Raw genomic sequence first — 57,671 nt, 5'->3', positions numbered from 1 at the left:
CTCTGTGCACAGACAGATCCGGAAGCTTTCTTTCCCGAGAAGGGCGGATCAACGAGGGACGCCAAGAAGGTCTGTGGGGCGTGCAACGTCCGATCGCAGTGCTTGGAGTACGCCCTCGCCAATGACGAGCGGTTCGGTATTTGGGGCGGGCTCTCTGAGCGGGAGCGTCGCCGGCTAAGGAAGCGAGCGGTCTAATTCTCAAGGAAGTTCACGTTACCGCCGTTGTGGTTTCCCACGACGGCGGCAACTATCTCCCCAGGACACTGGCGGCACTGTCGGACCAAACGCGTCCGGCAGATGCCGCCATTGGCATTGATACAGGTTCCACTGACAACTCGCTGGATTTGCTTCGCGAAGCCTTCGGCCAAGGCCAGGTCACCACTTTCCAGCAGGCCAAATCCGGCTTTGGCGCGGCTGTTCAGGCAGGCCTTCAGGAACTTGCTCCGGACAACAACCCGGCCGGTGAAGGCAAGGGAACCACCGGCGGGCCGGTCGAATGGATCTGGCTCCTGCACGATGATGCCGCTCCGGCGCCCGACGCATTGGCGGAGCTTCTGCACGCCGTGGAACGTGCCCCGTCGGTAACCGTGGCCGGTTGCAAGCAGCTCGGTTGGGACAACGCACGGCACTTGGTGGACGTGGGACTCTCCACCAGCCGCTGGGCCGAACGCCTGACGCTGATCGATGCTGACGAAGTAGACCAAGGGCAGTACGACGCCCGCACAGATACCTTCGCCGTGAATTCAGCCGGCATGTTGGTTCGCCGCGATGTCTGGGAGCAGCTGCAGGGATTCGACCCCGCGCTGCCCGGAAGCGGCGATGATGTGGACTTCTGCTGGCGCAACTGGCTTGCCGGCAACCGTGTGGTGGTAGTTCCCAGCGCCAGGGTGTTCCACGTGGAGCATCGACCCCATGGCTTGGGGACCTCCTCGGCAGCACGCAAAGCGCAAATCCACCTTCGGCTCAAGCACACTCCGTGGTGGAACGTTCCCTTCCAGGCCGTTGGCGCCTTGTTCGGTGCCATCGTCCGCCTCGTGTTGAGCATCCTGGTCAAGGAACCCGGCTATGGGTTCTCCCAGTTCACCGCAACCGTTGCCGCCTTGGTCCGCCCGATGGCGATTGCCCGGGGCCGACGGACTGCCGCCAGGACACGACGTGTCCACCGCTCCGTGATCCGGGGCCTGCAAACATCAACCCGTGAGGTCCGTGCCAACAGGCGGTCCTTGCTGGAGGCGATCCGCCCCAGTGAAGAATCGTCCGCGGTATCCGACCTCCTGGCTCCCGAGCCCAGTGGAGATGCGGCGGACGACTTCGCGGCGCTGGCAACCAACGAACGGGGCTGGGTAGGAACAGGGGCCGTCGCTGCGGCGTTGCTGGCCCTTGCCGCAGCGCTCGTCGGACTGCTGGGACTGCTCCGCTCCGGCACTGTGGCCGGCGGCGGTCTCCTTCCGCTGTCCACGACTCCCGGAGACATCTGGGCCAACGCCTCCACCTGGTGGATTTCCCTCGGCGCCGGGTTGCCGGGACACGGCGATCCCTTCGGCTATGTGTTGTGGCTGCTGTCCCTTTTCGGCGGCGGAGACGGCAATTCGGCCATGGCCTGGCTGCTGATCCTTGCCATGCCGCTGTCCGCTGTTGGCGCGTGGTTCGCCGCGGGTGCTTTGACGGCCAAGCGTCGTTTCCGGACTGTTGCTGCCGTGGCGTGGTCCGCGGCCCCGGCGCTCCTGATCGCGATCAATGAGGGCCGCGCGGGCGCGCTGGTGGCGCACGTGATGATGCCATTGCTGCTCCTTGCACTGTTGCGGGCCTCCGGATCTGCCATCGGCCAAGGACGTTCGCACCCGCTCACTTCACTGAGCAGGCGGCCGGCTCCGGTTCTTGGAAAGCCAGGCATCAATGGAACTCCGTCCTGGACCGCTGCGGCGGCAGGCGGTCTTGCCATGGCGGTCGTCACCGCCTCGGCACCATCGCTGTTGGGGCCGATCGTGGTCACGGTGATCCTGGCCGCCGTCATCCTGGGGCAGCGGGGCAAGACGCTGTGGTGGTCACTCCTGCCCACACTCGCCTTGTTCGTGCCCTACGGACTTTCCGTGGTGGACAGGCCCCGTGCTTTGCTCGCCGATCCCGGGTTGCCTCTGGCCTTTGAGGCAGCCCCGCTGTGGCAGCAACTGCTCGGACAGCCCCTGGCCTTTGACATCGACGGCGGTCTGACCGGCTTGGCACTCTTCGGTGCCGGTACAGTGCCGTGGGCACTCCTGCTGGCGCTGCTGGTCAGTGGCCCTGTGCTGGTCCTGGCGGTGGCGTCACTGCTCCTCCCCGGCAAGCGAACCGCCGTGGCGAGGGTGTTCTGGGTGGCAGCGTTGGCGATATTGGCGAGCGGCTGGTTGGTGGGCCACGTAGCTACCGGCGTCAACAACAACGTCATCGTTGGACCCTTCACTGGTCCTGCCGTTTCTGCCGCGGGCATGTTGTTGCTGGGTGCTGCCGTCATTGGTGCGGACAAGATCTTCACTGCACCGCGCCGGATGACCGACTCGAGCCGCCGTAAGCTGCCGGTGCTGCGCATAGCGTCAGGCCTGGTCCTGACGCTCCTGGTCGCGGGACCTTTGGCCGGCATGAGCGCCTGGGCCGCCCAGAACGTCCTCCAGCCGTCACCCGCACCCGGGGCGACTTCGGCAGGCGACGCTGCCGAACCGACGTCGTCCCTCGGATCCAAACGCTGGATTTGGCCGGTGGACTCCGGCACCTTGCCCGCCACCGCCGTCGACCGCGGGCAGGGACCTGAACGTACCCGGACACTGGTCATTACCAGCGGCGAGCAGGGTGCCTTCACGTCCTCGTTGATGCGCGGAGCCGGAACCACCCTGGACAGCCTGTCCACCATTGCCTCAGCCCGAACCATCATAGGTGCGCCTGGCCGCGAAGAAGTCGTGGCCGACGACCCTGCCACGGCGTCCCTTCGCCGGGCAGTGGCAACCATCGTCGCCAGCAGCGGGGTGGACCCCCGGGCTGACCTTGAACAACTCGGCGCCGGATTCGTGGTCCTCAAGGCTGCAGACAACGCTGCGCAGCTGACGGCCAGCAGGATCGACGCCGTACCGGGACTCGTCGCTGTTGGCCAGACCGACGCCGGGTGGCTGTGGCGGGTCACGCCGCGGAACCAGCCTGCCGCAACGGCCGCCGACACGGCGCACCGCGTCCGGGTGGTTGACTCCGAAGGCGCCACCGTGGCCAACCTGCCGGCCGAAGAAGTGTCCGTGGATGCTACCGTGCCTGCTGGTGCGGAAGGCCGCAAGGTGGTCCTGGCTGAACGGGCCGATCCCGGCTGGACTGCCTGGATGGACGGGCAGCAGTTGAAAGCCACCACGTCCGGGTGGTCACAGGCCTTTGACCTTCCGGCCACTGGCGGCGAACTGGAAATCCGCTACACCAACCCGTGGGCATTGTGGTTGGGGATCCTGCAGGCAGTGGTGATCGGGCTGACAGTCCTGTTGGCCGTTCCGATTCCCGCCCGCCGCACCCGAACCGGCATGTCGAGGGATGAAGTCTCCCTCCGTAAGGAGTACAGCAGTGTCTGACGACCAGAAGAAGCCGGTCGACGAAAAACCGTCGCGCAGCTCCGGTAAGGGCTCGCGGAGTTCCAACAGGGGCGTCGTCACGGGTGTCCTCTCCGCTGTTGTCATTCTGGCCGCCGGCGGAGGTGCCGTTGCGGCGACGTCCATGATGCCCGGACCCACCGGGGGCAGCACCATGGACATCCGGCAGGCCGACGTACCCGCAGGTCGTGCTTTGGGCGTATGCCCCGAACCCGCGAGGTTGGTCAACGGCACGGTGGTAGGAACGGACGCGGACTTCAGTCCCGTGTCCACCACTGCCGCCAGTGCCCTGAACGCCGTGGTGCTCAGCAACCCGGCAGGCACGGTTCCTGGAAGCAACGTGACGTCCCTGGGCGGTGACCCGGTGGCTGAGATCGCCAAGGCACCCACCAGTACTCCCACGCCAACAGCCGGTCCACCGGTGCTTGCGGCAGGTGTGGCCTCCATTTCCCCCGTGACGTCCCCGGCCGTTGTGGGGGCGGATCCGTTGGGCAACGAGCAGGCCTCCCTGGCTGCCAATCTCAGCTACTCCGCCACCGACGGTGACCTCCGTGGCCTGGCATCGACCCAATGCCAGTCGCCGGGAAATGATGCCTGGCTCCTGGGGGCCACTACAGCAGTGGGTCGCACCGCAGTCCTGAACCTGAGCAATGCCTCGGAGACACCGGCCACGGTGAACCTCGACCTCTTTGGAGAACAGGGCCAAATCCAGGCGCCGGGGGCACGCGGCCTTCTGGTAGCTCCTGGAACCACCCGCTCGGTGAACCTCGCCGGTCTTGCCCCCAGTGAATCCCAACTTGTTGTCCACGTGCGCAGCACGGGCGGCCCGGTGGCCGGGACGATTCAACAAAGTGTCCTGCGTGGACTCGCTCCGGGCGGTGTGGAGTACCTCTCGCCCGGCGCCGGGGCTTCCAACTTGCAGGTGATGTCCGGCGTGGATATCCAGGATCCGGCGGCCACGAAGGCATTGACCGGTAAATCCGGTTTCGCCGACGCGTCGCCGGCCCTTCAGATCGCGGTCCCCGGCTCCACCGATGCCGTGGTGCAAGTCAGCCTTTATGGGGCCAACGGCGAACGCAAACTTCCCAGCGGGGGAGTGGTCACAGTCAAAGGCGGATCGGTGGCCACCGTGGACCTTGAAGGCATTCCGGCAGGCACGTACACCGTCAAGGCCAGTTCCGATGTGGCATTTGTGGCCTCGGCGCGGGTAACCCGGGGCGCCAAAGCGGAAGAAGCGACCGACTTCGCGTGGTCCCCCTCGTCAGCGCGACTCGGCAGCCAACATCTGGTCGCTGTTCCACGGGACGGGCAGAGGTACCTCAGTTTCGGTGTGCCGGAGGGACGGGGCACAGTCACGTATGCTCCCGTGACCGCCGACGGCACGGTAGGCAAGTCCGTGGACGTTGACCTGTCCGGTGGCACCACATCGTTGATCGAACTTCCGGCGAAGTCCGGCGATTCGCTGGTGGCAGGGTACGTGGTGTCCGCGTCCGGTGACCCGATCTACGGCGCGCTGGTCTTGGGCAAACAAGGCCGTGCGGACGTTTCCGTTGTCGCCATTCAGGACGCAGCCGCGGGACTCGAGAAGGTTCCTGTTTCCGTCGGCCACTAGCATTCGGCACGGCACGGAGAAGGGTTGGCAGGCGGCGGGAGCCGCCTGCCGCCGTCGTTATTGCCGCTTTCGTTACTGGTATCGGCGGCGGTACACGGGGTCCAGTGTCTCGGGGGGCACCCCAAGCATTTCAGCGGTGTACTCCACCACGACATCATGGACCAGGTCCTGCAGTTCCTCGCGGGTGTTGCAGCCCTGCTCAACTACCCTGCGATAAACAGTGATCATGGGCGCTTCGCCGCGGCCACCGGGTGTGTAAGAACCCAGGGGAGCGGTACTGCCCGTAGCAACGAGTTGCTCCAGGTTGGGCGGAATCTCGTCCACGGCGAACAGAACGCCGTCGAGCTGCTTGCCCCACATGTCCTGAAGCCGCTCCGCCGAATCCAGCACCATGTCATCGAACCTCTCGGCGCGGGTGCGGAATCCGGGAAGGCTGGGGAGCATCAGCTCTCCACGCAGTCCGCGCCCATGGCGGTTGCGACGGCGACGCCGGAAACCGCGCACACCCGCACCGGCGTGTTGCTCTGCCTGATCGCCATCGGCGTCAGTCCACCGGATGCTGAATCCGGGAACATGTGGCTGTGACTGCATATATCGACTTTAGTCCCGAGGAACCGCCAGCGCGACATCACGGCCTGCAGCGCGCCGGAGTTGTTGGTGAGTCGCCGGTTCAGGGGGCCACGGGCACTTAATGCGCAATGCTTGTGCCAATTGGCGCTAATCTGGGATGTTGTGGGTGCTATTCGTCAATGCTCGAGATCAGCCTGCCGCCAGTCCGCGGTGGCCACTTTGACGTACGTGTACGCCGAGTCGACGGCCGTCCTTGGTCCCCTGGCCACCTATGCCGAGCCGCACGCCTATGACCTTTGCTCGCAGCACGCCGAGAGCCTCACGGTTCCGCGGGGCTGGGAAGTCCTTCGCTTGGCCATGCCTGCCACTCCGCCCGAACCCGGGCCCGACGATTTGCTGGCACTTGCCAATGCCGTCCGCGAAGCGGCTTCTGCTGCTCCCGAAACACCGGCCCGTCAGAGCCACGCGCAGATGGAACCGCCCGTCGCGGTCGAAGGAACCCGGCGCGGCCACCTGCGGATCCTCCGCGAACCGTCCTGAACCGCTTCTCCCTGAATTCGCGTTTCTGCTTCGGACGCAATTCGTCGCCGTGCTCCAAACCGGCTGATCCTGCGCGGTAGTCTGGAATCTGCAGATAACATCCGCCAGCTGCGCCACGCCGGCGCCACCCAGGGAGCATCATTCATGCCAAAGGTCAGTCCTGAACTGTTGTCCATCCTGCGCTGCCCCGTGACGGGTTCACCGCTGGTCCAGGAGGGTGAGGAGCTGGTCTCCACCGCTGAGGACACCAACGGTGAAAAGCTCCGCTACTCGATCGAGGACGGCATCCCGTTGCTCCTGCCGCCGGAGTTGCTCGCTGCGGCCAACGCAGCCACCTCCGGCCAGCACGATTCCAATGCCTAGCGCACTCTTCTTCCCTCAACCCGTACGGTACCCCTAAGGACTTCCATGACTTTTGACTTCAAAGTGGCCGACATCACCCTTGCTGAGGCTGGACGCCACCAGATCCGCCTTGCCGAACACGAGATGCCGGGCCTGATGTCCCTTCGTGCCGAGTTCGGTGCTTCGCAGCCCCTCAAGGGCGCCCGGATTGCCGGTTCCTTGCACATGACCGTCCAAACCGCGGTCCTCATCGAAACCCTCACAGCTTTGGGCGCTGAAGTCCGTTGGGCCTCGTGCAACATCTTCTCCACCCAGGACGAAGCTGCCGCCGCCGTCGTGGTTGGTCAGGGAACTCCGGACGATCCGCAGGGTGTTCCTGTGTTCGCCTGGAAGGGCGAGACGCTGGAGGAATACTGGTGGACCGCAGAGCAGATCCTCACGTGGCCGGGCGCCGACACCAACCCCGAATTGGGGCCCAACATGATTCTCGACGACGGCGGCGACGCCACGCTGCTGCTGCACAAGGGTGTCGAATTCGAAGCCGCAGGCGCCGTCCCGACCGCCACGGAGGATGATCCCGAGGAATATGTCCTCATCCTGGACCTCCTCCGCCGGACCTTGGAAGCTGATCCGCAGAAGTGGACCCGCCTGGCTGCCCGCATCGAAGGCGTTACCGAGGAAACCACCACCGGCGTCCACCGCCTGTACCAGCTCGCCGAGCAGGGCAAGCTGCTGTTCCCCGCCATTAATGTCAACGACTCCGTCACCAAGAGCAAGTTCGACAACAAGTACGGCATCCGCCACTCACTTCCCGATGGCATCAACCGCGCCACTGACGTCCTCATGGGCGGCAAGGTGGCCGTCGTGTGCGGTTACGGCGACGTGGGCAAGGGCGCTGCAGAGGCACTGCGCGGTCAGGGTTCGCGGGTCATCGTCACGGAAATCGATCCCATTTGCGCCCTGCAGGCCGCCATGGACGGCTACCAGGTTGCCAAGCTGGAGTCGGTGCTGGCGCAAGGTGACATTTTTATCACCACCACCGGCAACAAAGACGTCATCATGGCCGAGCACATGCTGGGCATGAAGAACAAAGCGATCGTTGGAAACATCGGCCACTTTGACAACGAGATCGACATCGCCGGGCTCGCAAAGGTACCGGGCATCAAGAAGGTGGAAATCAAGCCGCAGGTTCACGAATGGGTCTTCGAGGCCGGTACGAAATCCGAGCGTTCCATCATCGTGCTGTCCGAGGGGCGTCTCCTCAACCTGGGCAACGCCACGGGCCACCCATCCTTCGTAATGAGCAACTCCTTCGCCAACCAGACGATCGCGCAGATCGAGCTCTGGACCAAGAAGGACCAGCCCGCCGGCGAACGCGAGTACGGCAAGCAGGTTTACGTGCTTCCCAAGATCCTGGACGAAAAGGTGGCACGACTTCACCTCGACGCGTTGGGCGTGGAGCTGACGGAACTGAGCAAGGACCAGGCGGACTACCTCGATCTGGACGTAGCCGGCCCCTACAAGCCGGAGCACTACCGCTACTAAGCGGTCCACGTCACCCAAATCGATGGCGAAAGGCCGGACACGCGACCAGCGTGGCCGGCCTTTCGGCTAGAATTGGGTGTTCAGTATTGCTTGCCGGGGGACAGGAAGACGGGAACCATGACGGAAGTCGCCAAACGGAAGACAGGCAAGATCCTTGCCATCGTAGGGATCTGCGCTGCTATTGCCGCGGGCGGAATCGGCGTGGCAACAGTGCCAGGACTGCTGGCCGGTTCGTCCCAAAACAGCGGTGCTGCACCGTCTCCAACACCCACCGTCGAAGCCAAGCCAGTGGAGTTGGGCATCACCCCGCTGGACGGCGCTATTGAGTGGAACCCCGTGGTAGGCCCGCAGATCAAGGCGGTCAACGGCAAGGTCAAGGACGTCGTGCTGGCCCCGGTTGAGGGCGGCACGCCGGTGCAAGGCAAAACGAGCCCTGACGGCAGTACATGGACCACGCTGGAGGTCTTGAAGTTCAAGACCCAGTACAGCTATTCCTTCACTGTGGTGGATACCGCAGGGAAGGAAACCAAGAAAACCCAGACCTTCACCACTGTCTCCGCAGCCTACGAGGCTGACGCGTCAATTTACCCGCGCAACGGCACGACGGCGGGATCCGGGCAGCCCATTGAGATCAACTTCAGCGAGCCGGTGGTGGACAAAGCAGCCATGGAGAAGCGCGTGGCCATCACGGTTTCCTCCGGCCAGCCCGTGGCCTGGCACTGGTACTCCGACAAAAAGGTGCGTATCCGCCCGGAGGCTTTCTGGGCTTCGGGTACTACCGTGACCGTGGACATGAAGCTGTTGGGCGTCGACTTCGGCAACAAGATGATTGGCAATGCCGACGTCGTCTCCACCTTTACTACCGGCCCCCAGCGCGTGGCCGTGGTGGATGACACGACCAAGACCATGAACGTGTACTCCGATGGCCAACTGGTGCACACCGCGCCTGTATCGCTGGGCGGGGAAGACTGGCTTTCGCCCACGGGCTATGCCGTGATCCTGGAACAGGAGCGCAAGTCCAACTTCAACGCCGGCAGCATTGGTCTGAAGCCCGGTGACAAGGGCTACTACGCGCCGATGGTGGTGGACTACGCGAACCGATTGACGTGGTCCGGTGTCTACGTTCACCAGGCACTCGAATCCGCGTGGGGGGCCATTGGCCGGGTGAACGTCTCCCATGGCTGCGTAGGCCTGTTGCCGGACGATGCCGCATGGTTCTTCAACAACATGAAGACAGGCGACGTGGTCCAGATCCTGAATACCGGCGCACCGGCAGTGGAGCCTTTGGAAGGCTTCGGTGACTGGAACATCCCCTGGGCGAGCTACCCCCAGAGGTAGGCCTGTGGTTAGGATGGGCTCAGTGATTATTTCCTGCGCTCTTTGACCCAAACGTCCTGTGCTGACCACGCGTTGGCCCTTCATTTCGTGCTGCCCTCCAAGGTGATTCCGGGTGTCCGCAAAGGGAACCCATTAACGGGTTCCCCGGCTCTTTCCACCGGACCCTTCTTCATCACTTGGAGCTCACATGACTTTTCCATCAACACTTCGCCCGGACTGCGGCAGCTGTTTTGCCCTTTGCTGTACCGCGCTGGGATTCTCCCGCTCGGCTGACTTCGCCATCGACAAGCCGGCCTCGGCAGCCTGCCCGAACATGGCGGGTGACTTTTCCTGCGCCATCCATCAACGCCTGCGGCCACGCGGCTTCCGGGGGTGCACCGTCTTTGATTGCTTCGGAGCAGGCCAAGTTGTCTCCCAACAGACGTTTGGTGGCACCAGTTGGACCGAGGACCCCTCGTCCAGGACCTCGATGTTCGCCGTCTTCAAAGTGGTCAGGCAACTCCACGAGATGCTCTGGTACTTGGACGAAGCCAAACACCGGACTTTCGATCCCGACCTGGCTTTGGCAGCTGGGCACCTGGCTGAACACATATCAGTCACCGCGCAAGGCGATGCATCCGCTGTACTGGGCACCGACGTCGAAACTTTGCATGAGGAGGTGCGGAAACTCCTGAGGGAGGTCAGCGAAGAACTGCGCGCCTCCTACGGGGCGGAGGACAGGGAGGAGCCCATCGGCGGTCCCGGCAGGCTTGCTGGATTGCCGGGTGCCGACCTCATGGGCGCCAACCTGGCGAACCTACGACTTTGTGGTGCAAACCTCCGCGGCTCCTACCTCATCGGAGCAACCTTGAGGAACAGCGACCTTACGGCCGTCGATCTCCTTGGGGCAGATCTCAGGGACACCCAACTCCACGGCGCGGACCTCTCCAAGGCCCTCTACCTGACCCAACCCCAAATCAACGCCGCCGAAGGCGACTCCACCACCCTCCTGCCACAAAGACTCACCAAACCTGATCACTGGTGATTCGGCTGGCGACAGCCGCATCAGGCATCCGGCTCGTGGGTGAACGGCAGCTTCCTGAGTCTTTCACCCACGGTCGCGTTCCGCTCCTCCGCTTGACGCAGGCGCACGAGTTCGCGGTTGCGTCGTTCTCCAAGGACCGCCCCGATATAGTCCTCGGCGATGGTCCCGGAGGGCGGGGGAGGGGCGACGTACCTGGCGAGTTCGGAAGCGAGGGCCGTTGCCATATTGGCGCGGGATGCCGGTGCCATGAGGTAGGCCTGCTGGACGAACGTACCGGCCCTGCGCGCGGTGGCGTCCGGGACCCGGCCGATGTCTGCCATGGTTGCCCAGGCCTGCAGGTAGTGCGGTGCCACCGGCATGATGCGGGGCTTTGAGGGAACACGCTGCCGGAGCGAGTACGTGCCGGCCACGATGTCACCGAGGCGGTTGGACTTGTCGTTGAACAGCGCGACGCCGATCGCGAGACCGCCGAAGGTCAGATAGATTTCCAGGACGCCCAGCAGCCCGCGGATAACCGCATGCCGAAAGCGGATGGAGCCGCCGTCGTCGCGCACTATGCGAAGTCCCGTCGCGAGCTTTCCCAGCGAACGACCACGGGTGAGGGTTTCCACGGTGACAGGAACAACGACGATGGAGAAGACGACACTGCTCAGGATGAGGGCCCGGATCGCGGCTTCGTCAAGATCCCGGGACGCGGCACTGATGAGGATGATGAGAAGTATCGCGAGGACTATGTGCGAGATGACGTCGAGAATGAGTCCCAAGGCGCGGGCAGCGAACGACGCCGGGCGCAACTCGAGGACCACTGCCTCGCCTGTGATGATCGAACTCATGCCAGCCCCCATGCTTCGCAAACGCTGCGGGCGCTTGGCGTGCCCGCACCACCGAGTCTAGCGGCGGCACCGACCCCTGTGGGGACTGAGGCGCTAGGGTGGTGCCGTGGACATCGACGCCTTCTCGGCCGTACATGGGGACAAATGGTCCAGGCTTCATTTCCTGGCGCACAAGCGCCGGCTTACGGGCGCCGAAGCGGACGAGCTGCTGCGCCTCTACCAAACGGTGTCCGGACATTTGTCCCTGATCCGCTCGGTAGCTCCAGAGACGGCGCTCTCTGCAAACCTGTCGGCAGGGCTGGCGCAGGCCCGGACAAGGTTCACCGGGGCACGGTCGAACTTCATGGAAGATCTGGCGCGTTTCTTCGTCATCTCCTTGCCGGCGGCGTTCTTCCGGATCCGCTGGCTGACACTGTGGTGCGGGCTGGCGTTCGTACTGGTGGCAGGGGCGTACGCCCTGTGGATCGGCACTTCGCCTGAGGCGCTGAGGGCGGTGGCCAGTGATGCCAAGGTGCAGCAGTACGTGGAGGAAGACTTCATTGACTACTACTCGGAAAATCCCGCTGCCTCCTTTGCCGGTGCGGTCTGGACCAACAATGCATGGATTTCCGCCCAGGCCGTGGCGTTCGGAATCACCGGATTCTGGGTGCCCTTCATTCTGTTCATGAATGCGCAAGGCGTGGGGATCGCTGCGGGGCTTTTCCTGGCGACGGGGAAGATGGATGTCTTCTTCAGCTACATCCTTCCGCACGGCCTGATGGAATTGACGGCAGTATTCATTGCCTGCGCGGCGGGCCTCAGGATTTTCTGGGCCATGGTGCGGCCGGGCCCCCGAACTCGGCTGCAGGCTGTAGCTGACGAGGGGCGTTCCCTGATCACCATAGCGCTGGGCCTGGTCCTCGTCCTGCTCGTTTCTGGAATGGTGGAAGGCTTCGTCACGCCGAGCCAGTTGCCCGTGTGGGCAAAGATCACCATTGGCGCCTTGGTGCTGGCCGGATACTGGGTATACACATTGGTTCTTGGCGGGAGGGCTGTTCGTGCCGGTGTGACCGGGGACCTGGACGTCAACGATGCCGGATATCGCAGCATAGCCGCGTAGACCTTACAGTTACGTTTCGATCTGGGCTTAGCCGGGGTGGCACAGCGTGTCTGTCCAAGGCCGGGCGGTAGGCTCGAAGGCAGACAAGTGAGCCGGCAGCACGCATTCGCCGGTGGATGCCTACGGAAGTGAACCCCGCTGTGAGCGACAAGAGCCCAAAACCACAAGAACCGGACACGGACGTCCACGAGGACCCCAACGAACCGGCCTTCGACTGGATGAAGCCGAAGACGTCCAGTGGCGCTTCTCCCGCGGCTCCTGCCACCACGACAACCCCTGCGTCGGCGGCGGGGAAGCCGAACGTGGGGAGTGATCCAGCGGTGTCCACCTCTGGGTCGGTTCCCACCACAGCGACGCCCGCCGGCGGTCAGCCGGAAAGCCGCGCGGACCGTAAGGCCGCCGAGGCAGCCGACGTCGATGCCGAGCCGCCGCTGTTCGCCGACACCCTCGCCGGCGCTTCCACGGATAAGCAGGGGTCGCACTATTCGGAACCCTTACCGACGTCGGCCCTTCAGGTCCGCCCGCCGGAAGACGAAGTGGCCCGCCGCAACGCTGAACGCGAGCAGGCCGCGAAGGTGAAGCCGATCGGCCCCCGCGTTTTCCAGGTGCTGTTGGCAGTCTTTTACCCAGTGATCCTGCTGGTGCTCGCCGTTCGGGCGGTTACCAGCCCCTTGTTCCTGTGGGTGGAGTACAACCGTCCGGGCTTCCCGGGCGATGGCTACGGTTTCAGTACCGATGACCGCATGACCTACGGCTCCTACGCCGTGGACTACCTCAGTAACTGGGCCGGTCCGCGTTTCCTGGGCGGCTTGGTCAACCAGGACGGAGCCAAGCTGTTCAAAGACAGCGAAGTAGCGCACATGGCCGACGTCAAGCTGGTCATCCTGTCCTCCTTTGGTGCCGGGCTGCTGCTCATCATCCTCAGCATCATCGCCATCCTGTACCTGCGTAAGCGCAGCAACGGAGGAATCCGTCGTGGCCTCTTTGCCGGGTCCATCGTCACGCTGGTCATCATCATTGGCCTCGCCGTCCTGGCAGCACTGAGCTGGCAGCAGTTCTTCACCGAGTTCCACCGGATCTTCTTCGCCAACGGAACGTGGACGTTCTCACTGGAAGACACCCTCATCCGGCTCTTCCCGGGACAGTTCTGGATCGACGCGGGCATCGTCATCGGAGCGCTGGTCTTCCTCGTTGCTACGTTGACGTTCATCTTCACGTGGCCCACCAAGCGGCGCCGGGGACTTGCGGACAAGCAGGACGCTGCGGAGGAGGCTTCCAGCGGCTCGGAGGACACGCTCGAAGTTGTTTCCGGGAATGACAAGGCCGACAAGGAAGCAAACGACTCCAAGCGGTAGTGGCGAGACCTGTCGATGGGGTGAAGGCACTTCCGGGCCTGAAGTCCCTAAGGCGGAAGTCCTCCGAATAAACCGGGGACTTCATCGGTACAGTGAGGACGGCCAAAGCGGCGAGCATGGCCATGTGAAAACTCCAGATGCCCAGGAACACGGCAATGCCGAAGTGGCGGTACCAAAGTCGCCCGCGCACGCGGGAGTAATAAAGTGCCCGAGCCGGCCCAGCTGATGCATTTGCCACGAGTTCCCCCTTGAACGTTTGGTTCGTGAAGAAAACGCACGGGGACAACAACGGCACCTGGAGCGAGGTTGCCCGGAACAGGTGGTGATATGGGCCGATTTAGGTGCTGAACAGGCAGCACTGGGTGTTTAGTCGGGCGCGTCCCACGTGGTGGCGCTACTTCTCGTAGAGCTTTTCAATAACCGACGGGAAATCGCCAACCACGGTGGCCCGCTTCAGTTTGAGCGACGGCGTCAGGTGCCCGGACCCGACACTGAGCTCCGCAGTGATGAACGCGAACTTCCGGATGGACTCAGCGGCAGAGACCAGTTTGTTGGCCTCATCCACGGCAGACTGCACGGCCGCTTTCACCCGGTCGTCGCCAGCGGCTTCTTCGAGGGTCAATGAACCGTACTTGTTCTGCGCGCACCAGTCGGCGAGCCCCTCCGGGTCAAGGCTCACCAGTGCTGCGACGAACGGCCGGCCATCGCCCACCACCACCGCCTGACCTACCAGTGGGTGTTCGCGAAGCTTCTCCTCCAGGGGGCCAGGCGCCACGTTCTTGCCACCGGCGGTCACCAGGAGGTCCTTCTTCCTGCCGGTGATGGTCAGGAAGCCGTCGGCGTCGAGTTCGCCGAGATCACCGGTGCGGAAAAAACCATCAACAAACGCGGCCTCGTTGGCCGCCTCATTGGCGTGGTAGCCCTTGAAGACACCAATGCCCTTGACCAGCACTTCCCCATCCTGGGCAACCCGGACAGTGGTGCCGGGGAGGGGAATCCCGACAGTACCGATGCGGGACATACTGGGGGTGTTGACGGTGCAGGGCGCAGTGGTCTCCGTCAGGCCGTAGCCCTCCAGCACGGGAACGCCCGCGCCATGGAAGAAATGGTTGTCCCGGAGGCTCAGGGGACTGGCACCGGATACTGTGTAGCCCACGTTGCCGCCGAAGACCTCGCGAACCTTGGGATAGAGAAGCTTGTTGAACGCGGTGTGCTTCATGCTTAACAGCCAACCCGGGCCGGGCCCCTGCCCCCGGGAGGCGAGATCCACCGCCGTCGAATATTCCACCGCGGTCGCCGAGGCCGCGGAGAAGAGCGCGGACTTGCCGCTCATGGCCGCTTTGTGGCCGGCGCCTGCGTAGACCTTCTCGAAGATGCGGGGCACGGCGAGCAGGAAGGTGGGCTTGAACGTGCTGAGGTCGGCCATCAGTCCGCTGGCGCCGGCGCTGTGACCGAGTGTGATGCCCGCCGTCAAGCACACCACTTGGACAGCCCTGGCGAGCACATGCGCCAGCGGCAGGAACATCAGCGTCCTGGCTCCGGGTTGCATGAGCAGCTCAGGAAGGAAAGGAATGACGTTCCGCGCCACCAGGACAAAGTTGCCGTGGGTGATTTCGCAGCCCTTCGGCTTGCCCGTGGTTCCGGAGGTGTAGACGATCGAAGCGATGTCGGCGAGGTTCGCGGCGCTGCGCTGGCGCTCCAACTCGGCGTCCATGATGCCGACTCCGACGGCGGAGACGCTGGTCAGGTTGGGGGCGTCGCCGTCGTGCTCCATCCGGATGATCGCCACGGGATCGTCCCCCAGGGCCGCGGAGCGGTCCACCAAGGCATGGACCAGGTCCGCTTTGGCAGTGTCTTCCACGAAGATGCGCCGTGCGCCCGAATCCGCCAGGATCCATTCGATCTGGCTGGCTGACGACGTCTCATAAATGGGCACGGTCACTCCGCCGGCCATCCAGACAGCGAAGTCCACCAGCGTCCATTCGAAGCTCGAACGGGAGAGGACCGCCACGGGGTCGCCGGGGTTGAGGCCGCCGGCGATCAGGCCCTTGGCCAAGGCAGTGACATCGGCGAGGAACCTGGCCGCGGAGATATTCAGCCACCCGTTGGCCGTTTTGTGGGCGTACAGGATGCCGAACGGGTCCTTGGCACAGCGTTCCAGCAGAAGGTCTGTCACGTTGGTGTCCGGGTCGGCCTCGACCAGAAGCTCCGTGCTCGCTTCCCTCACTGCTTGCCTCCTAGATCCACGACGGCATCCACATCCTCATCCGCCATTCCTGGTAGCTGATCACTTCCGCAGTCAGCACCGGGTAGAAGAACGCCGTTGCCAGGACTGCCAGGACAAGGACCAGGCCCACCACATAAAGCCCGGACCTTCGCCGCCAGGGAGGATCACTGCTACGGCCCAGGACCAGCCCCAGCACGTAGGTCAGGCCGAGCACCAGGAAAGGCTCGAAGGACACGGCGTAGAAGATGAACATGGTGCGTTCCGGGTACATGAACCACGGAAGGTACCCCGCCGCGACGCCGGCAAGGATGCCACCCGCGCGCCAGTCCCGGCGTCCGGCCCACCAGAACAACAGGATGACCAAGGCGATGGTTCCGCCCCACCACACCACTGGATTGCCGACCGGCAGGATGGCCGAGGAACAGGTCTCCACAACGCAGCCCGGAGTGCCCTGCTTGGGGGACTGGTAGTAGAACGAGGTGGGCCGGCCCATGAGGAGCCAGGTCCACGGGCTGGATTCGTACGGGTGGTCGGAGCTGAGGCCTTGATGGAACTTGTACGCCTCAAGGTGGTAGTGCGCCAGGGAGCGCACGGAGTTGGGCAACCAATCCCACCCCGGGGCAGGGTTGGTGGCGGCCCATTGGCGGTAGTAGGCATCCTTGGACAGGAACCACCCCGTCCACGTCGCCGTGTACGTCAATGCAGCAACCGGAATGATGGTGACGAAGGCCGGCAGGCCGTCCTTGATGATGCCTGCACTGAACCAACTCCGGATTCCTGCAATGCGCCGGGCGCTCATGTCCCACAGCACAGTCATCAGGCCGAAGGCGGCCACGAAAAACAGCGCCGACCACTTGGTTCCCACGGCAAGGCCAAGGCAGAGGCCGGCCACCAGGCGCCACCACCGTATTCCCAGCCACGGTCCGGCCACCAACTGAGTAGGTGAGGGGAGGCCGCGTGGGGAAGCAGCCGCTTGCGCGGCGAGCCGGGAAGCCAGACGACGGCGGCCGTCGTCGCGGTCCAACAGCAGGGCGCCGAAAGCGGCGAGAATCCAGAAAGCCAGGAAAACATCGAGCAACGCTGTCCGGGAAAGCACCAGATGGTGGCCGTCAATGGCCAGCAGGAGGCCGGCGACTGCGCCGAGGGTGTGCGAACGGAACAACTTCAGGGCAATGAGCGAGACAAGGAAGACGGTCAGCGTCCCCGTGAGCGCCGCACCGAAGCGCCAGCCGAACGGATTGTCTGCGCCGAACAGCCACATTCCGAAGCTGATCATCCATTTGCCGACCGGCGGGTGGACAACATACTCAGGGGTGTTGAGGAGGACGTTCGGATTGCCGGCGTTGAAGGAGTCGTTGGCGTTGGCGGGCCAGCTGCGCTCGTAGCCGCTGACCAAATAGGAGTAGGCGTCCTTGACGTAATACGTCTCGTCGAACACCAGACTGTGCGGGGCATCCAAGCGGAAGAAGCGGAGTATGCCACCCAGCACGGCAGTGATGGTGGGGATCAGCCAGAACCACAGACGCAACGACGCCGGGTAGTCACGCCAGCTGTCGATCCCGCCGATCAGGCGCTCCCGCAAGGCCTGGACGGTGAAGGCCCCGGCCGGACGGACAATCCAGCGGTGGCGTTCCAGTCCCCGGCCGGGGAGGGGCGTTCCTGCGGTGTCGTCCAACGGTGCGGTATGCCTGGACGGCTCCGCGTTGGCGTGGGTTGGCGCAGGGAGTTGCCCTACGGTGTCCGTGACTGCCGTGTCACCGGCTGTGCCCGGTGCAGGGGATGCCACAGGGGTTCCGGAGGTGGTGGCAGGAACGGACGACTGGTTCACCCGCCCATGCTACCTTTCCATCCTTGGTGCAGCGTTGAGGTGCGGCGTTGGAGGCAGCGCGGCATTAGGCTTGGCAGGTGGACGAACAACGCAGCACCCCGGACGAGACACCCTTCAGCGAAGATGTGGACGAGGCGGTTCCTGCCGCCGGGGCCGGCGCGGCTCCGAGTGTGGGCAGGATCGTCCTGGCGGCCACCCCTATCGGAAACGTGGGCGATGCCTCCTCGCGGTTGATTGAACTCCTGGCGACCTCGGACATCGTGGCCGCAGAGGACACCCGCCGTTTGCACCGTCTGGTAACCGCCCTGGGCGTGGAGGTCTCCGGGCGCGTCATGAGTTACCACGAGCACAATGAGGTGGCCAAGACCGGCGAACTCCTTGACCACGTTCGTGCGGGCAAGACCATCCTCATGGTCAGCGACGCCGGGATGCCTGCGGTCTCGGACCCCGGGTTCCGTTTGGTGGAGGGCGCCGTAGCTGCGGGCCTGACCGTCACAGCCGTGCCCGGCCCGTCCGCCGTGCTGACCGCCCTTGCATTGTCCGGACTGCCTACGGACCGTTTCTGCTTTGAAGGCTTCCTTCCCCGTAAGTCGGGGGAGCGGAACTCCCGCCTGGCAGACCTGGCGGCTGAGCGCCGCACCATGGTCTTCTTCGAAGCACCGCACCGTCTCGAAGTGATGCTGCGGGCCCTGCACGAGCGCTTTGGTCCGGAACGCCGGGTGGCTGTTTGCCGTGAGCTGACCAAGACATACGAGGAAGTCATCCGCGGAACCCTGCGCGAACTGCTGGAATGGGCTGAGAACAACGAAGTCCGCGGTGAAATCGCGGTGGTGGTCGGTGGTGCGCCTGAACAGGAGCCCGGCACGCCCGAGGACCACGTCGCAGCAGTGAATGAGCTGATCTCCCAGGGCATCCGCCTGAAGGAGGCCGTGGCAGCAGTGGCCGACGACGCCCGCGTCAGCAAGCGGGAGCTGTACTCGGCGGTGCTCGCAGCCCGCTGATGCGCGCTGTGCAGCTGCACAAATTGGCGGCCGCTTGGCAGTGCGCGCAGGCGTAGACACTCCTTCTCGCGGGGCAGTACCGTGGCAGTAATTCACGCCACTTCCGGCAACGAACCCCAGTGGTGCAATTCTCCAAAGCACCCAAGACGAAGGAGTCGCCATGACTGTCACGGTTGAACGCGAAAGCGAACTGCTGGCTTCCGTCCCCACCGGCCTGCTGATCAACGGTCAGTGGCGCCCGGCCGGATCCGGAAAGACCTTTGATGTTGAGGACCCGGCAACGGGCAAGGTCCTGCTCAGCATCTCCGACGCCGGCGCTGAAGACGGTGCTGCCGCCCTCGACGCCGCTGCTGCCGCCCAGGCTGATTGGGCCCGCACCGCACCGCGCGAACGCGGCGAAATCCTGCGCCGTGCCTTCGAACTGGTCACCGAGCGCGCCGAAGACTTCGCACTGCTGATGACCCTGGAAATGGGCAAGCCCCTGGCCGAAGCCCGCGGCGAGGTGACCTACGGTGCCGAATTCCTGCGCTGGTTCTCCGAGGAAGCCGTCCGCGTTTCCGGCCGCTACTCTGCAGCTCCGGATGGCAAGAACCGCCTCCTGGTGCAGAAGAAGCCGGTAGGCCCCTGCCTGCTGATCACCCCATGGAACTTCCCGCTGGCCATGGCCACCCGCAAGGTAGCCCCCGCCGTCGCCGCCGGTTGCACCATGGTGCTCAAGCCCGCCAACCTGACCCCGCTGACCAGCCTGCTGTTCGCGCAGGTCATGCAGGAAGCAGGACTGCCTGCCGGTGTCCTGAACGTCATCCAGACCTCCACCGCAGGCGCTGTTACCGGCCCGCTGATCAAGGATGACCGCCTCCGCAAGATCTCCTTCACCGGTTCCACCCCTGTGGGCCAGGCACTCATCCGCGAAGCCGCGGACAAGGTCCTGCGCACCTCCATGGAACTCGGCGGCAACGCCCCGTTCGTCGTCTTCGAAGACGCCGACCTGGACAAGGCCGTTGAAGGTGCCATCGCGGCCAAGATGCGCAACATGGGCGAAGCCTGCACGGCAGCGAACCGCTTCATTGTGCACGAGTCCATCGCCGACTCCTTCGCCGAGAAGTTCGCCGCCAAGATCGGCGCCCTCACCACAGCACGCGGCACCGAGCCTGAGTCCAAGGTTGGCCCGCTGATCGATGGCAAGGCCCGCGATGGCGTTCACGCCCTCGTCAGCGAAGCCGTAGAGGGGGGTGCGACTGCCGTCACCGGTGGTGCCGCCGTCGACGGTCCCGGCTACTTCTACCAGCCCACCGTGCTGAAGAACGTCGCCGCCGACGCCCGGATCCTCCAGGAAGAGATCTTCGGCCCGGTAGCGCCGATCATCACCTTCTCCACGGAAGACGACGCGGTCCGCCTGGCCAACAACACCGAATACGGCTTGGTGGCTTACGTCTTCACCAAGGACCTCAACCGTGGCCTGCGCATCAGCGAGCGGATCGAGACCGGCATGCTCGGCCTCAACGCCGGTGTCATCTCCAACGCCGCTGCACCGTTCGGTGGCGTCAAGCAGTCCGGCCTGGGCCGCGAAGGCGGCTCCGAAGGCATCGAAGAGTACCTCTACACCCAGTACGTAGGTATCGCGGACCCGTACGCCGACTAGGCCGCAGGATCCGGCCCACCGCTCTCGCAACAAGAACGGCTGGGACACGCAAGGGCCCGGCCCCGGGAACCACAAGTTCCCCGGGGCCGGGCCCTTTGCCGTCTGCCGTCTGCCGTGAATTCAGCGCCGCACGCTTCAGCGCCGCACGTTTCAGCGCCGCTGTGGCAGCAACCCGCGGAGCGTCCGCCACCAGCGGGCAACCCTCCACCCGACGGTCCTGCCGAGCCTTCCCACCGCTCTGAAGGGCGCACCCAAGGCGTGGACCCACCGTTGCATCATCGACGGCGGCAGCCAGTCTGCGCGGAAGCGCACCAGCCAGCGGGCGTTGTTCCGCAACGACTCACGCACGACGGCGATGCGCGTCGCCGCCGCTGTCACCCGGGCCGCTGTTCCCTGGGCCCCAGCTGCCTGGCGGCCATAACGTTGCCGTTCGAAGTCCGAGGTGAGGGAGTAGACCGCGGCGTGGGCGGCGTCGTCCATTCCTCCTACGTCCCCCAGGGCGGAACTGGAGCGCAGCCTGGCGGAGAAGTGCCTCGGCGTTTCGCTGGGCGTTGAAGGCAGGCCGTAGTCGGTTGCCAGGTCCTGGAGTTCTGCCCACGCCAGCTCCGGCACGGGATCCTTGTACCCGGGCGCCAGGGCGTCTGCCTCGTCCGGGGGCTTCCGATTCAGGCGCCGCCGCCGCAGGATCGTCCTGCTCAGCCGTGGCGACCACAGGAATGCGAGCAACAGCACCACGCCGGCTGCGGCCGCGCCGATGATGGGCAGCGGGTTCACCGGTGCGGAACCGGCAGCCGGGGTTTCCACGCCGGGGAGGGGGACAGGGGCGGGTGTGGCCGGGGCGGGGGTGGTCAGGACTTCCTTCTCGTCCGTATTGGTGCTGAGGTTGCCGGCGACAGACGATTCCGTGGCGTATTCCGGAACGACGCCGCGTGAAGGGGTCGGCTCGAAGGGGACCCAGCCGAGCCCCTCGAAGTACAGCTCCGGCCATGCATGCGCGTCCCGTGCGTCCACCTCGTACTCCGGGAAGGACCCCTGGCCGACCAAGGCCACCGACTCGCCCGTCAGCCTGCCGGGTGCGTAGCCCACGGCTATGCGGCTCGGAATACCCTCGGCCCGTGCCATGACCGCCATCGCCGAGGAGAAATGGACGCAATAGCCGCTCTTGACGGCGAGGAAATCAGCCAGGACCGAGAGGCCGTTGCCGTCGTAACCGTTTTGAACGGGAGCCTGCAGGGAATACGTGAACTCACTGGAACGCAGGTACTTCTGGAGTGCCAAGGCCTTGCCGTAGTTGGACGGTGCGGAGGCCGTCACGGAATCGGCCGTTTGCCGCACGATGTCCGGCAGATTGCCCGGAATCCGGAGGAAGTCCTCCGAGATGCCCCGGGGAGCGCCAGTGGCCTGGGCCAAGGACTGGGCTGTGATCTTGGGGGCAGCGGAGAACACGACGTACCGCTGGGCGCGCGTGGTGGTCTCAGTGCTCATGATGCTCAAGGTGGCCGGATCCCAGGTCCAGCGCCCATTCAGTCCGTTCACCGACGCAGGCGCAAACGGCGCAGGAAGGTAGGGGCTGGTGAACAGGCCGGCGTTGACGGACGTGACGGTATTGACCACTTCGCCCTGGACGGAGTACCCCGTCTCAATCCTGTCTGCGCCGGAGCGCCGCTCAGCCGCGCGGTCATCCGGGGCCCAGGTTTCGCCGTCGAAATGGTCAATGGTGACAGACCTGAGGTACAGGGGTCCGCTGGCGCTCGTGGCGTAGGTGATGCGGCCCGAACCCGTGGGACTCCGGAGGCTGTTGCCCAACGTGATCATGGGATTGAGGCCGTTGGAGGTGCCCCAGGGGCTTAGCCGTGAACCTTGCGGAAAGGTCCCGGTCTCGAAGCCGGGGATCGCCAGCGGAACCACCATGGTCAAGGCCAGCGCCAGGCCGCCAGTCACCAGGGAACGCTTGAACTGGCCTGCGCCCCGGCCCGATCCGGACTGCAGCCGCGCGTCCGGGGCGAACCAATGGCTGCACCCGAGAATAAGGAGATAGCCCACGGCGGCTCCGATGAAGCCGGCCACTCCGACGCTCTGGGGTTTGATGGTGGCCGGAACCACCATGACCGCGAGCAGTCCGATGCCGCTGGCCGCCGGCATCGACAAAGGAACGGCCAGGGCATCGATCAAAATCACCAGGAGCCCCAAGCAGGCGCACATGACGAAGACAATCCCGGCGTTGGGCGCCACGGGGGCGCTTTCGGAGACCACCGTCTCGGCCGCCCGTTTTATGTGGCGGCCGACGGCGGTGAACGTCCCGGGAGTGGGGATGAATCCGGCGAGGCTTTCCTGGCGGCAGAACGTGAAACTGAGTATCACTGCCAGGGACGCGAAGGAGCCGAGGGTGGCGAGCAACGGCTGTGCCCGAAGCGCCCGGAGGACCGCCAACGTCAGCGCCACGACTACCACCGTGGTGATCAAGGGCATAAACCAGGCCCATCCCCGGAGGACGCCGTTCAAGGACAAGGCCGCGCCCAGGACAGCGACGACGATCGATCCCGCCATGACCCACGGGTAGGGGCCCGGGCCGGGCGTTTGTGGTCGTGGCGACCCGTCGGCCGGCTTCTGGCCGGGAGACCCGCTGGTCGGGGCGGGGGCAGAGGATCCGCGGTGGGAGGTTGCCGTCATCGGGGCACCGCCGCTCCACGCCGGACGTCCATGGCTGCGCCCGCGGCGGCCACGATGCCACCTTCGTCGAACGCGGACCACGCCGCCGCCAGCTGGGTCCTGGAGGTCACAACGGCCACGCGCCAGCCCGCAAGCCGCAGGATCTCGAGTACGTCGTCGTTGTTCCGTGCCCCGTCGGTCACCATCAGTGCGAAGGCATTTGCTCCGTACGCCGCCGCAGGCGCCAGGGACCTCGCTTCGGCGGGAGTCAGGGTGCCCAGCAACGCAAGAAGGGGGCCGCGCAGGCGATGGGCTGCGAGCTTGTCCATGAGACGGTCATCGAAGGCAGAGTCGTGGGCGTCGGTGGCGGACGCGCCCGTTCCCGCGTCCCGGTGGTCGCCCGGATGATCGGCACGGGAGTGATCCGTCCTGTGATGCTCGGTCCTGGGATGCCTGGGACCGCTCAATTCAATGGCGGCCAGTCCTTCCGCAATGGCCTGCAACCCTCCCGTGCCCGAGAACTCTTCAGTGTCCGGCTCAGGCGCCGAGCGCGAACGAACGAACGCGGGGCTCCCGAACGCATCCAGGACCCGCAATGAGTAGTTCGATTCCGCCAGGTGGGCCGCAATGGACATGGCCGCAGTGACCATCCACTCAAAGTTGGGACTGGTCACCAGGTCCGAGTCCTCGTCGTGGCCGCCGAACACCGACCCTGTTCCAGCCGCAAAAGCGGTGAAGCGTTGGTCGAGGATGAGGGTGGCCTCCGGGGTGGTGACCGACTCCTCCTGACGGACCATGAGCTGTCCATGGCGCGCTGTGGCCGCCCAATGGACGCGGCGCATGGGGTCGCCGTGCCGGTACTCGCGGGTCATGATGTCATCGTCGCTGGGGTTGGCCCTGATCCGCGTGGCAGTGACGCCGTCGTTGCCGCGCGCGCCTGCAAGTCCAGTGACAGGAAGTTCGACGGCGGCCGGCGTCACGGTGAGGATGTCGCCGTCGTCGATTGAATGCCGCCGCAGCGACAATCCAAAGGGGTCACTGAACTCTGCCGTGACAGGACCGATGCGGAACTGTCCGCGCTTGCCGGACCGAAGATGATATTCGTAGCGACTGGTGCCGCCGGAGGCTGTCCGCGCAGGGAAACGGAACGCCGGAGGTTCGCCGAAGCGGGGAGGCAGCTGTTCCTCCATGATGACGTGACCCGTGGAATACGGGGACCGGGCTACGGCCAGACGGACGGTGGTGGTGCTGGCTGTTTCCACTGTAGAGGGATTGAACTCCCGGTACACCTGGAATTTGGGCTTCAGCACCCGGACGCCGGCGAGGGCCACCAACGGCAGGACGAGCAACAGGACAGCCAAAGTCAGGAGATCGCGCCTGCCCATGACGTAGGCGCACCCGAGCGAGACGGCCCCGGCCGCCAGCAATCCCCAGCCGCGGTTGGTAAACAAGTGCTTGGGGAGCCGATCCACGAGCGCCATAGCTGCCTCCTAGGCGGTGTGCCTGTCCCTGCGCCATGCGCCGGGCGGTTCCTGGGCAACCGGCAGGGCTGCCAGGATGCCCCGCAGGATGCTCTGCGGCGTATCGCCCGAGCTCGCGGCCTTGCGGTCCAGGATGATCCGGTGGGCGAGGACCGATTCGGCCACGTCCACCACGTCATCCGGGAGCACGAAGTCGCGGCCGTCGAGGGCTGCCGTCGCCTTGGCAGCACGCAACAGTTGGAGCAGGGACCGGGGGCTCGCGCCGAGGCGGAGACGGGCACTGTCGCGGGTAGCCCGGCCGATGGCCACCGTGTACTCCTTGATGGCCGTAGATACGTAGACCTGCTGGACGCTGGCGATCATGGCAGCGACGTCGCCCGCCGTGACCACGGGGGTCACCTTGACCAAGGGAGAGGACGCCTGGTGCGTCTCCAGCATCTCGATTTCGGCTTCCTTGTCCGGGTAGCCCATGGAGATCCTTGCCATGAAACGGTCGCGCTGGGCCTCGGGCAGGGGATAGGTGCCCTCCATCTCAATCGGGTTCTGCGTCGCGACCACCATGAAGGGCAACCCCAATTGGTATGAATGTCCGTCCACGGTGACCTGGTGCTCTTCCATGCACTCAAGGAGGGCCGACTGGGTCTTGGCCGAGGCACGGTTGATTTCGTCGCCGATCACGATGTTGGCGAACACTGCGCCTGGCCGGAATTCGAACTGCCGTGACGACTGGTTGTAGATGGACACGCCAGTGACATCCGAGGGCAGGAGATCGGGGGTGAACTGGATGCGCGAGACAGTGCAGTCGACAGTCCGCGCCAGCGTCTTCGCCAGAAGCGTCTTGCCGACGCCGGGCACATCCTCCAGCAGGAGGTGGCCCTGGGCCAGCAGCACAGTCAAAGCGAGCTTCGCAGCATCGGCCTTGCCGTCAATGACCTTGTTGATGGACGTCAGGATGCGTTCGCTGGCGTCGTGGAACCGCTCCGCATCCATGACCTGCGGCCTGTGTCCATTGAGTGCTGCACCATCCCGTGGCAGCGCACTGTAAGCCTCACCCTGGAGCGGGGCTGGTTCAACGGATACTTGTCGGTTGGACTCCATGGATTGCCCTTCAGCCGAGGTCATTGCATCAGAAATCGTTACCAAGTGGCGATGTATTGCTGCTGTTGACCGCCTGTCCGTTCCAGACTACCCAGACATTGGCCGCCGCTGACATAGTGCCCGGCAATTTATGTGCCATGTGGAATTTATCGTCGCTGGCTGAGGAGGACCGCGGTCCGATTAAGGTGGAAGCATGTGCAACCAGCTCGCTCCCGCTCCATACCGCGCCCCCTCCGAGGCAACAGATTCCCGCAAGGAGTATCCGCCGGCACCGGAACCCCTGCCCGTGCCCGTCATGGACAACCACACGCATCTGGATTTCCGGCACGGACTGATCGAGGTTTCGGTCCGCGATGCCATGGATGCGGCGGAGGCCGTGGGCGTTCAGGGAGCCGTCCAAGTGGGCTGCGACCTTGAATCGTCCCGCTTCACAGTCCAGGCAGTGGACGCGGATCCGCGCCTGCTCGGCGCCGTGGCGATTCACCCCAACGACGCTCCTGTCTATGCCGGGCGTGGTGAACTGGAGTCTGCGCTGGCCGAGATCGAAGAGCTGGCTGCCCACCCCCGGATCCGCGCCGTTGGGGAGACCGGGCTGGATTTCTTCAGGACCCACGGTGAGGGGCTGGCACACCAGAGGTACTCGTTCCGCCGGCACATCGACATTGCCAAGAGGCTTGGACTGACCTTGCAGATCCACGACCGCGACGCCCACGACGACGTCGTGCAGGTCCTGGCGGAGGAAGGGGCACCGGAGCGGGTGGTGTTCCACTGTTTCTCCGGAGACGAGGAACTGGCCCGGATCTGCAACCGGAACGGGTGGTACATGTCGTTTGCCGGCACGATGACCTTCAAGAACGCCGGGAATCTCCGGGCGGCGCTGGCCATCGCCGAGCCCAGCCGCATCCTGGTCGAAACCGATTCGCCGTTCCTGACGCCCCACCCGCACCGGGGACGGCCGAACGCGAGTTACATGGTTCCCTACACCGTCCGGTCCATGGCAGAAGTGACGGGCGATGACCTGTCGGACCTCTGTTCGCGTTTGGCGGAAAATACCCTCCAGGCCTACGGCACGTGGGCCTGAAGGGGCTCGCGGGCTGAGTAGCAAACGGTCTGGGATGAATACCCGGTATGCAGAAGTATTGGTTGGTTTATAACAGATCGGTTACTGTGTTAAACAAGTAGCCGGGGTCGGGGAAGGCCTTCGGACAGCTGGGCCGGGTGATTCCGGCCTGATTCAGTTGAATGATTTTTGGCGGCGCAGATGCCGGCAGCAAGAGTGGGACCAGGCCTTGTGCCTGGCCCCTCCGCTTTGCGGCTGGCATTATTTCTGTGCTTTTCCCCGTGCCCGGATGGTCTGAGAGTTATGGGCAATCGTGATCAAGTTCTTCACAACGGATGGCAAGTTCAGCTTCCTCAAAGTCGGCGCACAGCTGCTGGTCGTTGCAGCTCTGGTGGTCGGTGTTGTCGCATTCGTGGGCAACAACAAGACCGTCACGCTCAACGTGGACGGCAAAGTGAGCTCCATCCAGACCTTCGGCGGCACGGTTGACCAGGTGGTCAAGGCAGCCAAGGTCGAACTGAAGGACGCAGACCGCGTTTCGCCGGCCCTCGACGCCCGCGTGGACAACGGCTCCGTGGTGAACATCAACCTCGCCAAGGCCGTCTCCATCGAACTGGATGGCGCCCGCAAGACCGTGAACACCAACGCCCCCGACGTCGCCGCACTGGTGAACGAACTCGGTGTGGCCAGCTCCTCCGAGGTTTCCCAGCCGAAGGAAGCGTCGTTGGAAGTCACAGGCTCCTTCGTCTCCATCTCCACTCCGAAGACCATCAGCGTCGTAGCTGACGGCAAGGACACCAGCACCACCACGACGGCGGCCGACGTCGCCACCGTGCTCAAGGACACCGGCATTACCGTCGGCGCCAACGACCGGATCTCCCAGCCTGGCAACGCGCCCATCGTCCAGGACATGGTGATCAAGGTCTCCCGCGTTGACACCAGCAAGACCGCCGAAGCCACCGAAGAAGTGCCGTTCGAAAGCGTGAAGACCGAAACCGCCGAGCTGTACAAGGGCGAAGAAAAAGTAACCCAGGAAGGCGTCGCCGGATCCTTGGTCAAGACGTTCAAGCTGGTCCTCGTTGACGGCCGCGAAGCTTCGCGTGCCCTGGTCTCCAGCAATGTCACCACCAAGCCGGTGACCGAGAAGGTCAGCGTCGGCACCAAGGCCCGCCCGGCCGCGACACCCGCCAAGGCAACCGCAGCAGCATCCAGCGGCCCCACCGGCGCTCCCAACGAAGCAATGTGGGACAGGATTGCCCAGTGTGAATCCGGTGGAAACTGGTCCATCAACTCCGGTAACGGCTACTACGGCGGACTCCAGTTCTCCAGCCCCACATGGCTTGCCAATGGCGGTGGAGCTTACGCACCCAACGCCAGCCTGGCCACCAAGGCACAGCAGATCGATATCGCCAACCGCCTCTACGCCAAGAACGGCCTCCGTGACTGGGGCTGCGCGCACGCAGCCTGACCCTCCACAGGCGATACGATACCTAGGTGACTGAACCGAATTCCGAACCCGCCGCCGTCGCGCCCTTGCTGGGCGCCACAGACATCCGACGGCTTGCCGAGGAAATCGGTGTACGCCCCACGAAAACCCTGGGGCAGAACTTTGTGATCGATGGCAACACCATCCGCAGGATCGTGGCGGCAGCCAACATCGACTCCGGTGAAACCGTGCTGGAGGTCGGTCCGGGCCTCGGCTCGCTGACCCTCGGTTTGCTGGACGCTGCCAAGACTGTTGTGGCCGTGGAGATCGACCCCGTGCTGGCCGAAAAACTCCCGGAAACCGTGCGTACGTGGCGGCCCGGAGCCGAGGACAACTTCCACCTGGTGCTGTCCGACGCCATGAAGGTGACCGAGCTTCCCGTGCCCCCCACGGCCCTGGTGGCCAACCTGCCCTATAACGTCGCCGTGCCTGTGGTGCTCCACCTCCTGCAGCACTTTCCGAGCCTGCAGCACGGACTGGTCATGGTCCAGGACGAGGTAGCGGACCGTCTTGCCGCGACTCCTGGCTCCAAGATCTACGGTGTTCCCTCCGTGAAGGCCGCCTGGTACGGGCACATGCGTAAAGCCGGTGTCATCGGCATGAACGTGTTCTGGCCTGCACCGAAGATCCATTCCGGGCTTGTGGCGTTTACCCGCCACGATCCGCCGCAGACACATGCCACGCGCGAGCAGGTCTTTGCCGTGATCGACGCCGCGTTCGCCCAACGCCGGAAGACCCTCCGCGCCGCACTGGCCGGATGGGCCGGAAGTGCCGCCGAAGCCGAGCGATGCCTGGTTGCGGCCGGGGTGGACCCGACTGCGCGCGGCGAAGTCCTGGACATCTCCGCCTACGTCAAAATCGCCGAAGCCCGCCACCCAGTGGACGCATGAACCCGGGCACCCGCAAACCAAGCAGCCTCCCGTTCGTGGGGGACCGCTTCCATGCCCGGACAGTCCGTGTTAAGGCGCCCGGGAAGGTCAACGTCTCCCTGAGCGTTGGCCCGCTGCGGCCCGACGGCTACCACTCAGTGGCCAGCGTCTACCTCGCCGTCTCCCTGTATGAGGAAGTGGCGGCAACCAGCACCGAAGCCAGCGGCATCACCGTCAGTATCAGCCCCGACAGCACCCTGGACCTTGACGGTGTGGACATCCCGCTGGACGAGCGGAACCTTGCCTACAAGGCCGCCGCCATCATGGCCGAAATGTCCGAAAAACCCACCGGCGTCCATCTTGAAATCACCAAACGCGTGCCCGTGGCCGGCGGCATGGGTGGTGGATCCGCGGACGCTGCGGCCACCCTCCTGGCCTGTGACGCCCTGTGGAACAGCGGCCTTTCCCGCGAGGAGCTTGCGCATCTGGCGGCGGAGTTGGGCGCAGACGTGCCGTTCTCGCTCCTGGGAGGCACCGCCGTCGGGCTTGGCGTGGGCGACAAACTTTCGCCCGCGTTGGCGAAAGCGCAGATGGACTGGGTGCTGGTCTTCGCGGATTACGGGCTCTCCACGCCGGATGTGTTCCGCACCTTGGATGGCCTGAGGGATTCTGAAGGCGCGGACATTGCGGAACCCGTCAACGTGGACCCTACTATCCTCCAAGCCCTCCGTAACGGTGATCCTGAGACCCTCAGCCGGGTGCTCATCAACGACCTCCAACGGGCGTCCATCGCCTTGGCGCCGCAGCTCCGTAACACCATCGGCCTGGGCGAGGCACGCGGTGCCCTGGCCGGAATGGTATCCGGCTCCGGTCCAACCATTGCCCTGCTTGCACGGGACTCTGTCTCGGCCGGGATTCTCGCCGAAGAGCTGACACATCGGGGCCACACCGCCTTGGCGGTACACGGCCCGGTGCCCGGTGCCCGGATCATCTCCGATACCCTCCTTTAGTACCCCCTGTACCTCCGCATTCCAGCAGTAGAAAGTAGTACCCATTGGCCCACCTGCTTGGCGGCGAAAACCTCACCGTTTCGTTCGCGACCCGCACTGTCCTCGACGGCGTCACCCTCGGTTTGGAGGATGGCGACCGCATCGGCATGGTGGGCCGCAACGGCGACGGCAAGTCGACCCTCATGCGCCTGCTTGCCTTGCGCTCGACGCCCGACTCCGGGCGCGTCACCAAGCGGGGCGACGTCAATGTCGGCTACCTGGACCAGGGCGACGTGCTGGACGGCGACCTCACGGTGGGCGCTGCGATCGTCGGGGACCGCGCGGACCACGAATGGGCAGCCAATGCCAAGATCCGCGAGGTCATGGGCGGACTCGTTGGCGACGTCGACTGGCACGCCAACGTCCACGCGCTCTCCGGAGGGCAGAAGCGCCGTGTTGCGCTGGCCAAACTGCTGATCGAAGACCACGACGTCATCATGCTGGACGAACCCACCAACCACCTCGACGTCGAAGGCGTCGCGTGGCTGGCCCGGCACCTGAAGACGCGCTGGCGCGCCAACCAGGGCGCGTTCCTGGTGGTTACCCACGATCGCTGGTTCCTCGACGAAGTCTGCAACTACACCTGGGAAGTCCACGACGCCATGGTGGACATGTTCGACGGCGGTTACGCCGCCTACGTTCTGGCGCGCGCCGAGCGTGACCGCATGGCCGCCGTCGTCGAAGGTAAACGACAGCAGCTCGTCAAGAAGGAACTTGCCTGGCTGAGGCGCGGAGCCCCCGCCCGGACCGCCAAGCCGAAATTCCGCATCGAAGCCGCCAACGACCTCATCGCCGACGTACCGGATCCCCGCGATTCCGTGGCCCTCAGCAAGATGGCCACGGCCCGGCTGGGCAAGGACGTGCTGGACCTCGAGAATGTGACCCTCGATTTCCTCGACGGCGACGAGGGGCAGAAACTCTTCGACAACATCACCCTCCGGCTAGCGCCCGGTGAACGGCTCGGACTGGTGGGCGTCAACGGTGCCGGAAAATCCACGCTGCTGAAACTGTTGAACGGCGAAATCCAGCCCACCTCCGGCAAGGTCAAACGGGGCAAAACCGTGGTCACCGCCGTGCTGACCCAGGACGTCAAGGAGCTTGACGAAGTCTCTGATTTGCGGGTCATTGAGGTCATCGAACGCGAGAAGCGCTCCTTCAGCGTGGGCGGCAAGGAATTCACCGCCGGCCAGCTCGTGGAACAACTCGGGTTCACCAAGGAAAAGCAATGGACCCCCGTTGCGGACCTCTCCGGTGGTGAGCGGCGACGACTCCAACTCCTGCGCCTGTTGGTAGGGGAGCCCAACGTCCTGATGCTCGACGAACCCACCAACGACCTCGACACCGACACCCTGGCCGCCGTCGAAGACGTCCTGGACGGCTGGCCCGGCACCCTGGTGGTCGTCAGCCACGACCGTTACCTCCTGGAGCGCGTCACTGACAACCAGATGGCCCTGCTCGGCGACGGGAAACTTCGCGGACTGCCCGGCGGCGTGGACCAATACCTTGAACTGCGCGAAGCGGCCCTGGCCTCAGGCGCCGTGGGCGGGGGCTCGGGTGCCCCTACTTCTGCCAGCGGGTCCTCTGCTTCCGCTGCCGCCGCATCCGGCGCCAGCGAAGCTGAAAAACGTGAAGCCCGCAAGGACCTCAACAGGATCGACCGCCAACTCGGCAAGATCTCGCAGCAAGAAGAAAAGCTGCACACCCAGATGGCAGCGAAGTCCGAATCAGGCGACTTCGACGCGCTGGGGGAGCTCAACGCCAAGCTGCAGGAACTGTTGGAAGAGAAGGAAGGGCTGGAGCTGGAGTGGTTGGAGGCCGCTGAAATCCTCGGCGAGTAGGGCGGCGCAGCGGCACCCATCCTCCGCGTGCTGCGGCGCAGCGGCACCCATCCTCCGCGTAGGGCGGCGCAGCGGCACCCATCCTCCGCGTAGGGCGGCGCAGCGGCACCCATCCTCCGCGTAGGGCGGCGCAGCGGCACCCATCCTCCGCGTGCTGGCTCGTTCCTCGCCTTGACGCACGCTTCCGGATGCCTGCCGCTGCGCCGCTGTGCCGCGGTATTCCTAACGCTCTCTCACCTTTGTCGGGTTTGGGGGTGACGTTCTCTCACCTTTGTCGGGTTTGGGGGTGACGCTCTCTCACCTTTGTCGGGTTTGGGGGTGACGTTCTCTCACCTTTGTCGGGTTTGGGGGTGACGCTCTCTCACCTTTGCCGGGTTAGGCGGTCGGTTCGTAGCCTATGAGCCAGTGCAGGCCATGGCGGTCCACTACTTGGCCGTCTGAGGCACCCCACGGCTTAGGTGCCAGAGGGTCCACAATCCGGCCCCCGTCAGCGAGCCTGTCGAACCATTCGTGAAGGACCGCCGGGTCGGCCGCTCCCAGGAGCGAGAGCATGACCCCTTCGGTTCGTATGCTCTTTTCGCCATTCGCGGCGTCGGATCCACCCATGGAGACAACCCCGCGCAGGATCCCGTGGGCAATTGCTTCAGGGGGTCCGTCCGTGCGGCTGAATTCTTCGTAGGTGTACATGGAAAGCTCCCCGCCGAAGATCTCCGCGTAGAAAGCAAGCGCTTCACGCGCAGTGCCGGGGAAGCTGATGTAAAGCTGTGGCGCAGTCATGAGCACATCCTACGAAGCCCGGCCACGGAATTTGTGTATCAGCGCGGATCGCGGGGTGAGAGAGCGTTGGGGTTTTGGGGTGGTGCACCACCAAGCGCGGGGATCAGCTGTCGGAACGCAGCCCGGGTTCCTTCTGCAGCCCGGTCAATCCGTTCCACGCAAGGTTCACCAGGTGCGCGGCAACGGCCCGTTTGTCGGGAGTGCGGCTGTCGAGCCACCACTGCCCGGTCATCGCCACCATCCCCACGAGCATTTGCGCGTACATGGCGCCGTCTGCCGCGCTGAAACCACGGCGGGCGAACTCGTCGGACAGCAGGTGCTCAACCCGTGCAGTGACGTGGGAAAGCAGGGTGGAGAAGGCGCCTTCGGGCTGTGACGGTGGGGCGTCCCGCATGAGGATCCGGAATCCGTCGGTACGGTCTTCGATGTAGCCAAGGAGTGCCAGCGCAGCCCGTTCCACCAGCACCCGGGGTTTGGCCTCTGTGCTGAGGGCCTCGGTGATGGAATCCAGCAGGATCCGGAATTCGGTCTCCACGACCTGGCGGTACAGGCCTTCCTTGGAGCCGAAGTGTTCATAGATCACGGGCTTGGAAACTCCGGCGGTCGCGGCGATTTCCTCGATGGTGGTGCCATCAAGGCCCCGGGCCGCGAAGAGTGCCCGGCCGATGCCGATGAGCTGGGATTTGCGCTGCTGCCCCGTCATCCTGATGCGGACTGCGGGGCTGGTGACAATCTGCTCCAGGGGCTCGGCGGTGCCCTCGGTCGGGGGAACTTCAGTGCGCTTGCTCACGTGACCATCATGCCTTACTGCCCCCGGACGGCGGGTCGGAAAGGGGTCTGGGACGTGTCTCTGGCGGGTCCCGGAGTGCGCCGCGGAAAGGGCGATGGCCGGTCAAGTCGCGAAGCACGCAATGGTCATGGCAAACTAGATTCTTGTGTGTGCATCCCGGTAGCCCGGGAAACCGTCAGGCCCTGCCGCCTGGTGGTGCGAATCATGCACGGTCCGCTCTGGTGTAATGGCAGCACCCCGGCCTTTGGAGCCGTGGAGTATAGGTTCGAATCCTATGGGCGGAACGGTCGGAAATGCGCTCCTCTCTGTACCTGGAACGGCTCGAACGGTGCCTGGGTCCATTGCGATGGCAGCATTCCGAAGCCGGGTTACCCGGGACATACCGAGCAAGGAGAGCCAGTACGTGAGCCCCGAATCCACCGGTCCCGCAGCGGTCATTGTTTTGGCCGCAGGCGCTGGAACGCGCATGAAGTCCCGGACCCCCAAGATTCTCCACGAAATTGGCGGCCGCTCCATGGTGGGCCACGCTCTCCTTGCAGCCCGTTCCATCACTCCGTCGAAGCTGGCCCTCGTTGTCCGGCACGAGCGTGACCGCGTAGCCGAGCACGTCACCGCACTGGATCCCAACGCCCTGATTGTTGACCAGGACGATGTTCCCGGCACCGGCCGCGCGGTGGAAGTAGCACTCCAGGCCCTTGACGCGGAAGCGGAACTTTCCGGCACCGTAGTGGTGACCTATGGCGATGTCCCCCTGTTGACCGGCGACCTGCTCGGTGGACTCGTGACCACCCATGAGGCCCAGGGCAACGCCGTGACAGTGCTCACGGCAGTCCTGGACGATGCCACGGGGTACGGCCGGATCCTCCGCGCCGAAGACGGTACCGTCACCGGCATCCGGGAGCACAAAGACGCGAGCGAGGCTGAGCGCAGCATCCGCGAGGTCAACTCCGGCATCTACGCCTTCGACGCCGCGGTACTGCGGACGGCACTGGCAAAGGTCACGACGGACAACGCGCAGGGCGAAATGTACCTGACCGATGTCCTCGGGCTGGCGCGCGACGCCGGCGGCCGGGTTGCCGCCGTCGTGACTGAAGACCGCTGGCAGGTTGAGGGCGCCAACGACCGTATCCAGCTTTCGGCGCTCGGCGCCGAGCACAACCGTCGCATCATCGAGTCCTGGATGCGCGCGGGCGTGACCGTGGTGGATCCCGCCACCACCTGGATCGATTCGACCGTGACCCTCGACGAAGACGTCCGCTTGCTGCCCAACACGCAACTGCACGGTTCCACCACTGTGGCGCGCGACGCCGTCGTGGGTCCCGACACGACCCTCACCGACGTCAAGGTGGGCGAGGGCGCCAAGGTGACCCGCACGCATGGCTCGGGCTCCACCATCGGCGCCAAGGCGAGCGTCGGACCGTTCACGTACCTCCGTCCCGGCACGGTGCTGGGCGAGACCGGCAAGATCGGCGCGTTCTACGAGACCAAGAACGTCACCATCGGCCGTGGCTCGAAGTTGTCCCACCTGGGCTACGCCGGCGACGCCGAAATCGGTGAGGACACCAACATCGGTTGCGGCAACATCACGGCAAACTACGACGGCGAGAAGAAGCACCGGACGGTGATCGGCTCGGGCGTCCGCACGGGTTCCAACACGGTCTTCGTAGCCCCCGTGACAGTAGGCGACGGCGCGTACAGCGGCGCCGGGGCAGTTATCCGCAAGGATGTTCCCGCAGGTGCACTCGCCGTGAGCCTGGCCGCGCAGCGGAACGCCGAAGACTGGGTTATCTCCAACCGCCCAGGAACTGCCTCCGCACAGCTGGCCCAGGCCGCGCAGGCCTCCACATCCTCACAATCCCCGGCAACCATAGAAGAGGGCAAATAGGCATGAGCGAAATTACCGCACACGGAGAGAAGAAGTTGATTCTCGCCGCCGGAAGGGCACATCCGGAGCTGGCGCAGGAAATCGCGAAGGAGCTGGAAACCGAGCTCCTGCCCATCGACGCCTACGACTTCGCCAACGGGGAAATCTACGTCCGTTCGGCCGAGAGCGTGCGAGGCACCGACGCCTTCGTTATCCAGGCCCACCCGGCCCCGTTGAACAACTGGCTCATGGAGCAGTTGATCATGATCGATTCCCTCAAGCGCGCCTCTGCCAAGAGGATCACGGTGGTTTCGCCGTTCTACCCGTACTCCCGCCAGGACAAGAAGGGCCGCGGCCGCGAGCCCATCTCGGCCCGCTTGGTAGCCGACCTCTACAAGACGGCCGGTGCGGACCGCATCATGTCCGTGGACCTGCACACCTCGCAGATCCAGGGCTTCTTCGATGGCCCCGTCGACCACCTGATGGCGATCCCGCTGCTTGCCGACTACATCCGCACCAAGGTTGAGGCTGACAACATCACAGTTGTTTCCCCGGACACCGGCCGCGTCCGCGTAGCCGAGCAGTGGGCCGAGCGCCTGGGCGGTGCCCCGCTGGCTTTCGTGCACAAGAGCCGCGACCTTACCGTGCCGAACCAGGCTGTCTCCAAAACCGTTGTTGGCCAGGTCGAAGGCCGTACCTGCGTGCTCATCGACGACATGATCGACACCGGTGGAACGATCTCCGGTGCCGTCCAGGTCCTGAAGAATGCCGGTGCCAAGGACGTCATCATCGCCTGCACCCACGCCGTCTTCTCCGATCCTGCCGCGCAGCGCCTCGCCGACTCCGGTGCCCGCGAAGTGGTTGTCACCAACACGCTGCCCATCCCGGCCGAGAAGCGGTTCCCGTCGCTGACGGTGTTGTCGATCGCGCCGCTGATCGCCCGCGCCATCCGTGAAGTGTTCGACGACGGTTCGGTCACCAGCCTGTTCGACGGCAAGGCGTAACGCCGGACTGCTGAACGTGAAGGGCCACCTGCCGCCTCCGGGCGTGCGGGTGGCCCTTTTTTCTTGCCGTTCCCGTCCCGTTTTCAGTTCCGGGGCGGTCCGCTGCTAAACTCTTGGGGATACCTTGGCGAGGGAGAGCACATCCGGTTCGCAGTTTTGTGAACCAGGGTTGCGGGTCTCCGTTATCGACTGGGTCTGCATCTCCTTCAACACAGGCGGAACGGTTGCTTAGCGGCCGATCACAGCCGGGCGTAGAAGGTCTCCAGACCTCCGCCCTTGCTGATAGACAAGCCCGGACTTTCCCGGGCGCCACAGTAATCAAGGAGTACACATGTCTGAGCAGAAGCTCACCGCAGAACTGCGCACCGAATTCGGCAAGGGTTTCGCCCGCCGTGCACGCATGGCCGGCCAGATCCCGGCTGTTATCTACGGTCACGGCGCAGAGCCGATCCACATCAACCTGCCGGGCCGCGCCACCACGCTGGCAGTGCGCGTTTCCAACGCCCTCCTCGCCATCGATGTCGACGGCGAGCAGCACCTGACGCTCGTCAAGGACATCCAGCGCGATCCCGTAAAGCAGATCATCGAGCACGTTGACCTCCAGACCGTGAAGGCCGGCGAGAAGGTTACCGTCGACATCGCCATCCACGTTTCCGGTGAAGTTGCTCCGGGTGCTGTCGCCAGCCTCGAAGCCACCACGGTTTCCCTCGAAGCGGAGGCAACCCACGTTCCCACCGCCGTCGAGGTCAGCATCGAAGGCCTCAAGGCCGGCGAGAGCATCCACGCCTCCGACCTCGTCCTGCCGAAGGGTTCCACCCTGCTCACCGAAGGTGACACCCTGGTGGTCCGCATCGCTGAGGAAGCTTCCGCAGCTGAGGACGAAGAGACCACGGAAGCAGCTGCTGAGTAGTCTTTGACTGCTTGAGGGGCATGCCGTTTGAGTGGCCGGGTACCTTCGGGTCCCGGCCACTTTCCTTTTTCCCTGCACTGGGCTTGTTTCCTGCCCTGGGTCGTGCTGACCCCGGAAATCCCACGCTGAGCCCGCAAGTCCCCCGCTGATACAACGAACGCTCTTTAGGATGAGACCATGAGTGACACCTGGCTGATTGTCGGCCTCGGCAACCCCGGCAGTGAGTACAGCAACAACCGGCACAACGTGGGCCAGATGGTGCTGGACGAACTTGCGTCCCGCATGGGGGGAAAGTTCAAGGTCCATAAGGCCCGTGCCCAGGTGGTGGAGGGCCGGCTCGGCATCGGCGGACCCCGTGTGGTGCTGGCCAAGCCCATGACGTACATGAACACATCCGGCGGACCCGTTGCCGGCCTGTGCAACTTCTTCGACATCGCCCCGGACCATGTCATCGCGGTCCACGACGAAATCGACATCCCTTTTAACACGGTCAAGTTAAAACTTGGGGGCGGCGAGGGCGGACACAACGGCCTGCGCGACATCTCCAAAGCACTCGCCACCAAGGATTACCTGCGCGTCCGGGTAGGGGTGGGACGCCCCCCGGGACGGATGGAAACCGCGGACTATGTGCTCCGGGACTTCGCCACCGCCGAGAAGAAGGACCTGCCATTCCTGCTGGACGAGGCCGCCGACGCCGTCGAGTTGCTCATGGACCAGGGCCTGTTGTCGGCCCAGCAGAAACACCACCCCGCCAAAGCTTGAGCAAATCTTGAGGAAAGCCTGAGGAAAGCCTGACGGTCCTTGGGACGCCAAGGCCTACAAACTGTCGTCACCCGACGGTAGTGTGCATGGTACGCAGGTAAGCGGTGGGGGACTGTCGCGGATGTGTAGCAAAGGATGCGGATGTCGGCGGAGTTGCTAAACAAGGGCGGGGGAGGCGCAGCAAGGGCTGCGGCTCCCGATCTTGTGGGCGGACCAACAGACCGTCAAACGTGGTCGCTGCTGGCCCGGAGCCACGATCTCTCCAGAGCGGGCAAGCTTCTGGAGTCGCCTGATTCGTACGGCGTGGTCCTCACAGGCCAACGCGGAATCGGCAAGTCCGGCCTGGCGCGAGCTGTCGTTTCCTCACTGGGGCCCAAGGTCCACAGCCTCCAACTGCGCAATACCGTGGCCAACGGGCAAACACCTTATGGATGCCTGGGCTTTCTCCTGGCCCGTTTGCCCTCCGAAGCCGTCAGTTCTCCCACGGGCATCCTGCATGCAGTGACCAGCCTGATCAGGACGGAAGCCGCAGGCCGGGATACGGTGCTCATCGTCGACAACGCCGGCGGCATGGATCCCATGAGCACAGGCGTGCTGTTGAATCTTATGGCCACCGGCACCGCCAAGGTGGTTGCCACGGTGCAGCGTGCCAGCGACCTCCCCGCCGACTTCCACAGGCTGGTCCTCGAAGGGGAACTGGGTGAGGTCCACCTCAATACCCTGAGCGAGGAACAGACCAAGCAAGTACTGGGTTCGGTGCTGGGCCACTACGTTTCGTCAACATTGGTCGGTTCCCTGCATTCGGCAGTGGGTGGAAACCCCATGCTCCTGCACGCACTCCTCGAAGAGCAGCGGCACTCAGGAAACCTTGTCCTGAACGACTCCGTCTGGACGCTCCGGGACCGCATCAAGCTTGAAGGCGCCACCGTGGTGGAGGACTTCGTCCGTTCCAGACTCGCGCGCGAAACGCAGGCCAGCCGGACCGTCGTCGAAATTCTGGCCTGTGCGCAGCGCGCAACCCTGATGGATTTGGCCGCGATCTTCGGCACCGAAGTCCTGGTGGAGATGGAGGACTCCGGGCTGCTCACGGTTGAACGGTGCGGTGACCACTGGGTTTCCCTCCGGGACCCCTACGTCGGCGAGGTAGTCCGTGGGTGGCTGAGCACCCGTCGCCGGCGGGAGCTGCGGCTGATGCTCCATGGCCCCAAAGAGCCTGAACTGCGTGGCCTGGCTCCGCAGGACCTCCTGAGCTATGCGGCCTGGATGCATTCCTGTGAGGACGAGCCCATGCCGTCGCCGGCGCACGCCCTCGCAGCCGGACGTGCAGCACTGGACGACTACGACCCCAATTTCGCCATCCAATGCACCCTGTCCCTGGATCCAAAAGACACTGAGTGGGTACCCGGGCAGCGGCTGAAAGCTGCGGCGTACCTCATGCTGGACCTGCCGCTGCATGCAGCCCAAGCGCTGGACGAGGTATCAGAAGCCCACATCGCCGCTGTGGATCCCGTGGAGTTCGCGGAAATCACAGCTGCCAAGTGCCAGGCCATGACCTGGATTGACGGCCGTGCAGGCATGGTGCCGGGAGTTATTTCCGATGGTCTTGAGACTCTCGAAGCCATGGCGGACAACTACCCCGCGGGTACCGTGGCCAAGGCGCTTAACCGCCTCCACCTGTGCAATTACGAATACAACACGTACATGGGTGAGTACGCCTCAATCATTGACGCCTTGGAAGAGGAGCTTGCCAAGGACCCGGAGGCGGACCGCGAGCATTGGCTCCGGTGCTCGTTCTTCCTCATCGAGGCCCGCTGCATTCTTGGCCGCGAGGTTGAAGCCCAGGAACTGGCAAGGACTGTTTCGCGGAGCCTGGGTGACACTGACCGTCCGGCCCAGTTGGAAGAGGCCTTCGCCAGGCACGCTTTCCTGGTCCTGTTGTTGTCGGGCCAGTGGCGGCAATGCATCGAACTCATGCGGCGCACGCCCTCACGGTCATCACGCCTTCAATACCGGGGCGCGCTGACTGAACTGGGCATCGGCCTGGCGTACGCTTACGCGGGCAAACCTGCCAATGCGATCGAACCCCTCCGCTCCGCCGTCGCCCAGCTCGAACTCCGTCCCGCCATGAACATGAACAAGGTGGCCTACGCGGCAACCGCTTTCGCCTACGCCCAAGTGGGCAATTCGGTGGAGGCGGGCCGTTACCTGGACCTTTACAGGACGTGCCGGGGAGTAGGCACCTACTTTTCCGAATCCGTATCCGAGTTCTGCGCAGAAATGGCCGGGCGCTGGATGGGGGATCCCGACGTCAAGCAGAGGCTCCTGGCCCGGGTCCGCAACGACATCGAGAAGCAGCGGTTGACGACGGCAGGCATCTGCCTTTTCGGGGCCACCGTTGAGGGTACCGACGAAGAATACCGCTTGCTTGAAGACATCGCCCGGCGCCGGCAAGGGCCACTGGCGGAGATTTCCGGCAACCTCGCCCGCGGGGCGCTGACCAGGAGTTCCCGGTCCCTGCTGGACGCCGCCGACGCTGCAGCAACCTTGGACCTCCTGGTGGTCGAGGCCAGGTGCGTGGCGATGGCACTGGACTTTGCCCGGGACGCGGGGGAGACAACTGCGGCCCGCACGGCCCAGCTGAGGCTGGAGCGCCTGGAGCATTCCGTGTCCGCATTGCCGATCCAGCCGCGCAGCGACGCGCCGGTGTTGACGGAGCGCGAACGCCAAATTGCTAAACTCGCCGGGAAGGGTGTCAGCAACCGTGAAATCGCGATGGATATTGGGGTGTCTGTGCGAACTGTCGAAGGCCATTTGTACCAGGTGTTCACAAAGTTGGGTGTTTCGTCTCGAGGCGAGCTCAATGGGCTCCTGTGAAGCGGGCTGCCACGTAGATCCAGTGCGGGTTGCCCATGCGGGCTGAGCACCTTGTAGGCCGGGACGCGGAACTGGATCTGGCCACCGGGATATTGCGTCAGGAAGGCGCCGGGGCTGTGCTTTTGGTAGCGGACCCCGGAATCGGCAAGACTGCCCTGGCCGCAGAAATCGCTGCCCGGTTGGCCGGTGAAATGGTGGTGATGCGCGTCCACGGTAGTCCCGCCCTCTCTGCTGTGCCCTATGGCGTCCTGGCGCCCTACCTGCTGGACCTTCCTGTCGAGCAGGCCACCTCGCCTGTAGCGATCCTGCGGGAGTTCTGGTCGCAGTTCGAGAAGCGGCGCGGCGGCGAAGGTGCGCGCCTGTTGCTCATCGTGGACGACGCCCACGATCTTGATGAAGGCAGCACCCAAATCCTGGCCGAATTGGTGACGGCGGGGTGGGCCAGGCTAGTGGCGACCAGCAGGCCCCGGCCCGGTTTGCCTGCAGCACTGCTCCAGCTCTGGTACGACGGCCTCGCCGAGCGTCTCGAGCTTCATCCCCTGGACCATGAGGGCGTGACTGAACTTGCGGAGAAGACTCTCGGCGGAAATGTTATGGCCAGTGCTGCAGACGTGCTGCACGCTGTCTCCGAGGGCAACCCCTTGCTGCTTCGCTGCCTGCTGGATGACGCAAGGGCGGACGGCAACCTGGTGCGGCGGAACGGTGTGTGGTTCCTGACCCGCGCGCTTTCCGGCAGCGGCGAAGGCCTGGCGGAGGTGGTGCGCAACAGGGTGCTGCGGACCAGCGAAGCCGAACGGGAAGCGATGTACGTTGTTGCCCTCTCCGAGCCGGTCCCGGCCGCGGTGTTGGACACGCAGGTTGGCAGGGACACCGTGAGGGCCTTGATGGACAGCCGGTTGGTGCTGTCCACCAATGGGCCGGGCAGCCCGCTCAAAATGTGGCACCCGATGTACAGCGAGGCACTGCGCCAGATCGTTTCCCCGGCCCGCAGCCTCCAGATCCGCCAGCGCATGGTCCAGCACCTCCTCGCAGAGCCGCCCACGACGGAGGGCCTGTTGCGGTTGGTGAGTTGGGCGCTGGACTGCGGTGCCGACGTCGACGACGAACAGTTGCTGCAGGCAGCCTTCCTGGCCGCGAAACTGCTCCAGAACCCCTTGGCGACGGCGGCAGCCGGCAAGGTGCGCTCCGAGGCCTTGCGCCCGCGCGCCCGCGCCGTCATGGCCATGGTCAATTTCAACGACGGCGACTTCCGCGGCGCCGTACGGCTGTTGGAGGAAGACCTGGGGTACTTGGACGCCGATCCGTCCGGCCCCCTGGGAGCGGGACTGCTCTGGGCCGCCGCGCGTGCGGCGAGAGGGGACTCCTCCGCGGATATTGTGGCCGATGCCCGGACCGCAGCCACCACCCTCACTGCAGGCCTTCCGGCGTCCGACCCGATGGTGGGGCTGGTGGAGCGGCACGCCAGGGCCTTGGAACTGGCGGCACTGGCCCACGACGGGCACTACGCAGAACTCCACGGGGGACTGGAACGCTTTGCCGACGCGCTTGCGGGCGATCAAGCGGATGTCGTCATGAACCAGGTATTCCTGCTCGCCATGCGGTGTGAACTGCTGACCGTCGAGGGGCAGGCTGTGGAAGCGCTGGAAGCAGGTCGCGAGGCGTTGCTGCTGCTGGACGAGCAGGCTGATGATCTCCTGTACTTCAGCGACTTCGTGCTGGTCCGCTACACCCTGGCGGCCCTGGCGTCGGGGGACTGGGGAGCAGCGGAAACTGCCCTTGGCCGCTATTCCGCCAGCTCGGCACTGGGACTCATCGTCTTCGGAGGCGACATCCAAACCCTCAAAGGGTTGTCCTTGCTGCGCCAAGGTCGGCTGGAGCAGGCCGCGGAGCTGGTGACGCCCGCCGTCGAAGCACTCAGGGTCAAGGACCCCCACCAGTTGCATAACCTCGGGAACGCACTGGCGTTCTACGCGGCGGCCAAGGCCGGCGATACGTCCCTCGCCGAGCGCCTGTCCGGTGAACTATCGGCCCGTCACACCGGCGCGGCTGCCGGCGGGGCCTACGTTGAAGCCCTCGCGGAACTCTTCAACCTGGCCGCCCAGGAGCTGGTGACCAATGGCTCGGGGCTGGACAAACTCCGGAAACTACCGGAATCCGGGCAGCTTCACCAATGGCCCGGCGTACTGCTGCAGAATCTGGTACTTCGCACCGAGCTGGGCGATGCCCAAGCCATGGAGTCCATTCAGGAGACTGCATCCTCCATGTCCGGCGCATGGGCGGCGGGATGGTTGTCGATGGCGGCAGCACATCTGGGCGGTGAGGGCCGGGGCTTTGTCAACGCCGGCAACCTGTTGGCCGCAGCCGGGATGCCCGGACCGGCTGCAGTGGCCTTCGACAAAGCCGCGCTGTCCTTCGACGCCGAAGGGAAACGCCCGGAAGCCCGGCAGGCGGCGGTGTTGCGTGATGTCAGTGAAGCCAGCCTCGGCGATGCCCTGGTGCATGATCCGAGCACGGAAGCGGACCGTTCGGTGCCGTTGACCCGCCGTGAGCAGGACATCGTTGCTTTGGCTGTCTCGGGACTGACGGACCGGCAGATCGCGGAGAAGCTCATGGTCTCCGTACGTACTGTTGAGGGGCACCTGTACCGCAGCTACGCCAAGCTGGGCATTCGCCGCCGCGAGGATCTCGGGGCTGCCGTCCGTCAATGACGGCGGCGCCCTTGAGTACTCATAAACCACACCGCGGGACACTTGTCCCTGTCGTGGCGCGGAATTTGGCCAATCAGTGGAGTAACCCGTTGGTGTGTCGCACCAAAACCAAGTAGTGCCCCTTTCCGGGACTGAGTACAACAAGGTACCGGCCCGGAAAAAGCTCCGGACTAATCGAGTACCAACTACTGGTGTACTGCTTTGGCTACCCCGGCAGTATTGATCTTGGAAGAACGGTTCAGCCCCAAGCATCACCGGGATTCCGAAAGTCGCATCATCCGCATCGGTGGTCTCTTTGAGCCGATGCACCGGTCACCGAAAGGTGGTCCGGCCCTGGACGAAGCCGGCGGCGACAGAGTCTTCTGAGACCGAGACTCTCCCCCCAGCCGCCGCCGGCTTCTAGGCCAGGTAGCCGCACATCGCGGACATCAAACCCTCCCGGACATGGGACTGCTGCTATTGGAGTGCGCATGCTGCCGGATCCCTGGCTGGACGAAGATACCGTCACAGTCGGGCTGAGGCCATCAGCATTCCCTGACCGGACGCGGCTCCTTGACATCATCCTTTCCGCAGTACCGTCGCCCTCCACCAGTGGCATCGTGGTGGTGGGGGACCGAGGATCCGGAAAGAGCCACCTGTTGCTTTCGGTCAAAGCGGGCCTCCCTGAAACCATGGACGTCAGAAGCTTCGCCGGGAAGCCTGAGCTGAGAACCACCAGCTATGCCGCCCTGGGTGCCCCACTTGAAACGGGCGGCGAGGACACGCTGCCTCCGGGAATCCAGGTACTCCGGGCCCTCACCAGCACCCTGGGGAGTGCCGAGTACTTGTTCACGCCAACGGCCGGCCGACGCCGGGGCAAGCGGCAAGCACCGGCCTCACGTCCGCCCCTGGTGCTGTTGGTGGACGACATCCACTACATCGACCCGGCGTCCCTGGCTGTGCTGCTGCAGCTGATACCCGGTTTCGGGGCGACGCTGGTAGCCACTGCCGACAGCCGCCGACCCCTTCCCCCTGACCTCTATCAGCTGTGGGAAGACGGCTTCCTGGAGCAGTACTTCCTTCCGCCCTTTACCTTCAGCGAAGCACACGCGCTCTGCGAGGCCATCCTGGGCGGCAAGGTCCAACGCCGGGCCAGCAGCCTGCTCACCGCCATGAGTGGCTTCAACGTTGGGCTGCTGGTCCTGGCCATTACCGATGCCCGGAACGCAGGTCTGCTGATGCAGAAGGACGGCTTTTGGACCATCGACGTGCGGGCCCACTGTGATTGGCCGGCAGTGGTGGCGCAAGTGCAGGCCGAAAACGCCGCCCGGCCGGCGGAGGAGCGGCACGCGCTGGAACTCATAGCGCTCGCGGAGCCTGTGGCGTTGGACGTTGTGGAGCACCATTTTGGACGGAAGGCTACCGAGCACCTGCTGGCCAACCACCACATCAGGTTGCTGGAAGGGCGGCCGCCGCTGGTCAGGACCAGTTCCTGGCTGCGGGGCGAAGGTACCCGGCTTTCTGTGCCACGGCCAAGGAGCCTGGCCCTTCGACTGGGCGTTGAGGAACCCGCCCTCACGCAGGAATCTGCGCCCACACTGCTGCGGTGGATGACCTGGACCCTGGACTGTGGACTGACCCTCACCGACGAACTGCTGCTCGCTGCCGCGCCGGCCGCCGACAGGCCGTCGACGGCGGAACTTGCCTTGCGGGCCGCGGCGGCAGTGGTTGAACCCGGCCGGAAGGATGAAGCCAGGCTGCTCAGGGCACGGGCGCTGGTGACCGAGGGCCTGCTCAGCGAAGCGACCCCGGAATTGCGGGAGTTGGCGGCCGCCGGAGGATCGCCCGGGGTAAAGGCCGACGCCACCCACCGCCTTGTGGCACTCGAACTTTTGGGTGCCGTCACGGGAACCGCACTGCCCGAAACTGTAGATGACACCGGTTCAGGACCCGTAGCCGAACCCCTGAGGGCGGCAGGCGGGGCAAACAGGGTGGTGCGGAACGTTCGGGAAGCCGAGCGCCTCCTGCTCGGCGGAGCCGCCCCGGAAGCGTTGGAGAGGTCGACGGCGGCCATGGCGGCCGTGGATGCCGACCCTGCCTTGGAGATGTTCAGGCCAGGGGTCTTGCTCCGGCATGTGGTGTGCCTCCGCAACAACCTGGCGTGGAGCCGGATGGACGCGCTGCTGGAGTGTCCTTCGGCGTTCGTGCTTCCGAAGTATCTTGCCGTGTGTTTGGACGTTGCCCGCGGGTATGCCGAGCTCAGCCAAGGGCTTCCGCGTGCGGCCCGTGGAACCCTGGAACCGGTCCTTGCGGAATTGTCCGACGCCGGCCTGCCGCCTGTACTGGCCCTGGCTGCGGCCATGCTGGCCTACTCTGAGGCGTTGTGCGGCAACCCTGCGCCGGCGATGGGGCGTCTTGGGCAGGCCATGGCGGCACTGGGGCAGGGGAATCAGGATCCCGCAGGCCTCCTGGTCCAGCTCACTTCGGTGTATGTGGCAGCGGCGCAGGACCGGATCGCCGGAAAGCCTGGCCACCTTCTGGCCTTGGCTGAACGCTTCCAGGCCCAAGGCACCACCTTGTTGGAAGCAGAGGCGGTGTCCCTCCTGACGCTTAACCCCAACACCACCGCCGTCGACGACCTTGTGGTGCAGCGGCGCCTGGTTGGGCTGGCTGCGGAGCTTCACGGAGCGGGCGGAGCCGCGCTGGGTACGTTCGCCTCGGCGCTGCTGGACAACGATCCAAAGGCGCTTGAATCGGCAGGACGGAGCCTGTCCGCCGACCGGCAGTTCGCCCACGCAGCCATTTGCTATTCGCGGGCAGCCAGCGGATATGAAGCAAAGACCCGGAGCGCCGCGAGTCGTCGGGCCTCGGTCCTCGTTGAACGGCTGCGAAGCGCCTTCGACAGTGATGCGGTGCCGCCCCTGGGCTGGGTGCCTGGGAGGGCCGGCGGCTGACGTGCTGTACGGCACACCGCCCAGTGCGGCCCACCGTGGGATAATGGAGAGTCCCTGAAGGATTTCCAAGGAGCGCCCCTTGACAGCCGTATCAACCCCCGCCTCACTGCAGCGGTCCGTGCACGCCATGGACAACGCGGAGGTGTTGCGGATCCGGAACGACTTCCCGGTGCTGGACCAGTTGGTCAATGGCAAGCCCTTGATCTACCTCGATTCCGGTGCCACGTCGCAGAACCCGCTCAGCGTCATCGAGGCCGAGCAGGAATACTACGAGCAACGCAATGCCGCGGTTCACCGCGGCGCCCACCACCTTGCCGTGGAAGCCACGGAGGCCTTCGAAGACGCACGCCAGACCGTGGCGGACTTCATTGGTGCGCAGTATGAGGAAACCGTGTGGACCTCCAATGCCACCGAGGGCCTGAACCTCATCACCTACGCCCTCTCCAACGCTGGGCTGTGGGCCGCCCAAGGCCGTGGCGACGCACGGCTCAAGGACCTTGCAATGGGGCCGGGCGACGAGATCGTGGTCACCGAAATGGAGCACCACGCCAACCTCATTCCCTGGCAGGAACTGGCCTACCGGACCGGGGCGACCCTGAAGTACATTCCCGTCACCGATGATGGTGCCCTGCGGCTCGATGCAGCCGCCGCCATCGTGGGGGAGCGGACCAAACTCCTGGCCTTCACCCATGCGTCCAACGTCCTGGGAACCATCAACCCGGTGTCGGAGCTCGTCGCCCTCGCCCGCAGGGTTGGTGCTTTGGTGGTCCTGGATGCCTGCCAGTCCGTGCCGCACATGGCCGTGGACGTCAAGGACCTGGATGTTGACTTCGCGGTGTTCTCCGGGCATAAGATGCTGGCGCCCACCGGTGTTGGCGTGCTGTACGGCAAGCAGGAACTGCTGGATGTCCTGCCGCCTTTCCTGACGGGCGGTTCCATGATCACCACGGTCACCATGGAACGCGCCGAGTATCTCCCGGCACCCCAGCGCTTCGAAGCCGGTACGCAGCGAATCTCCCAGGCAGTGGCGCTTGCTGCGGCCGTGAACTACCTCACCGAAACGGGCATCGAGCGCATCCACGCGTGGGAATCCACGCTGGGGCAACGCCTTGTTAAGGGGCTTGAAAGCATCGACGGCATTCGCGTCGTCGGCCCCGCCTCAGGGTCTGAGCGCATCGGGTTGGCGGCCTTCGACGTCGCAGGGGTCCACGCCCACGACGTCGGGCAGTTCCTTGACGATCGCGGCATCGCCGTTCGTGTCGGCCACCACTGCGCCCAGCCGCTGCACCGCCGTCTGGGGCTGACGGCCACCACCCGGGCGAGCACCTACCTCTACAACACCACGGACGATGTCGATGCCTTCCTCGACGCCGTTTCGGGGGTCCGGGCGTACTTCCAGGCCTGACCCCCGGCGACCGGGCCGGCCGGCAGCCACCACTTCAACGATTTCCCCAGAACAGGCAACAACCACCATGAGTCTTGACCAGCTGTACCAACAGATCATCCTGGACCACTCCAAGCAGCGCCACGGCAGTGGACTGGCCGAAACAGCGGCCCCCGCCGGGGCATCCACCGGCCAATCGCACCAGCTGAACCCGGTCTGCGGGGACGAAGTGACGTTGCGGCTCGCCGTTGCGGACGGAACCGTCCAGCAGATCAGCTGGGACGGCGCGGGCTGCTCGATCTCCATGGCGTCGGCCTCGGTGCTCAGCGAACTGGGCGAGGGCATGTCCGTGGAGGAACTGCACACCGTCATCGGGAACTTCCGCGAGGTCCTCCGATCGCGTGGAAAAGTCCAGGCGGACCCGGAGATCCTCGGTGATGCTGCCGCTTTCGAGGGAGTGGCCCGTTACGCGGCCCGCGTGAAATGCGCCATGATCTCCTGGGTTGCTGCCGAGGACGCGCTCAACCAAGCCACGGCTTAGCCTTCCCGGAGCACCTCCGCGTCAGCTGCGCGCAAAGACGTCAGGTACGCCGTCGCCGTCGTCGTCCCGTTCTTCATCCGCCTCCACCTGGCGGTAGCGCCTGTTCCGTGCCTTAAGCACGACGGCGGCCAGCAGCGCCGAGATCAGGGAACCTGCCAGGATGGCAACCTTGGCGTGGTCGTTGTGCGCGGACCCGATGCCGAAACTCAGCTCGCCGATCAGCAACGAGACGGTGAAGCCGATGCCGGCGAGGAGCGCCAGGCCGAAGAGATCGATCCAGGCGATGCTGGAGTCCAGGCTTGCCCGCGTGGTCTTGGTGACCAGGAAAGTGGTGCCGAAGACGCCCACGGCCTTGCCCACGACCAATGCTGCAACGATGCCGACAGCCACGGGATCCGTGAGTGCAGCGCCCATGCCGTCGAATCCGCCCAAGGCCACGCCCGCTGAAAAGAAGGCGAAGACGGGGACCGCGAAACCGGCGGAGAAGGGCCGGATCTTGTGTTCGATGTGCTCGGCCAAACCTTCGGCAGGTTCGCCCTTCTTGCCGCCGGCGATGACCGGAACAGCGAAGCCCAGAAGCACCCCCGCCACCGTTGCGTGGATCCCGGAGGCATGGACGAAGCCCCACGTGGCCAAGGCGAGCGGCACCAGCAGGTACCAACTGCGGATCCGCTTCTGGACGAGGAACGTGAAGATGGCCAGCGGCACCACGGCGGCCAACAACATGAGCGGCTGGAGTCCCGTGGAGTAGAAGAAGGCAATGATGCCGATGGCGATGAGGTCATCCACCACGGCGAGTGTCAGCAGGAAGGTCCGGAGGGCTGCGGGCAGGTGAGTGTTGATGACAGCCAGGACGGCGAGGGCGAAGGCAATGTCCGTGGCCGTGGGGATGGCCCAGCCCTTAAGCGTCTCGGGGGATCCTAGGTTGAACAGCACGAAGATCAGCGCCGGGACCAGGACACCGCCGACGGCCGCAGCCACAGGGACGATCGCTTTGGCGGGTTTGCGGAGTTCGCCGGCCACGAATTCACGTTTGAGTTCAAGGCCTGCAAGGAAGAAGAACACGGCCAGGAGGCCGTCCGAGGCCCAATGGCCAAGGCTCAGCTCAAGATGCCACGGCTCGTAACCTATCCTGGCGTCGCGGAGGGCGAAGTAGCCGTCTGCGGCGGGTGAGTTAGCCCAGACGAGGGCGACGACGGTGGCTGCCAGCAGGAGGGCGCCGCCAACGGTTTCCGTGCGGAGGATCGCCAGGACCCGGCGGTACTCGGGGTAACTGGAACGGCTGAAGACTTTAGCTGAATCGCCGGGCTGGTTCGAATGAACCGGCTCGGGCGTTGCGGGCTGGGGCTGGCTGGATGGTTGGGGCACGGGGCTCCTCACGGTGGGCGGGCATCACGAAGACATCGCCGACCAGACTTCCCGGCACACCAAAGTCCATCTTACCAACCGGGTAACAGCACAGGCTCCACTGAGGGCCCAGTGGGGCGTTTGCTGTTACCCAGTCGGGTAAGACGAGGGCTAGGCGACCAGGCCCGCGATCCCAATGGCCGCCGTCGCGAGTCCAAGCACCATGGAGATGGTGACCAGCACGACGTGGACTGTCAGGAACTTGGTGGCCTTGCCTGCGGCGTCGCGGGCGCGGGGGTCCTTCATGACGCGCTTCAGGAACTGCGGCCAGACAACCAGGGACCAGACACCGGCAACGATCAGGACAACGGCGAGGATCGCGGGGATCTGCACGCTAGTGGCTTTCGAGCCAGGCCTGGGCCTGCTGCGACTGGATGTTCAGGGCCTTGCCGACCATGGGCTCCGCAGCGTCGGCGATCTTGCCGCCGAGGAACGGAACCGAGGAGGACACGTTGCCTTCGAGTTCAATGCGGGTGTTGCCGCCATCGGCCACGAGCCGCTGGACGGCTGTGACGTCCAGGGGAGCTCCCGAGATCTTCAACGCGATGTTGCTGGCACGTGAACCATCGGCTGCGGGGGCTTCCCACTGCTCGGTCTGGGTGACCTTCAGGGTTTCGCCAACGAACTTCCGGGCAATGTCCGGCAGGCGGGTGGTGGGCAGGGTACGGACGGTGGTGGTGCTGAAGGCACCGGCGGGGTCGCCGTCGATCGTGAACGATTCCAGGGATCCGCCCACGAGTTCGCTCGTGTGACGCAGGAAATCCTCGTTGACGAATACGGCAGCTACGCGGTCAACGCTGTGCGGCAGGGTGGTGGATGCGCTCAGGGCCATGGGTCCTCCGTGGATGGTGGTGGTGAAGCTTTTTAGCTCCCAACATCCTACGGGGTCTGGTTGGCCACCCCGGAACCGGCAGTTTGGGGCGACGTTTCCTGGAGCGTGATGGCCGCTGCCGAGATGTTCCGGGCCATGGACGGGAAGATGAAACCATGGAACGGGTAGACGCCCAACCAGTACAGCCTGCCGGCCAGGCCCCGCGGGAAGAAGATGGCGCGCTGCTTGTACAGGCTTCCGTTGCCATCAGGCTCCACCGCCAACTCCAGCCAGGCGCCACCCGGGGCCCGCATCTCGGCCCGCAAGCGCAGCAGGTGCCCGCGGTCGATGGCCTCCACACGCCACCAATCCACAACCTCGCCCGTGTTCAGGGTCTTGGGATGCCGGCGTCCCCGAAGCAAGCCTGCGCCGCCCTGGAGCTTGTCCAGCCAGCCACGTATCCGCCATGCCAGCGGCAACGAGTACCAGCCGTTCTTGCCGCCGATGCCTTCGATGATGGTCCACACATGCTCAGGCTTGGCCTCGCTGTGGAATGTCCGCTCGTCGAGGAAGACTTTGTATCCGGCCCAATCAGGGTCGCTGGGCAGGGGATCGGCATCAATGCCCGCGTTGGCCCACGTCGTCTCCACCTGGCCGTCCCGTTCCTTGCCGAGCGCCAAGGCAACCGCGCGCCGGTACGGCGTCAGGCCGCCGTCGGGCTGGGGGAAGTAATCGTCGACGTCGTGCTCCCGCGACACCGCGTCATGTTGCAGGGACTGCACCAGCGGCAGGGACATGGACAGGGGAATGGGCGTCACCAGGGCCACCCACAAGCCGGCAAGCTTGGGAGCCGGGACGGGGAGCGCAATGACCAGGCGTCGGGGGAGCCCGCGCTCCACGGCGTACTCGTTCATCATGTCCTTGTACTTCAGGACATCCCTGGACCCGATGTCGAAGGTGCGGTTCAGCTTCTCCGGAAGGGCAGCGGCCGCCACCAGGTAGTGCAGGACGTCACGGACAGCGATGGCCTCAACCCGGTTGTTGACCCAACTGGGGGCGGGCATGACGGGCAGGGTCTCGGCCAAGTGCCGGATCATCTCGAACGACGCAGATCCGGAACCGATCACGACGCCTGCCTGGAACACAACGGCGTCCACCGGTGACTCCAGGAACACCCGGCCCACTTTTTCGCGGGACCGCATGTGAGTGGAGAGCTCGGTCTTCTCAGGGTGCAGGCCGCCAAGGTAGACGATCCTGTCCACGCCGGCGTCCGCGGCAGCACCCGCCACGAGCCGCGCCATGGCTTCTTCCTTGGCCTCGAAGCCGCTCCCGGAGGCCATGGAATGGACCAGGTAGTACAGGACGTCCACACCCTCCAGCGCCTGCGCCAGGCCGTCTGCGTCGGACAGGCTGTTCTCGATGATGTCGACATCGTCATGCCAGGGAACGTCAGCGATCTTTTGTGGGGTCCGGACCAGGACCTTCACTCTGTGGCCGGCTTCAAGGAGCCGGGGGACCAGGCGGCCGCCGATGTATCCGGTGGCACCGGTGACCAGCACGGTCCTGGTGTCCTGCGGGGTATTGGAATGCGTAGCTTCCGTGGGCTGCAAAGGAACTCCTGTGGCTGGGGGTGGAGGTAGGCTGGAATGACCCGGCATTCATCTGAATTTCCGGGCATTTGTGTTGCCTGCCCTTGGACCCACCCTAGGAGTTTCTGTCATGAGCCTCAACGGTCTGCGCCGCGCCTTGGCGGAGGACAAGACTTTCGCGCGCGTCCGAACGGAGGCGCAGCGGCCCTTCACCGACCGCAACACCGACTACCAGATCAGCGCTCCGACCGGCATGCGGGCCGTGCTGCTCGCCGAAATGGCCGACGCCCTTGCGGACGCGGACAATGACGGTGGCGGAACTCCGGTTGTTCTGGCCGTGACGGCGACTGGCCGCGAAGCCGAAGACCTGACCGCCGCGTTGGGCTCCTATCTGCCCGTGGAATCCATCGCCACCTTCCCCAGTTGGGAAACCCTCCCGCATGAGCGGCTCTCCCCGCGCTCCGACACCGTGGGCCGCCGCCTTTCCGTGCTGCGCCGCCTGACGCACCCGGAAAGCTCGACGGCGGCACCTTTGCGTGTGGTGGTGGCCCCGGTTCGCGCCGTGGTCCAGCCTATTGTGGCCGGCCTTGGCGACCTGGTGCCCGTGACCCTGCAGGTGGGGCAGGAGCGGTCCTTCACGGAGGTTGTCCGTGCCTTGTCCGACGCCGCGTATGCCCGCGTGGACATGGTGACGCACCGTGGCGAGTTCGCTGTCCGTGGTGGCATCCTTGACGTTTTCCCACCGACCGAGGACCACCCCATCCGGGTGGAATTCTTCGGTGATGAAGTGGACCAAATGCGATGGTTTGCCGTTGCCGACCAGCGCTCGCTGTCTGCACCCGGCATTCATCACCCCACGGAATTGCACGCTCCGCCGTGCCGGGAAATCCTGATCACTCCTTCGGTGATGTCCCGGGCGTCGAAGCTGAAGGCAGACATGCCCGCTGCAGCGGACATGTTGGAGAAGATCGCCGGCGGCATCGCTGTTGAGGGCATGGAATCGCTGGCTCCGGTGCTGGTGGATGCCATGGTTCCGTTCGTGGACCAGCTCCCGGCGGGGTCGCTGTCCGTGGTCATTGAGCCGGAGAAGGTCCGCACCCGCGCGCACGACCTTGCGGCGACGAACGAAGAGTTCCTGGAAGCTGCGTGGTCAACGGCGTCCGACGGCGGTGCGGCGCCCCTTGACCTGTCGTCCCAGGCTTCCACCGACCTGCACGCTGCCAGCTTCCGGTCGCTGACCGATACCCGCTCGGCGGCGCTCGCGCATGACGTCTCCTGGTGGTCCATCACCTCCCTCGCCTCGGACGAGGACCTGGTCCTGGATATCGACGTCCTCAACATGCGCGCCCGCGAACCGCGTGGCTACCAAGGCGAGGTGGCCGAGATGCTGGAGTTCATTGGCTCCCGCGTCCGCGAGCAATGGCGTGTGGTAGTGGTGACCGATGGTCCCGGGCCCGCCCAACGACTGGCCGAGCTGTTCCATGATGCCGATATTCCCTGCTCCCGCGTCGAGTCGCTGGATACCGAGCCCCAGCCGGGCATCATCGAGGTGACCACTGCCGCCGTCGGACGTGGTTTTGTCCTGGACGGCCTCAAACTGGGCCTTCTGACCGAAGCCGACCTGCTGGGAAGGGCCTCGGCCAGCTCCACCAAGGACATGCGCCGCATGCCGTCCAAGCGTCGCAACGCCGTGGACCCGCTGCAGCTGCATGCCGGTGATTTTGTGGTCCATGAACAGCACGGCATTGGCCGGTTCGTGGAGCTGATCCAGCGCAAGGTGACCGGTACCTCGGCCTCGGAAGCCGGGCTGCGCGAGTACTTGGTCCTGGAGTACGCACCGTCCAAACGCGGCGCACCGGGCGACCGGCTGTTTGTTCCGACCGACCAGCTGGACCAGGTGACCCGCTACGTCGGCGGAGATACTCCTGCCCTGAGCAAGATGGGTGGCGCCGACTGGGCGAGCACCAAGTCCAAGGCGCGGAAGGCCGTCAAGGAAATCGCCGGTGAGCTGATCCGGCTCTACTCCGCCCGGATGGCATCGCGCGGCCACGCCTTCGCCCCCGACACCCCGTGGCAGCGCGAACTTGAAGAAGCCTTCCCGTATGTGGAGACACCGGACCAGTTGACCACCATCAACGAGGTCAAGGCGGACATGGAACGGGAAATCCCGATGGACCGCCTGGTGTCCGGAGACGTGGGCTACGGCAAGACCGAGATCGCGGTCAGGGCCGCATTCAAGGCGGTTCAGGACGGCAAGCAAGTTGCAGTGTTGGTGCCCACCACGTTGTTGGCGCAACAGCACTACGAAACATTCACCGAGCGTTTTTCCGGTTTCCCCCTGCGGGTGAAGCCGCTGTCCCGTTTCCAGAGCAGCAAGGAAGCCAAGGAAACGGCCGAGGGCGTCAAGAGCGGTGCCGTTGACGTGGTGATCGGTACTCACCGGCTCCTGTCCAAGGACTTCCAGTTCAAGGACCTTGGCCTGGTGATCGTGGATGAAGAACAGCGCTTCGGGGTGGAGCACAAGGAAGCGCTCAAGAAAATGCGCACCAACGTGGACGTGCTGGCGATGAGTGCCACGCCGATTCCCCGAACCCTTGAAATGTCGCTCACCGGAATCCGGGAAACGTCCACGCTGGCTACGCCGCCGGAGGAACGCCACCCGGTCCTGACCTACGTGGGGCCGTACACGAACAAGCAGACCTCCGCAGCCATCCGGCGCGAACTCATGCGCGAGGGCCAGGTGTTCTTTGTCCACAACAGGGTTTCTTCCATTGAGCGCATTGCGGCACAGATCCGCGAGCTCGTCCCCGAGGCCCGGGTGGAAGTGGCGCACGGGCAGATGTCCGAGAGCCGCCTTGAGAAGATCATTGTGGATTTCTGGGAGAAACGCTTCGATGTCCTGGTCTGCACCACCATCATTGAGACCGGCCTGGATATCTCCAATGCCAACACCCTGATTGTGGATGGGGCGGACAAGTACGGTCTCTCCCAGCTGCACCAGCTCCGTGGACGTGTTGGCCGTGGCCGTGAGCGCGCCTACGCCTACTTCCTCTACCCATCGGAGAAGCCACTGGGCGAGGTGGCGCTGGAACGCCTCAAGGCAGTGGCAGCCCACAACGAGCTGGGCGCCGGCATGCAGTTGGCCATGAAGGACCTCGAAATCCGTGGCGCCGGCAACCTGCTGGGCGGTGAGCAGTCCGGCCACATCCAGGGTGTGGGATTTGACCTCTACATCCGTCTGGTGGGCGAGGCTGTGGCCGAATACCGTGGGGAGGCCGAAGAGAAGGCCGCCGAGATGAAGATCGAGCTGCCCGTCAACGCACACCTGCCGCACGACTACGTCCCCGGCGAACGGCTGCGCTTGGAGGCGTACCGGAAACTGGCCTCGGCCATCACTTATGAAGCCATCGACGAAGTCCTCGCCGAACTCGTTGACCGTTACGGCGAGCCACCGCTGCCTGCCCAAAACCTTATTGCGGTGGCGCAGTTCCGGGTGGGTGCCCGCGAGGCCGGCTTGTCCGACGTCGCGCTCCAGGGCAACTTCATCCGCTTCTCACCGGCGCAGCTGCCTGAGTCCAAGACCATGCGCCTGAACCGCATGTACCCGGGGTCCCAGGTGAAACCAGCCTTGGATGCCGTGCTCATTCCGAAGCCCAAGACGGCACGGATCGGTGGGCGCGACCTTCAGGACGCAGAAATCCTGCAGTGGGCCAACAACGTTATCGAAGCGATCTTTACCGATGTACCCGTGAAGGCTGGCTAACTGAATGATGGGAGGACATCACGCCGCGTCAGGAGCCGCGGCGTGGATAGCTATTGCCTCGACCGGACCGTACGCCCTGGGCTGGTACCCCTTGGATTCCACCGGCATCCTGATCGGAGCCATGGCGACGGCGGGAACGGCCTTGGTCTGCGACTGGGACCACCGGCACAGCACCATCGCCAATTCGCTGCCGCCGTTATCCAATGTCATAGCCGTCGGAATTGAGAAGGCAAGCGGTGGGCACCGGCAGGGAACACATTCCCTGCTGGGAGCCTCGGCCTTCGTGGTGCTGGCCGCAATGGCTTCGCAGTTCCAGATGGTCACCCCGGTGGGAAAGCTGTCCGTGGGTGCAGGGCTGCTGTGCATGTTCATGATCAACCTGGCCGCCAAAGCACTGAACCTCTTTCCCAAATCCGGCTGGATCACCAACTGGGTTTTCGCTGTGGTGATGGCCGGCCTGGTGACCTGGTTTGCGCCTGATCAGTGGGGCTGGTTGCCGCTGTCAATGCTCACCGGTGTCGTGGTGCACATTGTGGGCGACATGATCACTGTGGGCGGAGTGCCTCTTTTGTGGCCAATTGTCATCAAGCCCCCCAAATTCCTGCGAAAATCACTCATCAGCGGGATATGGCGGGCTAACGGAGCCTTCTCCATTCCGTTGCTGGGACGGGCCGGCTCCCGGCGTGAATGGCTGGTCCTTATTCCCGTGAGCGGATATGCCATGGTGGGCATGGGTGTTTCCGCTCTGTCCCTGGCCCATCAGCATTGGCCCGGATTTCTTGCTGCATTGGGTGGGTTTATTCCCTTGCCATAGGGTCGGCCGAAGCCTAGTATTACCACACCTGCCGTGAGGGTTATGTAACGTCGCTGGAATATTCCGAATGACCGGATACAAGTAGTCGGTCGTTTCATAAACTGCGTAGTCACCAGCCCGACCAAGAGCTGCCCGTTTATTTTTCGAGTAGTGACTACTCGTGCCACCCGCGGGAAACCCCTAATAGCTTGGACCTCGACGTCAAATTGTTTGACTAATTGGAGGTTCAGATGGATCTGCTCCACTCGCACAGTATCCATTCAGGCAGCAAGGGGAGTTATCAGCCGCGGCGCGGGACCGATTCCCTCCGTCGTTCACAGGTTGATCTTGAAGTGGTGATTCCTGCCTACAACGAGGCCGCCCGAATTCCCGGCACGCTGGTACAGGCAGTGGATTTCCTGGCCGGCCAGCCGTGGTCTTCCCGCATTGTGGTAGTGGATAACGGAAGCGTTGATGAAACGGGGGCCATTGTCCGCAGAATATCCCGCGATAAAGCAGGCGGTGTTCCTGTTTCCGTGGTGGGGTGTTCTCGCCGGGGTAAAGGGGCGGCAGTCAGCAGGGGCTTGCTCAGCGGAACATCGCGTTACACGGGCTTCTTCGACGCCGACTTGGCGACGCCCCTTGAAACCCTGATCCCGACCATGGCCCATTTGGAACA

At 64.7% G+C, this 57,671-nt stretch carries 42 protein-coding genes and 1 tRNA gene (2 of these 43 cut by a window edge); 30 read left to right on the top strand and 13 right to left on the bottom strand.

The annotated features are described in order from the left end of the window. The 3 genes in view from QF015_RS04150 to QF015_RS04140 are tightly spaced (at most 29 nt apart) and all read left to right on the top strand, a layout consistent with a single transcriptional unit that may run on beyond the window. Positions 1-195: the 3' end of a WhiB family transcriptional regulator gene (locus QF015_RS04150; RefSeq protein ID WP_429387237.1), read on the top strand. Its footprint begins 351 nt before the window's first position; the window shows 195 of its 546 coding nt (coding positions 352-546); its start codon lies beyond the left edge, outside the window; its stop codon occupies positions 193-195. 29 nt (positions 196-224) lie between these two features. Further along, complete coding sequence (locus tag QF015_RS04145) at positions 225-3,578, top strand: glycosyltransferase family 2 protein (RefSeq protein ID WP_429387235.1); 3,354 nt, start codon at positions 225-227, stop codon at positions 3,576-3,578. Next, positions 3,571-5,208, top strand: a complete 1,638-nt coding sequence (locus QF015_RS04140) for a DUF5719 family protein (RefSeq protein WP_429387233.1) — start codon at positions 3,571-3,573, stop codon at positions 5,206-5,208. The genes QF015_RS04145 and QF015_RS04140 overlap by 8 nt, the downstream gene beginning before the upstream one ends. Before the next feature lie 72 nt (positions 5,209-5,280). Here QF015_RS04140 and QF015_RS04135 read toward each other — a convergent pair whose 3' ends face one another. Then, complete coding sequence (locus QF015_RS04135) at positions 5,281-5,799, bottom strand: metallopeptidase family protein (protein ID WP_429387231.1); 519 nt, start codon at positions 5,797-5,799, stop codon at positions 5,281-5,283. A 141-nt stretch (positions 5,800-5,940) separates the two neighbouring features. On the opposite strand from QF015_RS04135, the gene QF015_RS04130 reads away from it, so the two are divergent. From QF015_RS04130 to QF015_RS04110, 5 genes are all read left to right on the top strand, one after another. Beyond that, entirely contained in the window at positions 5,941-6,318 is a 378-nt protein-coding gene (locus QF015_RS04130; protein WP_310201676.1) for a DUF3499 domain-containing protein, read from the top strand. Between the two features lie 144 nt (positions 6,319-6,462). Then, a complete protein-coding gene (locus QF015_RS04125; RefSeq protein ID WP_429387229.1) occupies positions 6,463-6,681 on the top strand; it encodes a Trm112 family protein in 219 nt (72 codons plus the stop codon). A 45-nt stretch (positions 6,682-6,726) separates the two neighbouring features. After that, the gene (ahcY, locus tag QF015_RS04120; protein WP_429387227.1) at positions 6,727-8,205 is read left to right on the top strand and encodes an adenosylhomocysteinase; all 1,479 of its coding nucleotides are present in this window, start codon (positions 6,727-6,729) and stop codon (positions 8,203-8,205) included. A gap of 117 nt (positions 8,206-8,322) precedes the next feature. Beyond that, positions 8,323-9,543, top strand: coding sequence for an Ig-like domain-containing protein (locus tag QF015_RS04115; RefSeq protein WP_429387226.1), 1,221 nt, complete (start codon positions 8,323-8,325; stop codon positions 9,541-9,543). 187 nt (positions 9,544-9,730) lie between these two features. Continuing rightward, positions 9,731-10,567 carry a pentapeptide repeat-containing protein gene (locus QF015_RS04110; RefSeq protein WP_310201667.1) on the top strand — a complete coding sequence of 279 codons (837 nt, stop codon included), beginning with the start codon at positions 9,731-9,733 and terminating at the stop codon, positions 10,565-10,567. 20 nt (positions 10,568-10,587) lie between these two features. On the opposite strand, the gene QF015_RS04105 is transcribed toward QF015_RS04110, so the two are convergent. Next, positions 10,588-11,400, bottom strand: coding sequence for an RDD family protein (locus QF015_RS04105; protein ID WP_429387224.1), 813 nt, complete (start codon positions 11,398-11,400; stop codon positions 10,588-10,590). Positions 11,401-11,506: 106 nt separating this feature from the next. Here QF015_RS04105 and QF015_RS04100 point away from each other — a divergent pair, with 106 nt between their 5' ends. Then, positions 11,507-12,499 (top strand): stage II sporulation protein M, encoded by a 993-nt coding sequence (locus QF015_RS04100; protein ID WP_429387222.1) that lies wholly within the window; start codon positions 11,507-11,509, stop codon positions 12,497-12,499. A gap of 140 nt (positions 12,500-12,639) precedes the next feature. Then, a complete protein-coding gene (locus QF015_RS04095; RefSeq protein ID WP_429387220.1) occupies positions 12,640-13,854 on the top strand; it encodes a TIGR01906 family membrane protein in 1,215 nt (404 codons plus the stop codon). A 394-nt stretch (positions 13,855-14,248) separates the two neighbouring features. Here QF015_RS04095 and QF015_RS04090 read toward each other — a convergent pair whose 3' ends face one another. Together QF015_RS04090 and QF015_RS04085 are read right to left on the bottom strand one after the other, a co-directional pair. Next, on the bottom strand, positions 14,249-16,081 hold the full coding sequence (locus QF015_RS04090) for an AMP-dependent synthetase/ligase (protein ID WP_310201659.1): 1,833 nt from the start codon (positions 16,079-16,081) through the stop codon (positions 14,249-14,251). A gap of 10 nt (positions 16,082-16,091) precedes the next feature. Next, entirely contained in the window at positions 16,092-17,756 is a 1,665-nt protein-coding gene (locus QF015_RS04085; protein WP_397336507.1) for a dolichyl-phosphate-mannose--protein mannosyltransferase, read from the bottom strand. Between the two features lie 278 nt (positions 17,757-18,034). Here QF015_RS04085 and rsmI point away from each other — a divergent pair, with 278 nt between their 5' ends. Both rsmI and QF015_RS04075 read left to right on the top strand, forming a co-directional pair. Next, on the top strand, positions 18,035-18,910 hold the full coding sequence (gene rsmI / locus QF015_RS04080; RefSeq protein ID WP_310202456.1) for a 16S rRNA (cytidine(1402)-2'-O)-methyltransferase: 876 nt from the start codon (positions 18,035-18,037) through the stop codon (positions 18,908-18,910). 160 nt (positions 18,911-19,070) lie between these two features. Next, a complete protein-coding gene (locus tag QF015_RS04075; protein WP_310201655.1) occupies positions 19,071-20,552 on the top strand; it encodes an NAD-dependent succinate-semialdehyde dehydrogenase in 1,482 nt (493 codons plus the stop codon). Between the two features lie 150 nt (positions 20,553-20,702). Here QF015_RS04075 and QF015_RS04070 read toward each other — a convergent pair whose 3' ends face one another. Genes QF015_RS04070 through QF015_RS04060 form a run of 3 tightly spaced genes read right to left on the bottom strand, consistent with a single transcriptional unit; the run spans position 20,703 to position 25,780 of the window. Continuing rightward, on the bottom strand, positions 20,703-23,222 hold the full coding sequence (locus tag QF015_RS04070) for a transglutaminase TgpA family protein (protein WP_429387218.1): 2,520 nt from the start codon (positions 23,220-23,222) through the stop codon (positions 20,703-20,705). Continuing rightward, positions 23,219-24,682: a DUF58 domain-containing protein gene (locus tag QF015_RS04065; protein WP_310201651.1), complete on the bottom strand. Its 1,464-nt coding sequence runs from the start codon at positions 24,680-24,682 to the stop codon at positions 23,219-23,221. Before QF015_RS04065 ends, QF015_RS04070 begins: the two co-directional genes overlap by 4 nt. Positions 24,683-24,691: 9 nt before the next feature. Next, on the bottom strand, positions 24,692-25,780 hold the full coding sequence (locus QF015_RS04060; RefSeq protein WP_310201649.1) for an AAA family ATPase: 1,089 nt from the start codon (positions 25,778-25,780) through the stop codon (positions 24,692-24,694). 193 nt (positions 25,781-25,973) lie between these two features. Between QF015_RS04060 and QF015_RS04055 the strand changes: the two genes are divergently transcribed. The 5 genes from QF015_RS04055 (at position 25,974) to QF015_RS04035 (ending at position 32,082) form a co-directional block, all read left to right on the top strand. After that, positions 25,974-26,861: a TatD family hydrolase gene (locus QF015_RS04055; RefSeq protein ID WP_429387215.1), complete on the top strand. Its 888-nt coding sequence runs from the start codon at positions 25,974-25,976 to the stop codon at positions 26,859-26,861. Between the two features lie 292 nt (positions 26,862-27,153). Next, a complete protein-coding gene (locus tag QF015_RS04050) occupies positions 27,154-28,308 on the top strand; it encodes a transglycosylase family protein (RefSeq protein ID WP_429387212.1) in 1,155 nt (384 codons plus the stop codon). 26 nt (positions 28,309-28,334) lie between these two features. Beyond that, entirely contained in the window at positions 28,335-29,216 is an 882-nt protein-coding gene (rsmA, locus tag QF015_RS04045; RefSeq protein ID WP_310201643.1) for a 16S rRNA (adenine(1518)-N(6)/adenine(1519)-N(6))-dimethyltransferase RsmA, read from the top strand. After that, on the top strand, positions 29,213-30,205 hold the full coding sequence (locus QF015_RS04040; RefSeq protein WP_429387210.1) for a 4-(cytidine 5'-diphospho)-2-C-methyl-D-erythritol kinase: 993 nt from the start codon (positions 29,213-29,215) through the stop codon (positions 30,203-30,205). Before rsmA ends, QF015_RS04040 begins: the two co-directional genes overlap by 4 nt. Positions 30,206-30,249: 44 nt before the next feature. Next, the gene (locus tag QF015_RS04035) at positions 30,250-32,082 is read left to right on the top strand and encodes an ABC-F family ATP-binding cassette domain-containing protein (RefSeq protein WP_429387208.1); all 1,833 of its coding nucleotides are present in this window, start codon (positions 30,250-30,252) and stop codon (positions 32,080-32,082) included. Between the two features lie 375 nt (positions 32,083-32,457). Here QF015_RS04035 and QF015_RS04030 read toward each other — a convergent pair whose 3' ends face one another. Next, positions 32,458-32,859 carry a VOC family protein gene (locus tag QF015_RS04030; RefSeq protein ID WP_310201636.1) on the bottom strand — a complete coding sequence of 134 codons (402 nt, stop codon included), beginning with the start codon at positions 32,857-32,859 and terminating at the stop codon, positions 32,458-32,460. A gap of 103 nt (positions 32,860-32,962) precedes the next feature. After that, positions 32,963-33,562: a TetR/AcrR family transcriptional regulator gene (locus QF015_RS04025; RefSeq protein WP_310202454.1), complete on the bottom strand. Its 600-nt coding sequence runs from the start codon at positions 33,560-33,562 to the stop codon at positions 32,963-32,965. A 299-nt stretch (positions 33,563-33,861) separates the two neighbouring features. On the opposite strand from QF015_RS04025, the gene QF015_RS04020 reads away from it, so the two are divergent. From QF015_RS04020 to sufU, 10 genes are all read left to right on the top strand, one after another. Then, positions 33,862-33,933, top strand: a tRNA-Gln gene (locus QF015_RS04020). Between the two features lie 119 nt (positions 33,934-34,052). Continuing rightward, entirely contained in the window at positions 34,053-35,534 is a 1,482-nt protein-coding gene (gene glmU, locus QF015_RS04015; RefSeq protein ID WP_429387206.1) for a bifunctional UDP-N-acetylglucosamine diphosphorylase/glucosamine-1-phosphate N-acetyltransferase GlmU, read from the top strand. A gap of 2 nt (positions 35,535-35,536) precedes the next feature. Beyond that, positions 35,537-36,517, top strand: a complete 981-nt coding sequence (locus QF015_RS04010) for a ribose-phosphate diphosphokinase (RefSeq protein ID WP_011774071.1) — start codon at positions 35,537-35,539, stop codon at positions 36,515-36,517. Positions 36,518-36,848: 331 nt separating this feature from the next. Beyond that, entirely contained in the window at positions 36,849-37,427 is a 579-nt protein-coding gene (locus tag QF015_RS04005) for a 50S ribosomal protein L25/general stress protein Ctc (protein WP_310201632.1), read from the top strand. A 177-nt stretch (positions 37,428-37,604) separates the two neighbouring features. Further along, positions 37,605-38,189: an aminoacyl-tRNA hydrolase gene (pth, locus tag QF015_RS04000; protein WP_310201630.1), complete on the top strand. Its 585-nt coding sequence runs from the start codon at positions 37,605-37,607 to the stop codon at positions 38,187-38,189. A gap of 141 nt (positions 38,190-38,330) precedes the next feature. After that, a complete protein-coding gene (locus QF015_RS03995) occupies positions 38,331-41,063 on the top strand; it encodes a helix-turn-helix transcriptional regulator (protein WP_310201628.1) in 2,733 nt (910 codons plus the stop codon). Between the two features lie 35 nt (positions 41,064-41,098). Continuing rightward, complete coding sequence (locus QF015_RS03990) at positions 41,099-43,771, top strand: helix-turn-helix transcriptional regulator (RefSeq protein WP_429387204.1); 2,673 nt, start codon at positions 41,099-41,101, stop codon at positions 43,769-43,771. 470 nt (positions 43,772-44,241) lie between these two features. After that, positions 44,242-46,704, top strand: a complete 2,463-nt coding sequence (locus QF015_RS03985) for an ATP-binding protein (RefSeq protein ID WP_310201624.1) — start codon at positions 44,242-44,244, stop codon at positions 46,702-46,704. Between the two features lie 79 nt (positions 46,705-46,783). Continuing rightward, complete coding sequence (locus QF015_RS03980; RefSeq protein WP_429387201.1) at positions 46,784-48,109, top strand: cysteine desulfurase; 1,326 nt, start codon at positions 46,784-46,786, stop codon at positions 48,107-48,109. Between the two features lie 67 nt (positions 48,110-48,176). Then, entirely contained in the window at positions 48,177-48,629 is a 453-nt protein-coding gene (sufU, locus tag QF015_RS03975) for a Fe-S cluster assembly sulfur transfer protein SufU (protein WP_310201618.1), read from the top strand. Positions 48,630-48,650: 21 nt separating this feature from the next. Here the strand turns inward: sufU and nhaA are convergent, their stop codons facing one another. From nhaA to QF015_RS03955, 4 genes are all read right to left on the bottom strand, one after another. Next, positions 48,651-49,997, bottom strand: coding sequence for a Na+/H+ antiporter NhaA (nhaA, locus tag QF015_RS03970; protein WP_429387199.1), 1,347 nt, complete (start codon positions 49,995-49,997; stop codon positions 48,651-48,653). Positions 49,998-50,147: 150 nt separating this feature from the next. Then, positions 50,148-50,369, bottom strand: a complete 222-nt coding sequence (locus QF015_RS03965; RefSeq protein WP_310201614.1) for an SCO4848 family membrane protein — start codon at positions 50,367-50,369, stop codon at positions 50,148-50,150. Position 50,370: 1 nt separating this feature from the next. Next, entirely contained in the window at positions 50,371-50,868 is a 498-nt protein-coding gene (locus QF015_RS03960; protein ID WP_310201612.1) for a DUF2505 domain-containing protein, read from the bottom strand. A 47-nt stretch (positions 50,869-50,915) separates the two neighbouring features. Next, on the bottom strand, positions 50,916-52,457 hold the full coding sequence (locus QF015_RS03955; RefSeq protein ID WP_429387196.1) for an SDR family oxidoreductase: 1,542 nt from the start codon (positions 52,455-52,457) through the stop codon (positions 50,916-50,918). A gap of 109 nt (positions 52,458-52,566) precedes the next feature. Here QF015_RS03955 and mfd point away from each other — a divergent pair, with 109 nt between their 5' ends. The 3 genes from mfd to QF015_RS03940 form a co-directional block, all read left to right on the top strand. Next, the gene (gene mfd, locus QF015_RS03950; protein ID WP_429387193.1) at positions 52,567-56,199 is read left to right on the top strand and encodes a transcription-repair coupling factor; all 3,633 of its coding nucleotides are present in this window, start codon (positions 52,567-52,569) and stop codon (positions 56,197-56,199) included. A gap of 4 nt (positions 56,200-56,203) precedes the next feature. Further along, positions 56,204-57,013, top strand: a complete 810-nt coding sequence (locus QF015_RS03945; RefSeq protein ID WP_429387190.1) for a metal-dependent hydrolase — start codon at positions 56,204-56,206, stop codon at positions 57,011-57,013. Positions 57,014-57,243: 230 nt separating this feature from the next. Next, positions 57,244-57,671: the 5' portion of a glycosyltransferase gene (locus tag QF015_RS03940; RefSeq protein WP_310201603.1), read on the top strand. Its footprint extends 370 nt past the window's final position; only the first 428 of its 798 coding nucleotides appear in the window; it begins with the start codon at positions 57,244-57,246; the stop codon falls past the right edge of the window.

The sequence above is a fragment of the Paenarthrobacter sp. TE4293 genome (genome assembly GCF_050435325.1).
Classification (GTDB): Bacteria; Actinomycetota; Actinomycetes; order Actinomycetales; family Micrococcaceae; genus Arthrobacter; species Arthrobacter nitroguajacolicus_C.
This window is presented reverse-complemented; position numbering and strand designations above follow the sequence as displayed.

Excerpts from the sequence above, each read along its gene's own strand:
- QF015_RS04135 (WP_429387231.1), bottom strand. The coding sequence starts at position 5,799 with ATGCAGTCACAGCCACATGTTCCCGGATTCAGCATCCGGTGGACTGAC.
- QF015_RS04125 (WP_429387229.1), top strand. The coding sequence starts at position 6,463 with ATGCCAAAGGTCAGTCCTGAACTGTTGTCCATCCTGCGCTGCCCCGTG.
- ahcY (WP_429387227.1), top strand. The coding sequence starts at position 6,727 with ATGACTTTTGACTTCAAAGTGGCCGACATCACCCTTGCTGAGGCTGGA.
- QF015_RS04115 (WP_429387226.1), top strand. The coding sequence starts at position 8,323 with ATGACGGAAGTCGCCAAACGGAAGACAGGCAAGATCCTTGCCATCGTA.
- QF015_RS04110 (WP_310201667.1), top strand. The coding sequence starts at position 9,731 with ATGACTTTTCCATCAACACTTCGCCCGGACTGCGGCAGCTGTTTTGCC.
- QF015_RS04105 (WP_429387224.1), bottom strand. The coding sequence starts at position 11,400 with ATGAGTTCGATCATCACAGGCGAGGCAGTGGTCCTCGAGTTGCGCCCG.
- QF015_RS04075 (WP_310201655.1), top strand. The coding sequence starts at position 19,071 with ATGACTGTCACGGTTGAACGCGAAAGCGAACTGCTGGCTTCCGTCCCC.
- QF015_RS04070 (WP_429387218.1), bottom strand. The coding sequence starts at position 23,222 with ATGACGGCAACCTCCCACCGCGGATCCTCTGCCCCCGCCCCGACCAGC.
- QF015_RS04065 (WP_310201651.1), bottom strand. The coding sequence starts at position 24,682 with ATGGCGCTCGTGGATCGGCTCCCCAAGCACTTGTTTACCAACCGCGGC.
- QF015_RS04060 (WP_310201649.1), bottom strand. The coding sequence starts at position 25,780 with ATGGAGTCCAACCGACAAGTATCCGTTGAACCAGCCCCGCTCCAGGGT.
- QF015_RS04055 (WP_429387215.1), top strand. The coding sequence starts at position 25,974 with ATGTGCAACCAGCTCGCTCCCGCTCCATACCGCGCCCCCTCCGAGGCA.
- QF015_RS04040 (WP_429387210.1), top strand. The coding sequence starts at position 29,213 with ATGAACCCGGGCACCCGCAAACCAAGCAGCCTCCCGTTCGTGGGGGAC.
- QF015_RS04030 (WP_310201636.1), bottom strand. The coding sequence starts at position 32,859 with ATGACTGCGCCACAGCTTTACATCAGCTTCCCCGGCACTGCGCGTGAA.
- QF015_RS04025 (WP_310202454.1), bottom strand. The coding sequence starts at position 33,562 with ATGACGGGGCAGCAGCGCAAATCCCAGCTCATCGGCATCGGCCGGGCA.
- QF015_RS04010 (WP_011774071.1), top strand. The coding sequence starts at position 35,537 with ATGAGCGAAATTACCGCACACGGAGAGAAGAAGTTGATTCTCGCCGCC.
- QF015_RS04005 (WP_310201632.1), top strand. The coding sequence starts at position 36,849 with ATGTCTGAGCAGAAGCTCACCGCAGAACTGCGCACCGAATTCGGCAAG.
- pth (WP_310201630.1), top strand. The coding sequence starts at position 37,605 with ATGAGTGACACCTGGCTGATTGTCGGCCTCGGCAACCCCGGCAGTGAG.
- QF015_RS03995 (WP_310201628.1), top strand. The coding sequence starts at position 38,331 with ATGTCGGCGGAGTTGCTAAACAAGGGCGGGGGAGGCGCAGCAAGGGCT.
- QF015_RS03990 (WP_429387204.1), top strand. The coding sequence starts at position 41,099 with ATGCGGGCTGAGCACCTTGTAGGCCGGGACGCGGAACTGGATCTGGCC.
- QF015_RS03985 (WP_310201624.1), top strand. The coding sequence starts at position 44,242 with ATGCTGCCGGATCCCTGGCTGGACGAAGATACCGTCACAGTCGGGCTG.
- sufU (WP_310201618.1), top strand. The coding sequence starts at position 48,177 with ATGAGTCTTGACCAGCTGTACCAACAGATCATCCTGGACCACTCCAAG.
- QF015_RS03960 (WP_310201612.1), bottom strand. The coding sequence starts at position 50,868 with ATGGCCCTGAGCGCATCCACCACCCTGCCGCACAGCGTTGACCGCGTA.
- mfd (WP_429387193.1), top strand. The coding sequence starts at position 52,567 with ATGAGCCTCAACGGTCTGCGCCGCGCCTTGGCGGAGGACAAGACTTTC.
- QF015_RS03945 (WP_429387190.1), top strand. The coding sequence starts at position 56,204 with ATGATGGGAGGACATCACGCCGCGTCAGGAGCCGCGGCGTGGATAGCT.